At 70.5% G+C, this 56,600-nt stretch carries 47 protein-coding genes (2 of these 47 only partly in view); 18 read left to right on the top strand and 29 right to left on the bottom strand.

Annotation, left to right across the window (positions count from 1 at the left end; genetic code table 11):
- On the bottom strand, positions 1–92 hold the 5' end (the start) of the coding sequence (locus M0L44_RS17640; RefSeq protein WP_252771154.1) for a sensor domain-containing diguanylate cyclase. The gene continues 1,258 nt to the left of window position 1, outside the view; only the first 92 of its 1,350 coding nucleotides appear in the window; it begins with the start codon at positions 90–92; its stop codon lies beyond the left edge, outside the window.
- Positions 93–206: 114 nt separating this feature from the next.
- Between M0L44_RS17640 and M0L44_RS17635 the strand changes: the two genes are divergently transcribed.
- Both M0L44_RS17635 and M0L44_RS17630 read left to right on the top strand, forming a co-directional pair.
- The gene (locus M0L44_RS17635; RefSeq protein ID WP_256490336.1) at positions 207–1,520 is read left to right on the top strand and encodes a BaiN/RdsA family NAD(P)/FAD-dependent oxidoreductase; all 1,314 of its coding nucleotides are present in this window, start codon (positions 207–209) and stop codon (positions 1,518–1,520) included.
- The gene (locus M0L44_RS17630) at positions 1,517–2,188 is read left to right on the top strand and encodes a glutathione S-transferase family protein (RefSeq protein WP_252771151.1); all 672 of its coding nucleotides are present in this window, start codon (positions 1,517–1,519) and stop codon (positions 2,186–2,188) included. The genes M0L44_RS17635 and M0L44_RS17630 overlap by 4 nt, the downstream gene beginning before the upstream one ends.
- A 15-nt stretch (positions 2,189–2,203) precedes the next feature.
- Here the strand turns inward: M0L44_RS17630 and M0L44_RS17625 are convergent, their stop codons facing one another.
- From M0L44_RS17625 to M0L44_RS17585, 9 genes are all read right to left on the bottom strand, one after another.
- On the bottom strand, positions 2,204–3,034 hold the full coding sequence (locus M0L44_RS17625) for an urease accessory protein UreD (RefSeq protein WP_252771187.1): 831 nt from the start codon (positions 3,032–3,034) through the stop codon (positions 2,204–2,206).
- 72 nt (positions 3,035–3,106) lie between these two features.
- On the bottom strand, positions 3,107–3,586 hold the full coding sequence (locus M0L44_RS17620) for a nucleoside deaminase (protein ID WP_252771149.1): 480 nt from the start codon (positions 3,584–3,586) through the stop codon (positions 3,107–3,109).
- A gap of 28 nt (positions 3,587–3,614) precedes the next feature.
- Positions 3,615–4,397 (bottom strand): ABC transporter permease, encoded by a 783-nt coding sequence (locus tag M0L44_RS17615; RefSeq protein WP_252771148.1) that lies wholly within the window; start codon positions 4,395–4,397, stop codon positions 3,615–3,617.
- Entirely contained in the window at positions 4,394–5,203 is an 810-nt protein-coding gene (locus M0L44_RS17610; RefSeq protein ID WP_252771145.1) for an ABC transporter ATP-binding protein, read from the bottom strand. Before M0L44_RS17610 ends, M0L44_RS17615 begins: the two co-directional genes overlap by 4 nt.
- 87 nt (positions 5,204–5,290) lie before the next feature.
- On the bottom strand, positions 5,291–6,340 hold the full coding sequence (locus tag M0L44_RS17605) for an ABC transporter substrate-binding protein (protein ID WP_252771143.1): 1,050 nt from the start codon (positions 6,338–6,340) through the stop codon (positions 5,291–5,293).
- 95 nt (positions 6,341–6,435) lie between these two features.
- Positions 6,436–7,698 (bottom strand): M20/M25/M40 family metallo-hydrolase, encoded by a 1,263-nt coding sequence (locus M0L44_RS17600; RefSeq protein WP_252771141.1) that lies wholly within the window; start codon positions 7,696–7,698, stop codon positions 6,436–6,438.
- Positions 7,695–9,491 carry a 2-oxo-4-hydroxy-4-carboxy-5-ureidoimidazoline decarboxylase gene (gene uraD / locus M0L44_RS17595; RefSeq protein ID WP_252771139.1) on the bottom strand — a complete coding sequence of 599 codons (1,797 nt, stop codon included), beginning with the start codon at positions 9,489–9,491 and terminating at the stop codon, positions 7,695–7,697. The genes M0L44_RS17600 and uraD overlap by 4 nt, the downstream gene beginning before the upstream one ends.
- Positions 9,492–9,495: 4 nt before the next feature.
- Entirely contained in the window at positions 9,496–10,467 is a 972-nt protein-coding gene (gene puuE / locus M0L44_RS17590) for an allantoinase PuuE (protein ID WP_252771136.1), read from the bottom strand.
- Positions 10,468–10,485: 18 nt separating this feature from the next.
- Positions 10,486–11,241 (bottom strand): GntR family transcriptional regulator, encoded by a 756-nt coding sequence (locus tag M0L44_RS17585; protein WP_252771134.1) that lies wholly within the window; start codon positions 11,239–11,241, stop codon positions 10,486–10,488.
- 89 nt (positions 11,242–11,330) lie between these two features.
- Between M0L44_RS17585 and uraH the strand changes: the two genes are divergently transcribed.
- Positions 11,331–11,687 (top strand): hydroxyisourate hydrolase, encoded by a 357-nt coding sequence (gene uraH, locus M0L44_RS17580; RefSeq protein WP_252771133.1) that lies wholly within the window; start codon positions 11,331–11,333, stop codon positions 11,685–11,687.
- A 3-nt stretch (positions 11,688–11,690) separates the two neighbouring features.
- On the top strand, positions 11,691–12,887 hold the full coding sequence (locus tag M0L44_RS17575; protein WP_252771131.1) for a urate hydroxylase PuuD: 1,197 nt from the start codon (positions 11,691–11,693) through the stop codon (positions 12,885–12,887).
- Positions 12,888–12,916: 29 nt separating this feature from the next.
- On the opposite strand, the gene M0L44_RS17570 is transcribed toward M0L44_RS17575, so the two are convergent.
- The gene (locus M0L44_RS17570; protein ID WP_252771130.1) at positions 12,917–16,621 is read right to left on the bottom strand and encodes a PAS domain-containing protein; all 3,705 of its coding nucleotides are present in this window, start codon (positions 16,619–16,621) and stop codon (positions 12,917–12,919) included.
- Positions 16,622–16,809: 188 nt separating this feature from the next.
- Between M0L44_RS17570 and M0L44_RS22145 the strand changes: the two genes are divergently transcribed.
- Entirely contained in the window at positions 16,810–19,278 is a 2,469-nt protein-coding gene (locus M0L44_RS22145; protein ID WP_354004143.1) for a protein kinase domain-containing protein, read from the top strand.
- 16 nt (positions 19,279–19,294) lie between these two features.
- On the opposite strand, the gene M0L44_RS17560 is transcribed toward M0L44_RS22145, so the two are convergent.
- Positions 19,295–20,767: an 8-oxoguanine deaminase gene (locus M0L44_RS17560; RefSeq protein WP_435526439.1), complete on the bottom strand. Its 1,473-nt coding sequence runs from the start codon at positions 20,765–20,767 to the stop codon at positions 19,295–19,297.
- Positions 20,768–20,830: 63 nt separating this feature from the next.
- A complete protein-coding gene (locus M0L44_RS17555; RefSeq protein WP_252771127.1) occupies positions 20,831–21,943 on the bottom strand; it encodes a DUF4056 domain-containing protein in 1,113 nt (370 codons plus the stop codon).
- 170 nt (positions 21,944–22,113) lie between these two features.
- Here M0L44_RS17555 and M0L44_RS17550 point away from each other — a divergent pair, with 170 nt between their 5' ends.
- Positions 22,114–23,430, top strand: coding sequence for a glycerate kinase type-2 family protein (locus tag M0L44_RS17550; protein ID WP_252771124.1), 1,317 nt, complete (start codon positions 22,114–22,116; stop codon positions 23,428–23,430).
- Positions 23,431–23,451: 21 nt separating this feature from the next.
- Positions 23,452–24,711, top strand: coding sequence for a putative Na+/H+ antiporter (locus tag M0L44_RS17545; RefSeq protein WP_252771121.1), 1,260 nt, complete (start codon positions 23,452–23,454; stop codon positions 24,709–24,711).
- A 22-nt stretch (positions 24,712–24,733) separates the two neighbouring features.
- Here M0L44_RS17545 and scpC read toward each other — a convergent pair whose 3' ends face one another.
- A complete protein-coding gene (gene scpC / locus M0L44_RS17540) occupies positions 24,734–26,248 on the bottom strand; it encodes a succinyl-CoA:acetate CoA-transferase ScpC (RefSeq protein WP_252771120.1) in 1,515 nt (504 codons plus the stop codon).
- Positions 26,249–26,604: 356 nt separating this feature from the next.
- On the opposite strand from scpC, the gene M0L44_RS17535 reads away from it, so the two are divergent.
- Positions 26,605–27,285: a Crp/Fnr family transcriptional regulator gene (locus M0L44_RS17535; RefSeq protein WP_252771118.1), complete on the top strand. Its 681-nt coding sequence runs from the start codon at positions 26,605–26,607 to the stop codon at positions 27,283–27,285.
- A 91-nt stretch (positions 27,286–27,376) separates the two neighbouring features.
- Here M0L44_RS17535 and M0L44_RS17530 read toward each other — a convergent pair whose 3' ends face one another.
- The 4 genes from M0L44_RS17530 to xdhA form a co-directional block, all read right to left on the bottom strand.
- Entirely contained in the window at positions 27,377–28,159 is a 783-nt protein-coding gene (locus M0L44_RS17530; protein ID WP_252771116.1) for a sulfite exporter TauE/SafE family protein, read from the bottom strand.
- A 68-nt stretch (positions 28,160–28,227) separates the two neighbouring features.
- Entirely contained in the window at positions 28,228–29,055 is an 828-nt protein-coding gene (gene xdhC / locus M0L44_RS17525; protein ID WP_252771114.1) for a xanthine dehydrogenase accessory protein XdhC, read from the bottom strand.
- Between the two features lie 31 nt (positions 29,056–29,086).
- Positions 29,087–31,456 (bottom strand): xanthine dehydrogenase molybdopterin binding subunit, encoded by a 2,370-nt coding sequence (gene xdhB, locus M0L44_RS17520; RefSeq protein WP_252771112.1) that lies wholly within the window; start codon positions 31,454–31,456, stop codon positions 29,087–29,089.
- 11 nt (positions 31,457–31,467) lie between these two features.
- Complete coding sequence (gene xdhA, locus M0L44_RS17515; RefSeq protein ID WP_252771111.1) at positions 31,468–33,006, bottom strand: xanthine dehydrogenase small subunit; 1,539 nt, start codon at positions 33,004–33,006, stop codon at positions 31,468–31,470.
- An 88-nt stretch (positions 33,007–33,094) separates the two neighbouring features.
- Here xdhA and M0L44_RS17510 point away from each other — a divergent pair, with 88 nt between their 5' ends.
- The 7 genes from M0L44_RS17510 (at position 33,095) to M0L44_RS17480 (ending at position 41,174) form a co-directional block, all read left to right on the top strand.
- Positions 33,095–34,111 (top strand): LysR family transcriptional regulator, encoded by a 1,017-nt coding sequence (locus M0L44_RS17510; protein ID WP_252771109.1) that lies wholly within the window; start codon positions 33,095–33,097, stop codon positions 34,109–34,111.
- Complete coding sequence (gene guaD / locus M0L44_RS17505; RefSeq protein WP_252771107.1) at positions 34,108–35,445, top strand: guanine deaminase; 1,338 nt, start codon at positions 34,108–34,110, stop codon at positions 35,443–35,445. The genes M0L44_RS17510 and guaD overlap by 4 nt, the downstream gene beginning before the upstream one ends.
- Positions 35,446–35,529: 84 nt before the next feature.
- Positions 35,530–36,387, top strand: a complete 858-nt coding sequence (locus tag M0L44_RS17500; RefSeq protein ID WP_252771106.1) for an outer envelope protein — start codon at positions 35,530–35,532, stop codon at positions 36,385–36,387.
- A 106-nt stretch (positions 36,388–36,493) separates the two neighbouring features.
- A complete protein-coding gene (locus M0L44_RS17495) occupies positions 36,494–38,002 on the top strand; it encodes an ABC transporter ATP-binding protein (RefSeq protein ID WP_252771105.1) in 1,509 nt (502 codons plus the stop codon).
- A complete protein-coding gene (locus tag M0L44_RS17490; protein WP_252771103.1) occupies positions 37,989–39,056 on the top strand; it encodes an ABC transporter permease in 1,068 nt (355 codons plus the stop codon). Before M0L44_RS17495 ends, M0L44_RS17490 begins: the two co-directional genes overlap by 14 nt.
- The gene (locus M0L44_RS17485) at positions 39,053–39,973 is read left to right on the top strand and encodes an ABC transporter permease (protein WP_252771102.1); all 921 of its coding nucleotides are present in this window, start codon (positions 39,053–39,055) and stop codon (positions 39,971–39,973) included. Before M0L44_RS17490 ends, M0L44_RS17485 begins: the two co-directional genes overlap by 4 nt.
- A 37-nt stretch (positions 39,974–40,010) precedes the next feature.
- Positions 40,011–41,174 (top strand): BMP family ABC transporter substrate-binding protein, encoded by a 1,164-nt coding sequence (locus M0L44_RS17480; RefSeq protein WP_252771100.1) that lies wholly within the window; start codon positions 40,011–40,013, stop codon positions 41,172–41,174.
- A gap of 79 nt (positions 41,175–41,253) precedes the next feature.
- Here M0L44_RS17480 and M0L44_RS17475 read toward each other — a convergent pair whose 3' ends face one another.
- Positions 41,254–41,901 (bottom strand): TetR/AcrR family transcriptional regulator, encoded by a 648-nt coding sequence (locus M0L44_RS17475; protein WP_252771099.1) that lies wholly within the window; start codon positions 41,899–41,901, stop codon positions 41,254–41,256.
- A gap of 202 nt (positions 41,902–42,103) precedes the next feature.
- Between M0L44_RS17475 and M0L44_RS17470 the strand changes: the two genes are divergently transcribed.
- From M0L44_RS17470 to adeC, 3 genes are read left to right on the top strand one after another with little or no spacing between them, the layout of a single operon-like run.
- A complete protein-coding gene (locus tag M0L44_RS17470; protein WP_252771098.1) occupies positions 42,104–43,294 on the top strand; it encodes an efflux RND transporter periplasmic adaptor subunit in 1,191 nt (396 codons plus the stop codon).
- A gap of 24 nt (positions 43,295–43,318) precedes the next feature.
- A complete protein-coding gene (locus tag M0L44_RS17465; RefSeq protein WP_252771096.1) occupies positions 43,319–46,480 on the top strand; it encodes an efflux RND transporter permease subunit in 3,162 nt (1,053 codons plus the stop codon).
- A gap of 1 nt (position 46,481) precedes the next feature.
- Complete coding sequence (adeC, locus tag M0L44_RS17460; RefSeq protein WP_252771095.1) at positions 46,482–47,963, top strand: AdeC/AdeK/OprM family multidrug efflux complex outer membrane factor; 1,482 nt, start codon at positions 46,482–46,484, stop codon at positions 47,961–47,963.
- Positions 47,964–48,014: 51 nt separating this feature from the next.
- Here adeC and M0L44_RS17455 read toward each other — a convergent pair whose 3' ends face one another.
- From M0L44_RS17455 to M0L44_RS17410, 10 genes are all read right to left on the bottom strand, one after another.
- Positions 48,015–48,761, bottom strand: coding sequence for an amino acid ABC transporter ATP-binding protein (locus M0L44_RS17455; protein ID WP_252771093.1), 747 nt, complete (start codon positions 48,759–48,761; stop codon positions 48,015–48,017).
- Positions 48,748–49,398, bottom strand: coding sequence for an amino acid ABC transporter permease (locus M0L44_RS17450; protein ID WP_252771092.1), 651 nt, complete (start codon positions 49,396–49,398; stop codon positions 48,748–48,750). The genes M0L44_RS17455 and M0L44_RS17450 overlap by 14 nt, the downstream gene beginning before the upstream one ends.
- Positions 49,391–50,059: an amino acid ABC transporter permease gene (locus M0L44_RS17445; RefSeq protein ID WP_252771091.1), complete on the bottom strand. Its 669-nt coding sequence runs from the start codon at positions 50,057–50,059 to the stop codon at positions 49,391–49,393. Before M0L44_RS17445 ends, M0L44_RS17450 begins: the two co-directional genes overlap by 8 nt.
- A 23-nt stretch (positions 50,060–50,082) precedes the next feature.
- Positions 50,083–50,871, bottom strand: a complete 789-nt coding sequence (locus M0L44_RS17440) for a transporter substrate-binding domain-containing protein (RefSeq protein WP_435526441.1) — start codon at positions 50,869–50,871, stop codon at positions 50,083–50,085.
- Positions 50,872–50,882: 11 nt separating this feature from the next.
- Positions 50,883–51,659 (bottom strand): GntR family transcriptional regulator, encoded by a 777-nt coding sequence (locus M0L44_RS17435; protein WP_252771089.1) that lies wholly within the window; start codon positions 51,657–51,659, stop codon positions 50,883–50,885.
- Positions 51,660–51,834: 175 nt separating this feature from the next.
- Positions 51,835–52,416 (bottom strand): peroxiredoxin, encoded by a 582-nt coding sequence (locus tag M0L44_RS17430; RefSeq protein ID WP_252771087.1) that lies wholly within the window; start codon positions 52,414–52,416, stop codon positions 51,835–51,837.
- Between the two features lie 37 nt (positions 52,417–52,453).
- Positions 52,454–53,734, bottom strand: coding sequence for an amidohydrolase family protein (locus M0L44_RS17425; RefSeq protein WP_252771086.1), 1,281 nt, complete (start codon positions 53,732–53,734; stop codon positions 52,454–52,456).
- A gap of 28 nt (positions 53,735–53,762) precedes the next feature.
- Positions 53,763–54,686, bottom strand: coding sequence for an ABC transporter permease (locus tag M0L44_RS17420; protein WP_252771085.1), 924 nt, complete (start codon positions 54,684–54,686; stop codon positions 53,763–53,765).
- The gene (locus tag M0L44_RS17415; protein WP_252771084.1) at positions 54,683–55,768 is read right to left on the bottom strand and encodes an ABC transporter permease; all 1,086 of its coding nucleotides are present in this window, start codon (positions 55,766–55,768) and stop codon (positions 54,683–54,685) included. Before M0L44_RS17415 ends, M0L44_RS17420 begins: the two co-directional genes overlap by 4 nt.
- Positions 55,758–56,600, bottom strand: partial view of an ABC transporter ATP-binding protein gene (locus tag M0L44_RS17410; protein WP_252771083.1) — the 3' portion only. The gene runs 735 nt beyond the window's last position; the window shows 843 of its 1,578 coding nt (coding positions 736–1,578); its start codon lies off the right edge, out of view; it ends in the stop codon at positions 55,758–55,760. Before M0L44_RS17410 ends, M0L44_RS17415 begins: the two co-directional genes overlap by 11 nt.

Here is a 56,600-nt window from a genome sequence, read left to right as displayed (position 1 = left end):
AGCAGCGCCGTGGGCGACCAGCATCCCGCCAGGCAGCCCGCCAGGCTGTCCGGCGCGGGATCTTCGCTGAGCAGAAAGACACAGGGGGTCATGGTGATGCACAAGCCAATGGGCCTGTACGACTGTCTTATCGGCCATTGTGCGGCCGCTCTTGAGGGGGTGGGTATCCGCCCGCGGGTCATCTTCTCGCATAGACTGCCCACCCCATGCCCATCTCCCCCGCACCGATCCCCCCGCGCCCCCTCTGCCGTGTGGCCATTGTTGGAGGAGGGCCTGCCGGCCTGATGGCCGCCGAGGTGCTGGCCGCAGGCGGTGCGTCGGTGGATCTCTTCGACGCCATGCCCTCGGTGGGGCGCAAGTTCCTGCTGGCGGGCAAGGGGGGGTTGAACCTGACCCATGCGGAAGCGATCGAGGCCTTCGTGGGCCGCTATGGGGAGCAGGCTGACGCTGTGGGGCGCTGGCTGCGGGCCTGGTCACCGCAGGCCGTGCGCGACTGGGCCGATGGACTGGGCGCGGCCACCTTCGTCGGCAGCTCGGGCAAGGTCTTTCCGCACGAGATGAAGGCGGCGCCTTTGCTGCGCGCCTGGCTGCAGCGCCTGCGGCGTGCCGGCGTGCGCTTTCACATGCGCCATCGCTGGTTGCCCGAGTCCTGGGTGCTGCCGGCCGATGGGCCTGTCTCACTCCGCTTCGCCACGCCCTCGGGCGAGCAGGTGGTGCAGGCCGATGCGCTGTTGCTGGCCCTGGGCGGGGCCAGCTGGTCGCGCCTGGGTTCCGATGGACGCTGGGTGCCCGCCCTGGCGGCCGCCGGCGTCCCGGTGGCGCCGCTGCAGCCGGCCAACTGCGGTTTCGACGTGGGTTGGAGCGAATACCTGGCCAGCCACCATGCCGGGGCGCCGCTGAAGAACGTGGTGCTGCGCTGCGCCGGGCCGGCGGGCCAGTCCTTCGAGCGCAAGGGCGAGTGTGTGCTGACGGCCACCGGCCTGGAAGGCAACCTCGTGTATGCCGCCTCGGCGGGGTTGCGAGATCAGATCCAGCACCAGGGCCACGCGACCCTGACCCTGGACCTGCGACCGGACCGCAGCCTGGATGAACTGCAGCAGGCCCTGGCGCGCGGCCGAGGGGCCCGTTCGCTGGCCAACCACCTGCGCGAGCATGCGGGCATCAAGGGCGCCGCGGCTGCCCTGCTGCGCGAGGGGGTGTCCGCCGAGGACTGGGCCCGGCTCAGCAAGGATGCGGCCTGGCTGGCCGGTCGCATCAAGGCTCTGCCCATCACCCTGACCGCCCCGCGGCCGCTGGACGAGGCCATCAGCACCGCCGGCGGCGTGCGGCTGGAGGCGCTGGATGCCGGCCTGTGCCTGCGCCAGGCCCCTCGGGTGGCCCTGGCCGGCGAGATGCTGGACTGGGAGGCGCCCACCGGTGGCTACCTGCTCACCGCCTGCCTGGCCAGCGGGGCGGTGGCGGCGCATGGCCTGCTGTCCGTGCTGGGGATGCCCCAGGCCGCCCCTGTGGAGCCGGCATGATCATCGTCCACCACCTGAACAACTCGCGCTCGCAGCGCATCCTGTGGCTGCTGGAGGAACTGGGCCTGCCCTACGAGGTGCGCCGCTACCAGCGCGACCCGCAGACCCTGCTGGCGCCCCCCGAGCTGAAGGCGGTGCACCCGCTGGGCAAGTCGCCGGTCATCACCGACGGTGACATCACGGTGGCCGAGAGCGGGGCCATCGTTGAGTACCTGCTGGAGGCCCATGGCCAGGGCCGGCTGCGCCCGCCGGCGGGCACGCCCGAGGCCCGGCGCTTCAGCTACTGGCTGCATTTCGCCGAAGGCTCGGCCATGCCGCCGCTGCTGCTGAAACTGGTGTTCCAGCGCATCCAGACCGCCCCCATGCCCTTCTTCGTCAAGCCCATTGCCCGCGGCATCGCGGCCAAGGTGCTGGACAGCTTCGTCGAGCCGAACCTGCAGGCGCAACTGGCCTACATGGAGGCCGAGCTGGCGCAGCGCCCCTGGTTCGCCGGTGAAGACTTCAGCGCGGCCGACATCCCGATGAGCTTCCCGTTGGAGGCGGCGGCCCAGCGCAGCGGGCTGACGCCCGAGCGCACCCCGCACCTGAGCGACTGGCTGGCCCGCATCCACGCCCGGCCGGCCTACCAGCGCGCCCTGGCCCAGGGCGGGCCTTACGACTACGCCTGAGGGCGTGGGGCGGCCTCACATCCGCCAGATGCGCGGCGGGGCCTCGTCCAGCTGCCACAGCAGGCTGCGCCAGCGGGCGCGCAGTTGCCGCCACAGGCCAAAAAGCGGCTCCACCCGGGGCGCCAACGCGCGGCAGACCACCACCGCCGGGTCGGGCGAAGTCGCGCCCGCCTGGGCATCCAGCGGGTCGCCGGCCATCACCTCGCGGGCGGCGTCCAGCAGGGCCTGGCGCAGGGCCGGGGGCAGGGCCTCGCCGCCGGCCGCCCACAGCGTGCCCAGCACCCGCTGGCCACCCAGGCCCAGCGGGGAATCGAGCAGCAGCGTGTCCTCGGCGGCCAGCGTGCCGCGCTCCAGCCAGGTGCCTGGCAGTTCCAGGTGCTGGGTGATGCGGCCGCGGGTGAAAGCCTCGTCGGCCGCCGGCAGGCCCAGGGCCAGCATCTCCCAGCCCAGCATCAGCGCGCCCGGGGCCAGCTCGAAGCGCAACTGGTTCTCGGCCAGGCAGCCGCGGTAGGCGATGGTCTCCAGCGGCAGCCATTCCAGCCGGGCGCCGGCGGCCACCCGGGCCACCAGGTTCTGCCGGGCCACCTCGCCCGCGCTGCGGTAGAAGCGCGTGGCGCTGGGCGTGGTGATCAGGGCATGGGTGCCCGCGGCCTGCTCGACGGTGATGTCCAGCACGTCGCCACCCACGATGCCGCCGGGCGGGTGCACCAGCACATGGTGGCAGATGGCCTCGCCCTCGGGGTAGAGGCGCTGCAGCACCCGCAGCGGGCCGTGGTGGCGGTCCAGCGCGACGGTGCGTTCGCCATCGCGGGTGTACTGAAGGTGCAGGTGGCCGTGCCAGCCCATGGGCATGCGAGTGTGAAAAGGGGACCGCGCAGTGTAGGGGAGCCGCTCGCGAACCCGGGGCGACTGCGTGGCTCAGCGGTGGTGCCAGAAATGCCGGTGCGGCGCCAACAGCGTCTCGCGCAGCCCGGGCGTGGGCCCATGCACCTCGATGGCTTTCTGCCCGCGGGCGAAGACCTCGCGGCAGGGCAGGGCCAGCGTGGGGTTGAGCGCGTGGTTGCCGGTCAGGGCCAGCAGGTCCGTCTCCTCCAGGCCGTAGACCAGGTGGCCGATGTTGGCCCAGTACTGGGTGCCGGCGCACATGGCACAGGGCTCCACCGTGGTCACCAGCGTGCAGTCCCACAGCAGGTGCGGGGCATAGAGCCGCGCGGCCTCGCGGGCCAGCACGGCCTCGGCATGGTTGACCGTGTCCACATTGGCCTGGCGCAGCAGCACCGTCTCGCCATCGGGCGCCACCAGCAGGGCACCGAAGGGGTGGTGGCCGCTGGCCATGGCCTGCTCGGCCACGGCCTGGGCCTCGCGCAGGTGGCGTTCGATCTGTTCGGTGCTCAGCATGTGTCGGGTGTTCCAGCCTCGGTGCGCCTCAGTGTGCCTGAGAGCCACGGTGGGCCCAGCCGGTGGTGCGCTTCTCGACCCAGGAGAAGAACTCGTACATCACCATTGCCATCGCGCCCACCACCATCAGACCGGCAAAGGCCAGCCCCATCTGCATGGCGCTGCCGGCACTCACCAGCAGGTAGCCGATGCCTTCGTTGGAGGCCGTCATCTCCGACACCGTGGTGCCGACGAAGGCCAGGGTGATGGCCACCTTCAGCGAGCCGAAGAAGTAGGGCATGGAGCGCGGCAGGCCGACCTTCACCAGCACGTCCCAGCGCCGGGCGCCCAGCACCCGCAGCACGTCCTCCAGCTCCGGCTCTAGCGTGGCCAGGCCGGTGGCGATGTTGACGGTGATCGGGAAGAAGGAGATCAGGAAGGCCGTGAGCACCGCGGGCCCCACGCCGATGCCGAACCACACCACCAGGATGGGCACGAAGGCCGCCTTGGGCAGGGCGTTGAAGCCGGTCATCAGCGGGTAGATGGCGGCGTAAGCCAGGCGCGAGCTGCCGATCAGGAAGCCCAGCAGCACGCCCACCACGATGGCGATGCCGAAGCCCGTCATCGTCACCCAGAAGGTGCGCCAGGCGTGGCCCAGGATCACGTCGCGGTATTCCAGCACCTGGTCCCAGATGCGCAGCGGGCTGGGGAAGACGAACTCGCTGACCTGGAAGCCGCTGCAGATGGCCTGCCAGACCACCAGGGTCAGCAGCAGGAGGACCCAGGGGGACCAGCGCTCCAGGCGCTTGGCGCGTTGTGCCGCAGTTGTCATTGAGCCACCTCCATGCCGGTCTTGCGCATGGCGCCGATGTGGCCACGCAGTTCATGCACGATGTCCGAGAAGGCCGGGGTGTAGGTCACCTCCAGGTCGCGCGGACGGGGCAGGTCGATCTCGCGGCGCACCACGAAGCGGCCCGGGCTCTTGCTCATCACGTAGACGGTGTCGGCCAGGAAGACGCTCTCGCGCAGGTCGTGCGTCACCAGGATGACGTTGAACTTCTGCGCGGCCTGCAGGTCGCGCAGCGCGCACCACAGCTCCTCGCGGGTGAAGGCGTCCAGCGCGCCGAAGGGCTCGTCGAGCAGCAGCATCTTGGGTTCGTGGATCAGCGCGCGGCAGATGCTGGCGCGCTGCTGCATGCCGCCCGAAAGCTGCCAGGGGAACTTGCCCTCGTAGCCGCCCAGGCCCACGCTCTGCAGCAGGGCGCGGGCCTTGGCCTCGTACTCGGCCTTCTTCTGCTTGAAGCTGGAGCGGTAGGGCTCGACGATCTCCAGCGGCAGCATCACGTTCTGCACCGTGGTGCGCCATGGCAGCAGGCTGGGGGCCTGAAAGGCCATGCCGGTGATCTTCAGCGGGCCGTCCACCTCGCGGCCGCCGATCTCCACCGTGCCTTTGCTGGGCCGCTTCAGGCCGGTGGCCAGCTTCATGAAGGTGGACTTGCCACAACCCGAAGGCCCGACGATGGCGATGAACTCGCCTTCCTCGACCTGCAGGTTGATGTCCTCCACCGCGAACTGGCCCTGGGCCAGCAGCTCGTCGTTGTAGGCGAGCCAGACGTTGCGAAAGTCGACAAAGCTCATGTGCGGGACTCCCGTGGGGTCGTGCGGGGCACACCGGCGGCTGCCCACCCCGTGCCGGGGCAGGCATGCAGCGCGATGCGGCGGGTCTTACTTCTTGAAGATGGCGCGCTCGGCAGCCGAGGGCAGGTAGTTGCCGTTCCACACCGCATCCGGGTTGATGCGGCTCTTGGTCTGGAAGGCGTCGGCCACCTGGCTGGCCATCAGGGCCAGGCGCGGCTTGCTCAGGTCGCCGAAGCCCTCGGCCTTGGCGTCGGGCGTGACCACCGAGCTTTCGATGGCCAGCTTCAGCCGGCGCTCCTCCAGCTCGGCATTGATGATGCCGTCGCGGGCCTTCACGCTGGCGATGGCGCCCTTGGGGTCGGCGATCACGTCCTTGGCACCCTTGCTGAAGGCCCGCAGGAAGGCCTTGACCTCTTCCGGGTGCTTCTTCAGGAACTCCTCGCCGACGATGATGGCGTTGCCGTAGAGCTTCACGCCGAACTGCGGGAAGGGCATGACGGTCACATCGCTGGCCTTCACGCCGCGGGCTTCCAGGTTCAGCAGCGAGGTGAAGTAGAAGCCGGTGATGGCGTCCAGGTCGCCCTTGGCCAGCATGGTCTCGCGCAGCGTCGGGTCCATGCTGACCCATTCCACCTTGCCCACGTTGTTGGCCTTCTGGAAGATCGGGAAGGCGCGGCGGCCGGCGTCGAACACCGGCGCGCCCAGCTTCTTGCCGCTCAGGTCGGCCGGGGTCTTGATGCCGCTCTTCTTGAGCGCGAACACCGCCGCGGGCGTGTTGTTGTAGACCATCATCACCGCCACCGGCTTGTTCGGCGCGGTGGGGTTGTTGGCCTGGAACTCCATCAGCGCGGCCAGGTCGGCAAAGCCCATGTCATAGGCGCCCGAGGCCACACGGTTGACCGCATTGCCCGAGCCGTTGCCCGCGTCGATGGTGACGTCCAGCTTCTCGGCCTTGAAATAGCCCTTGGCGGCCGGCACCAGGAAGAAGGCGCTGGGGCCTTCGAAGCGCCAGTCCAGCTGGAACTTGATCGGCGTGGTCTGCGCCTGCGCCAGGGTGGGCAGCGTCAGCGCGGCTGCCAGGCCCAGCAGGCTGCGGCGGCTCAGGCGGGAAAGGGAGGCAAGGGCATTCAGGCGCATGGGGGCTCCGGGGAAGAGAAGGCAGGTTCGGGGATGAGAAGGGTGTTGCAAGAAGCGTGCGAAATCGGGGCGGTGCAGGCCGTGTCCGAGGGCCCTCAGTCCGGCTGCAGCAGGTCGTGCAGCGCGCGGGCCACCACACGCGTGGCGCGCTTCAGGTCGGCCAGGGCCAGGTGCTCGTCGGCCCGCTTGGCGTTGGACTCCAGCACGGTGCGCGGGCCAGCCCCGTAGATGACCGCCGGGATACCCTGGGCCCCATACAGGCGCACGTCGGTGTACAGCGGCGTGCCCGAGGTGGGGATGGGCTCGCCGAACACCGCTTCGCCGTGACGCTGAATCGGCGCCACCAGCTTTTCATGGCCGGGCAGGGGCTTGAGCGAATGGGCCAGCAACAGGCGCTTGATCTCCAGGCGGATGCCGGGGCAGGCCGCGATGGTCTCTTCGATCAGGGCGCGCACCTCGGCCTCCACCGCCGCCGCGTCCTCCTCGGGGATCATGCGGCGGTCCAGCTTGAGGACCACCTTGCCGGGCACCACATTGGTGTTGCTGCCGCCCTCGATGCGGCCCACGTTCAGGTAGGGGTGGGTGATGCCGGCCACGCTGGAGCGGCGACCGCGCAGCACCTCGTTGTGGGCATACAGCGCGGTCAGCAGCCGGTTGGCGGCCTGCAGCGCGTCCACGCCGGTCTCCGGGTAGGCCGCGTGCGAGGCCGTGCCATGCAGCGTCACCTCCAGCTGCAGGCAGCCGTTGTGGGCGGTCACCACCTGGTAGCTGAAGCCCGCGGCGATCAGCAGGTCGGGCCGGGTCAGGCCCTGGGCCAGCAGCCAGCCCGGGCCGAGTTCGCCGCCGAACTCCTCGTCGTAGGTGAAGTGCAGCTCGATGGCGCCGCGCTGCGGCCGGGCCACGGCTTCCAGCGCGCGCAGTGCGTAGATGTAGGTCGCGAAGTCGCTCTTGCTGACCGCCGAGGCGCGGCCGTAGAGCTGGCCGCCCGTCGCATCGGACACCACCTCGCCGCCATAGGGGTCGTGGGTCCAGCCCTCGCCCGGGGGCACCACGTCGCCGTGGGCGTTCAAGGCTACGGTGGGGCCGCCCTCACCGTAGGCGCGGCGCACGATCAGGTTGGTGATGCTCTGCAGGCCATAGGCCTGCACGTCGGCGGCCGGCACCGGGTGGCGGCTGACCGGCAGGCCCATGCCGGTGAGCAGCTCGGCGGTGCGCTCGGCGTGGGGGGCGTTGTTGCCCGGGGGCGTGTCGGTGGGCACCTGCACCAGGGCCTGCAGGGTGCGCACCTCTTCGTCGAAGTGGGCGTCGATCCAGGCGTCCAGGGCCAGGTAGGTCGGGTGGTCGGTGGGCAGGCTCATGGGGTTTCCGGGGCGAGGTGATCCAGCAGGTGCAGCAGTGCATGCACCGCCAGTTCGCAGTCGTCGTTGCTGACGGATTCGAGCGGGTTGTGGCTGATGCCGGCGTTGCCGCCGCGCACGAAGAGCATGGCCTGCGGCAGCAGCTCATGCAGCTTCATCGCGTCATGGCCGGCGCCGCTGGGCAGGTGGAAGACGGACAGACCCTGGGCCCGCACCGCGGCCTCCCAGCGGCGCTGCCAGGCCGGGTCGGACGGGGCCGCCGAGGCCACCATCACCTCCTCGAGCTGCAGCTGCACCCGGCGGCGTTCGGCGATGCGCTGGGCCTGGCGGCGCACGTCCAGCACCATGGCGTCGCGCTGGGCGTTGGTGGGTGCGCGCAGGTCCAGGCTGAACTCGCAGGCGCCGGGCACCACATTGATCGAGCCCTGGGGCACCTCCAGCATGCCCACCGTGGCCACCGAGCCCTCGTCGGCCGAGGCGCGGGCCTCGGCGAACAGGGCCAGCTCGGCCGCCGCGGTGGCGGCGTCGCGCCGGCGGTTCATCGGCGTGGTGCCGGCATGGCTGGCCACGCCGGTGTAGCGGCCGCGGTAGCGCGCGCTGCCGTTGATCGAGGTGACAACGCCCAGCGGCAGATCCAGGTCGTCCAGCACCGGGCCCTGCTCGATGTGCACTTCCACATAGCCCCGGTAGTCGGCCGCGCTGCGGCGCAGGCCGGCGATGGCGTCCAGCGTGGCGGGCAGGTCGGCGGCCCGCATGGCCTCGCGCATGGCGATGCCCTGGGCGTCGGTCTGGTCCAGCCAGGCCGGGTCGAACTGGCCGACCAGCGCACCCGAGCCCAGGAAGGTGGCCTTGTAGCGCTGGCCTTCCTCCTCGGCAAAGGCCACCAGCTCGATGCCGAAGGGCAGGCGTCGGCCCTGGCGGTGCAACTCGCGCACAGCGGCCAGCGTGACCAGGATGCCCAGCCGGCCGTCGTACTTGCCGCCGTTGCGCACCGTATCGTAGTGGCTGCCGGTCAGCAGGCGCGGGGCATGGCGGTCGCCGCCGTGGTAGACGCCCACCACATTGCCCACCGCGTCCCGCTGGACCTCGTCGAAGCCGGCCTCGCGCATCCACTGCAGCAGCTGGGTGGCACAGGCCTGGTGGGCTGGCGTGAGGTAGGTGACGGTGAGCTCGCCGCGCTCGGCAAAGCCCGGCTCGCTGTGCGCGGCCAGGGCTTCGGCCCAGTCCCAGACCTGGTTGCCCAGCACCGGCTCGGCGCCGAACTTCTCGTTCAGGCGGATCTCGGCGATGCGGTGGATGTTGCGCAGGCACTCGGCGAACTCGAACTCCTTCGTGCCCGACAGACGCCGGGCGAAGGTGTCGATGATCTGTTGGCGGGTGAGGCCGGCGCCGCGCGGGCCCTTGACGGCCAGGATGAAGGGCCAGCCGAAGCGGGCGTTGTAGTCGGCGTTGAGCTGCTGCAGGCGGGCGAACTCTTCGGGGCTGCAGTCGGTCAGGCCGGCGCTGCGCTGTTCGCCGGTGGATTCGGCGGTCAACGTCTTGGCCACCATGGCCTTGCCCGCCAGTTCCGGGTGGGCGCGGATCAGGTCCAGCTGCGCGGCTTCGGGCGCGGCGCGCACCACCTCCACCAGCGTGCGCTTGAGCTGGGCCAGCGTGGTGAAGCCGTCCGAGGGCCGGCGGGTCCAGGCGCCCTCGGCGATCCAGGGCGAGTGTTCGTAGACCCCGGCCAGCAGGCGGCAGAAGGTGTCGTGGTCGGCCCGGTTGAGCAGGTCCAGCGTCAGCGCGGCGGGCATGGCGTCACTCCCAGACAAAGGCGGTGGCGGCATCGAAGGGATGGGTGGCCCGCCAGTGCTGGGCGATGTCGATGCGCCGCGTCACCCAGACCCGGCTGTGGCTCTGCACATGGTCCAGAAAGCGCTGCAGGGCCTTGAAGCGGCCCGGGCGGCCCAGCAGCCGGCAGTGCATGCCGATGCTCAGCATGCTGGGGCCGCCGCCGCCCTCGGCCGGATCACGATCGCCTTCGGCGTAGTGCACGTCGAAGGCGTCGCGCAGGTACTCGAAGAATTCGTCGCCGTGGCTGAAGCCCTGCGGCAGCGAGAAGCGCATGTCGTTGGTGTCCAGCGTGTAGGGCACCACCAGGTGCGGCGCCAGGCTGCCATCGCTCTTCTTCACCTGCAGCCAGAAGGGCAGGTCGTCGCCGTAGTAGTCGCTGTCGTAGGCGAAGCCGCCGAAATCGGCCACCAGGCGGCGGGTGTTGGGGCTGTCGCGGCCGGTGTACCAGCCCAGGGGTCGTTCGCCAGTGAGCTTCTGCAGGATCTCCATGCCGCGGGCCATGTGCTCGCGCTCCACCTCTTCCGGCAGGTTCTGGTAGTGGATCCAGCGCCAGCCGTGGCAGGCGATCTCGTGGCCCAGCTCAACAAAGGCCTGGGTCAGCTCGGGGTGACGCTCCAGCGCCATCGAGACGCCGAAGACGGTCAGCGGCAGGCCGCGGCGCTCGAACTCGCGCAGGATGCGCCACACCCCCACCCGCGAGCCGTACTCGTAGATGCCCTCCATCGACAGGTGGCGGGCCGGGTAGGCGGCGGGGTTGAACATCTCCGAGAGGAACTGCTCGCTGCCGGCGTCGCCGTGCAGCACCGCGTTCTCGCCGCCTTCCTCGTAGTTCAGCACGAACTGCACGGCCACCCGGGCGTTGCCGGGCCAGCGGGCGTGGGGTGGGTTGCGGCCGTAGCCGATCAGGTCGCGGGGGTAGCGGGGCGTCGTGCTCATGGTGTGTTCACCGGGCATTCACGGGGTGTCGGGTTGCAGGGCGGTGGCCAGGTCGGCCACGCGCGGGTTCAGGCGCAGGTTGCGCTCCACATTGCCCAGGTGCTCGCGCAGCAGGGCCACGGCGGCCTCACCGTCGCGCCGGGCCAGGGCCTCGACGATGGCCACATGCTCGCCGGAGGATTCCTCGGCCGAGTGGGAGCTCTGGAACATCAGGGCAATCAGCGAGCAGCGCGAGAGCAGGTCCGAGAGCATCTCGGCCAGCACCTCGTTGCCCAGCATGCCGGCCAGCAGGCTGTGGAAGTCGGACAGCAGGCGGGTGCGTCCGCTCACGTCGGTGCGGGCGATGGCGGCGGCCTCGTCGGCCAGGTGCTGGCGCAGGCGGGCGATCTGGGCCTCGGTGATGCGGTCGGCCAGCTCGCGCAGCATCGCGCCTTCCAGCAGCGTGCGCACTTCGTAGACCTGGCGGGCCTCCTCGACGCTGGGCTCGCGCACAAAGGCGCCGCGGGCGGGTTCCAGCGTGACCAGCTTGTCGCGCGAGAGCTGGTTGAGGGCCTGGCGCACCACGGTGCGCGAGACCTTGAAGATGTTGGCGATCTGCTGCTCGACCAGCTTGGTGCCGGGCATCAGCCGGCGCTCGACGATGGCGGCGGTGACCGAGGCGACGATCTTGTCGGTGGTGGTGCGCTCGTAAGGGGCGGCCGGGACGCCCAGGCCCACTTCCACCCCGGCATCGGCGGGGTGGGCGAGCGTCTCGGGATCGGGGCGGCGGGCCATGTCGGGCAAGGAGCTTGTGGGGATGTCTTGCGGTGTATTCGAAAGTGTATACACTTCAGTTCACAGGTTTCAACCACTTTCTGCACCCCATGGGACAACTCACGACCCACGTGCTGGACACGATGCGCGGCGGCCCCGCCGCCGGCATGGCCGTCCGCCTCTACCGCCTGCCCCCGGCCGGCGAGCCCGAACTGATTCGCGAACTGGTGCTCAATCACGACGGGCGCGCCGACGGGCCGCTGCTGAAGGCAGAGGCCTTCCAGCCCGGGCGCTACCGCCTGGTGTTCGAGGTGGCAGCCTACTTCCGCGCGGCCGGGGTGGACCTGCCCGAGCCGCCCTTCCTGGACGCCGTGCCGCTGGACTTCGGCATTGCGGATGCCGCGGCCCACTACCACGTGCCGCTGCTGGCCAGCCCCTGGGCCTACTCGACCTACCGGGGCAGCTGAGCGATGGACACCACCTACCTGCTGGACTGGGCCAACCTGCTGCTGCGCTGGGCCCATGTGATCGTGGCCATCGCCTGGATCGGCTCGTCCTTCTACTTCGTCTTCCTGGACAGCAGCCTGGAGCCGCCGACCGACCCGCTCCTGAAGGACAAGGGTGTGGGCGGCGAACTGTGGGCCGTGCACGGCGGGGGTTTCTACAACCCGCAGAAGTACACCGTGGCGCCCAAGACGCTGCCCGAGAAGCTGCACTGGTTCTTCTGGGAAAGCTACAGCACCTGGCTGACCGGTTTCGGCCTGTTCACCGTGCTCTACCTGTTCCAGGCCCGCACCTTCCTGATCGATCCGCGGGTGCATGCCTGGTCCTCGCCGGGCTGGGCGGTGGCCGCGGCGCTGGGCTTTCTGGCCGTGTTCTGGCTGGTCTACGACGTGATCTGCCACCTGTTGGGGCGCCTGCGCCATGGCGACCTGATCGTGGGCCTCCTGGTGGCCGCGGTCGTGGTGTTCGCGGCCTGGCTGGCCACCCAGCTCTTCGCCGGGCGCGCCGCCTTCCTGCTGGTGGGCGCGATGATGGCCACCGCCATGAGCGCCAACGTGGCGCACTGGATCATTCCCGGCCAGCGCAAGGTGGTGGCCCAGCTCAAGGCCGGCCTGCCGGTGGACCCGGTGTATGGCCAGCGCGGCAAGCAGCGCAGCGTGCACAACACCTACTTCACGCTGCCGGTGCTCATCGCCATGCTGTCCAACCACTACGGCTGGCTGTACGAGGCGCCGCACAACTGGGCGGTGCTGGTCGTGATGATGGGCGCGGGCGCGTCGATCCGCCAGTTCTTCGTGGCACGCCACAAGGCCAAGCTGGCCGGCCAGCGAGCCCCCTGGGCTTATGCCCTCGCCGGGGTGGCGATGATCATCGCGGTGGTGCTGGCCCTGGCGCCGGCACCCAAGCCGGCGATGGCCGCGGCGCCCGTGCCCACCTTCGCCCAGGTGCAGGCGTTGGTCCAGCAGCGCTGCGTGCTCTGCCACAACGCGCAGGTGCAGAACAAGGGCATCGAGCTGGACCGGCCCGAGCTGATCCGCCAGAACGCCATGGCCCTGCACCAGCAGGCGGTGGTGCTCAAGGCCATGCCGTTGAACAACGCGACCCAGATCACCGACGATGAGCGGGCCCTGCTGGGCCGCTGGTTCGACGCCGGCATGCCCTGAGGCGCGCGCGGTCGGTCAGTGTCCGGGGCTCAGGCCAGCTGGGCCGCGGGGGCCGGCGCCGGCCCCCCGCTGCGCCGCGTGACGGCCTGCAGGGTGGCGATCAGCCGCCCGATGTCGATGGGCTTGGCCACATGGGCCACCATGCCGCAGGCCAGGCACTGCTCCCGCTCGGCCGCCAGCGCGTGGGCCGTCTGGCCGATGACCGGCAGGGAGGGGGCGATCTGACGCAGCAGGCGCGTCGCCTCGAAGCCATCCATCTCGGGCATCTGGATGTCCATCAGCACGGCGTGGAAGCCGCCGGGCTCGGCCCGCACGCGATCCACCGCCACCCGCCCATTGCCCGCCAGCTCCACCTCGGCCCCGGCGCCGCGCAGGGCCTGCTCGATCACCAGCTGGTTGACCTCGTTGTCCTCGGCCACCAGCAGGCGCAGGCCCCGCAGCGGCAGCTCAACCTGCGTCGGCACCGGCTCGCGCAGGTCCAGCGGCATCGTGGCCATGGAGACCGTGCGCAAGGGCAGCCGCAGCACGAAACAGCTGCCCTGACCCAGCTGAGAGCTCACCATGATGTCGCCGCCCATCAGCTCGGCCAGGCGCCGGCTGATGGTCAGGCCCAGGCCGGTGCCGCCGTAGCGGCGCGTGGTGGAGGCGTCGGCCTGGTGGAAGGGGGCGAAGAGCTGGTCGAGCTGCTCCGCGCTCATGCCGATGCCGGTGTCGCTGACCGCGATCACCATCTCCTCACCCTCGACATCCGCCCGCAGTTCGATGCGGCCGCTGGCGGTGAACTTCAGCGCGTTGGACAGCAGGTTGGCCAGGATCTGCTGCAGCCGCAGCGGGTCGGTCAGGCAGGTGTCGGGCAGGGATTCGGCCAGCCGGATGTCCAGGCTCAGGCCCTTGGTGATGGCCCCGTCCCGGATCATGTCGGCGGCCGCTTCGATCAGCTGGCGCGGGTTGGCGGGGATGGACTCCACGTCCAGGCGCTCGGCCTCGATCTTCGAGAAGTCCAGCACGTCGTTGATGATGCCCAGCAGCAGGCGACCGGCCCCCAGGATGCGCAGGTAGCCTTCTTCCGCCGGGCTTTGACGGGCTTTTTCGAGGCCCAGTTGGGCAAAGCCCAGGATGGCGTTGAGCGGCGTGCGGATCTCGTGGCTCATGTTGGCCAGGAACTCGCTGCGGTGGCGCGCCTGGCGTTCGGCCAGTTCACGGGCGGCCTCGCGCTCGGCTTCCAGGGCGTGGCGTTCGGAGACATTGCGGACCACGGCCACCACATCTTCTCCGGCGGGGGCCATCCGCGCCTCGTAGGTCTGCGTGCCGGCGTGGGGGGGATGGGCCACGTACTCCACGGTGACGGGCTGGCGGGTGCGCAGTGCCCGGGCCAGGCCCTGCATCAGCAGCTCCGTGGCTTCCGGTGACAGCACGTCGCCGATGTGCAGGCCGATCTGGTCCTGCGCCGGGCGGACCAGGTCTGCGTTGTTGCCGGCCCGGGCATCCAGCATCCGCCCATCCGCGGACAGGCGGAAGTACATGTCGGGCAGGGCCTGGAACAGGCTGTTGAGCTCGGCCGTGCGCCGGGCTACCTCGCGCTCGAGCAGTTCGGCCTCGGCGGCCAGCTGGCGCGTGGCCAGCTTCTGGTAGGTGATGTCGACGAAGGAGGCCAGCAGGTAGTCCTGCGCCCCGATGCTCATGCGGGTGGCAGAGAAGGCGATGTCCAGCGCTTCGCCGTTGCGCCGCTGCAGGCCGATCTCGCGGCTTTTCACGCGATGTCCCTCGCGCAGCATCGTCTCCAGCAGGTGGCTGTGTGCCTGGCCCGACGGCGAGAGCCCGAGGGCCTCCACGGCCCGCCCGATCACCTCGTCGATGCGCTGACCGAAGAGTTCCAGCCAGGCGGTGTTGACGTCCACCACATGGCTGTCATTGGCCCGGCACAGCAGCATCCCCACCGGGCTGGTCTGGAACATCTGCGCGAAGCGCATCTCGCTGTCCTGCAGCGCGGCCACGGCCACGCGGCGCGTGGTTTCGGCCTCCGCCGCGGCCAGGGCCAGGCTGACCTGCCCGGCCAGGCGCTCCAGCAGGGCGGTTTCCTCGGGGCCCAGGCGGTCACCGCACAGGCTCAGCACCGCGCGCCGCTGGCTGCCTGCGCGCAGCACCATGGCCACCCGGGTGTCTCCGGGCGCGTCCGTCTCTTCGAGCAGATGCTCAACCACCATGCCGCCCCCATGCCAGGCGCGGGCTTCCACGGTGCTGGGCGGGTCCTCGCGCAGGCCGACGGCCGAGGGGGCATCGATGAAGCCGACCTGGGCCACCGGCTGCAGCCAGTCCTCGGCCGCATCGGGCTGTCCGATCCAGGCCTCATAGAGGCTGCCCTCACTCTTGAGGGCCCCACACACGACGCCGAACAGGGTCACCGCGTCCCGCGTCAGGGCCGAGGCCTCCTGCACCCGGGCCAACACCCGGTACAGGCGATTGAGGCGGCTGAGCCGCTCCTCGTTCTGGCGGTACTGGGTGACGTCGCGGGCGATGCCCACCACGCCGATCACCCGCTGCTGGGTGTCGCGCAGCGGCGTGCGGATGACCTCGAACAGACCGGCTTCCGTCTGGCCCGGCGAGCGCAGCCATTCTTCGGCGATGGTGCGGTGCCCATGCTGCAGGGCCTCGCGGTCCCGCTGGCGGGCGAGCTGGGCCTCGGCCTCGGGCAGCAACTCGCCGTCGGTCTTGCCGACGATGTCCTCGGCCGCGACGCCATGCCGCTCGGCGAAGGCCGGGTTGCAGGTCATGTAGCGGCCGGACAGGTCCTTGACGAAGACCAGGTCGGGCAGGGTGCTGATCAGGGTCTGCAGCTGCCGCCGCTGGGCATGCAACTCGGCGGTGCGCCGCTCCACCATGCGGCGCAGGGCCATGCCCCAGCCCAGGATGATCACCCCCAGCACCACCCCGCCCAGGGCGATCAGGCCGACGTAGTGTTCCCAGGCGGCCGGGACGCGCTCGCCCGGGCTGAGCCATTGCCGACGCAGGGCCTCGCGGTCCTCGTCGGTGAAGGCGGCAAAGCCCTTGTCGACCCGGGACAGCGTGGCCAGGTCGCTCTTGTGCACCGCATGGTGCAGTTGCCCGCCACCCAGGGTCAGCACAGCGCGATAGTCGCGGTGCATGCCGGCGCGGTAAAGCAGGAAATCGGCCGGCGGGCCGTCCATGCAGAACATGCGGACCGTGCTGGCCTTGGCCGCCTCGATCAGGGCCGGGTAGCTGGGCAGACGCGTCAGGCGGGTGACCCCGGCCTCGGCCAGCCGCTCGATGCAGGCGTCGCCATCCTTCACGCCCACCACGAAGCCCTTGAGCGCGGCGAGGTCGCGGATGCCGCCAATGTCCTTGTGAACGTAGACGTGCACCGGCACGTCGGCATAAGGGGCCGAGAAGCTCAAGCTGGCTTCACGCTCGGGCGTGCGGAAGATGGTGTCGATCACCTGGGCCCGCCCCTCGGCCATGTCCTTCAGGGCCTGGGCCCAGTCCTCGGCCCGCAGTTCCACCGGGGTGCCTGTCTTGCGCTGCCACAGCTGCCAGCTGTCGACGAGGTAGCCCTGGAGCTGGCCGTCCGGCCCGCGGAAGACATAGGGCGGGTAGTTGTCGTCCATGACGACCACCAAGCGGTCCTGGCCGGGCACGGTCTCTGCGGCGGGCGTCGCCAGCGGCCAGCAGCAGGCCAGCAGCAGGGGCAGCAGAAAACGCGGGCAGGACAGCGGCATGGGACGTGGGGCCCGCGGGTGGGGGATGCGGAGCCCGCCCAGCATAGCGCAGCACCGCCGGGGTTTGACCCCTGAAGCCGCCGCATTTTGCGGGTTCGGTCCGGTGGCGCGCGCGGTGTAATCGGCGCGTGTCGGTCCCGTCCGGGTGGGGCCGGCTGGTCTGTGCCCCTGTGTCCCGCATGCCCACCGTGAACCACGACGTCCGCTCCAGCACCCAAGTTGGCCGCTTCCTGCTCCGCCGCACGCTGGGCCGGGGGGCCCAGGCCACCGTGTGGCTGGCACACGATCCCAAGCTGGACCGCGAAGTCGCGCTCAAGCTGCGCCACGAGCCGCTCGGTGCCGACGAAATGGATGCCTGGCTGCACGAGGCCCGGGCGGTCAGCCGCCTGCGGCACCCGCACATCGTGCCGGTCTTCGAGGCGGACATCCACGAAGGGCGCCCTTACATGGTCTTCGAGTGGGTGCCCGGCGGCTCGCTGGCCGAGCGCCTGCAACGCGGCCCCATGCCCTGGCGCGAGGCCCTGCGCATGGCCTGCGACGTGCTGGACGCCCTGCAGGTGGCCCACCACGCGGGCGTGGTGCACCGCGACCTGAAACCCTCCAACATCCTGATCGACGCCCAGGGCCATGCCCGGGTGATGGACTTCGGCATCGCCGCACGGCTGGACGCCAGTGGGCACCCCACGCTCCAGGGCGGGCCAGAAGCGGGTGCCATCGTCGGCACGCCCGGCTACATCGCGCCCGAGGCCGCCCGCGGTGCGCCGCCCGCGCCTGCGATGGACGTGTTCTCCCTGGCGCTGATCCTGGTGGAGATGCTGGCGGGCCACCCGGTCCGCACCCCGGAGGCCGACCCCGTCGCGGCCATGCGCCGGGCCGCCACCGTGCCGGTGATGCTGCCCCAGGACCTGGGCGACCGTGCCGATGCCCACCTGCGCGCCATCCTGGCCGAGGCCCTGGCTCACGAGCCGGCCCAGCGCACCGCCAGTGCCCAGGCCTTGCGCGAGGCCCTGGTCAACTGGCTGGACGGCATCGATGCAGGGGCCAACAGCACCATGCCCATGCCCTTGGACATGGGCGCTGGCGCGCCGAGCGCCGGCCAGGGGACGCTGGAATTCCTCTGGCGCCGCATGCGCCACAAGAGCGACTTCCCCGCGCTGGGCGAGGCCGTGGCCCGCATCCACCGGGTGGCCAGCGACGAGCAGGCCAACCTCTCCAACCTGGCCAACGAGATCCTCAAGGACGTGGCGCTGACCCACAAGCTGCTGCGCCTGGTCAACAGCGCCAGCTTCGTGCATGCGGGGGGCGGCACCATTGGCACCGTCTCGCGCGCGGTGGCGTTGGTGGGCCTGCGCGGTGTGCGCAACATGGCGCTGTCGCTGGTGCTGCTGGAGCACATGCGCGACCGGGCCCATGCCCAGGCGCTGACCCAGGAATTCCTGCGCGCCCTGATGGCCGGCATGCTGGCCCAGGGCTTCAGCCAGACGCCCCAGGAACGCGAGGAGGCCTTCATCGGCGCGATGTTCCGCAACCTGGGCCGCCTGCTGGTGGGCTTCTACTTCGTCGAGGAGGCCCAGGAGGTGCGCGAGCTGGCGGCCCGCGTGGGCGAGTCGACCGCCGCCTGGCGGGTGCTGGGCGTGGACTACGAGACCCTGGGTTGCGAGGTGGTGCGCCGCTGGGGCCTGCCTGAGCCGCTGCAGCAGGTCATGCGCCTGCCCGCGGGGCGCGTGCCGTCCCGTCCGGTGACCGAGCCGGCCGAGCGCCTGCGCTGGCTCGCGAGCGCCGCCAACGAGGTGGCCGATGCCCTGCTGAGCACCGATCCTTCCCAGGCCAGCGGCCGGCTGGAGGCCCTGGCCGGCGGCTACGCCTCTGCCCTGGGCCTGCAGCCCGCCACCGTGGCCGAGGCGGTGCGCCAGGCGCGTGAACAGGTGGGCGACTTCGTGCAGGCCAGTGCCCTGGTGCTGGCCGCGGATTCCCCCGTGCGCCAATGGCTGGTGGCCCAAACCACCGTGGTGGCGGACGAGGACGCCACGCTGGCCCTGGCGCTGGATGCCACGACCCTGCCGCCCGATGCGCTGCCGGATCCGGCCGAGCCGACACTGCGCCTGCCGCAGGCCGCGCAGGATGGCGCCCTGGTCCAGGCCCTGTTGACCGCTGGTATCGCCGACGTCACCCAGGCCATGGTCAGCGACCAGGTGGACCTCAGCCAGGTGCTGCGCATGGTGCTGGAGACCTTCTACCGCGCGGTGGGCTTCTCGCGCGTGGTCTTCTGCCTGCGCGACGCCAAGGGCGAGCAGCTGACGGGGCGCTTCGGCCTGGGCGAGGGGGTCGAGGCCGTCTGCCAGGCTTTCCGCGTGCCGCTGCATCCGCCGGCCGGCAAGGCTCCGGATCTGTTCACCGCGGTCTGCCAGCGCGGCGCCGACACGCTGATCCACGACACCAGCACCGGACCGATCGCCGAGGCTCTGCCACCCTGGTTCCACCAGCAGGTGCGGGCCAGCGCCTTCCTGGTGTTGCCGCTGGTGCTCAAGCAGAGCAGCTTCGGCCTGATCTACGCCGACCTGCTGCCGCCCGACCGCCTGGTGCTGGGCGAGCAGGTGCTGGCCCAGTTGCGCACCCTGCGCAACCAGGCCGTGATGGCCTTCCGGCAGCAGTCCTGAGCGCTGGCGTGCGGCTTCAGCCGCCGGCCAGTTGCCGGGCCAGGGCGTTGTGGCGCGCCAGCAGCGGCACCAGCTCCAGCGTGGCCAGCTGGCCTTCGCGCACCACCACCCGGCCGTTGACCACCGTGTAGGCCGCCTGACTGGGCGCGCACAGCAGCAGCGCGCCCAGCGGGTCGTGCACCGCGCCGCCAGCCAGGGCCAGGGTGCGCAGATCGAACAGGGCCAGGTCGGCCGCCATGCCCGGGGCCAGGTGGCCGATGTCGTCGCGCCCCAGCACCCGGGCGCCGCCGCGGGTGGCAATTTCCAAGGTGTGGCGTGCCGTCATCTCGGCCGGCCCATGGTCGCAACCGAAACTGAGCCCCCACGTCGCTTCGCTCCTGCCCCCAGAACCAGGTTCATGGGCGCGGTCCGTCTCGGGGCGGCCCGTCGACGGACCCGTTTCCAGTGACCGACCCACCCGCGCCAGCAGCAGGGCCTGGCGGGCCTCGCCCAGCAGGTGGGCGCCGTCGTTGCTGGCGCTGCCGTCCACGCCCAGGCCCACCGGGACGCCGGCGTCCAGCATGCGGCGGATGGGGGCGATGCCCGAGGCCAGGCGCATGTTGCTGCAGGGGCAGTGGGCCACGCCGGTGCCGGTGGCGGCGAAGCGGGCGATGCCGTGGCCGTCGAGCTTGACGCAGTGGGCATGCCAGACGTCGTCGCCCAGCCAGCCCAGGCTCTCGGCGTACTCGGTGGGCGTCATGCCGAACTTTTCGCGGCTGTAGGCGATGTCGTGGTCGTTCTCGGCCAGGTGGGTGTGCAGCCGGGTGCCGTAGCTGCGGGCCAGTTCGGCCGAGTCGCGCATCAGCTCGCGGCTGACCGAGAAGGGCGAGCAGGGCGCGGCCACCACGCGGCGCATGCTGAAGCGGCTGGCGTCATGCCAGGTCTCGATCAGGCGCCGGGTGTCGGCCAGGATGGCGTCCTCCCGCTCCACCAGCGCGTCGGGCGGCAGGCCGCCGGCGCTCTCGCCCACGCTCATGCTGCCGCGCGCGGCGTGAAAGCGCATGCCGATGGCCTCGGCCGCCTCGATGCTGTCGTCCAACCGCACGCCGTTGGGGTAGAGGTAGAGGTGGTCCGAACTGGTGGTGCAGCCCGAGAGCAGCAGCTCGGCCATGGCCACCTGCGTGGACACCCGCACCATCTCCGGCGTCAGCCCGGCCCAGATGGGGTAGAGCGTCTTCAGCCAACCAAAGAGTTCGGCGTCCTGCGCGGCGGGAATCGCCCGCGTCAGGCTCTGGTACATGTGGTGGTGGGTGTTGACCAGGCCGGGGATGACGATGTGGCCACGGGCGTCGATCACCTCGTCGGCCTCGCGCGGCAGGCTGTCGGCCGGGCCGATGGCCTCGATCGCGCGGCCGCGCACCAGCACGCTGGCGCGGGGCAGCTCGCGGCGCTGTTCGTCCACCGTGACCACCAGGTCGGCGTCACGGATCAGCAGGGTGGGGTCGTTCAAGTGCGTGTCCAAGTGGGAGTCCAAGGGCATGGGTGTCTTTCGTGTGTCCTGGTGGGCCGGGGCTCAGTCGGGTTGGTCGGCCCGCGGGCCCAGTTCCTCGCGCACGCGGCACCGGACCTCGTCCAGCACGGTGGGCAGGTCCTCGGGCAGGGCCAGCGTGCCGGCGCGGACCTGCGGGCTGCCTTCGCCGAAGCTGGCCCGCAGGATCTCGGGCATGCCGGGCTGCAGGCGGGCCTGTTCCCAGTGGAGAAAGCGGCCTTCGGCCAGGCGGTCCAATTGGTCGACCTGCCACTGGGCCGGGACGCTGCCCTCGCAGGCGGCCAGCCCGGGCACCCGCCAAGGGGTGAGTGGCTGCTCGGGCTGGCCCGCGTCGACATAGCGGCGCGAGATGAAGCTGTTGCGGGGCCAGGACCGGTGCGGGTTCCACCACAGGCCCTTGACCCGCTCCATCGCCAGGGTGGTCTGGCTGCGGGGCTGCACGTCCAGCGACTGCAGCAGCGGCGCCAGCTGGGCGGTGAGGGCGGGCAGCAGGTCCCGGTCCGGGTCGGCCAGGGCCTGTTCCGCCAGGTCCAGGCCCACCAGATGCGAGGCGGTGTCGTCCACCGAGAAGGCCGAGGGGCGCTCCGAGGCCAGCGGCAGGGTGCTGTGGCCGTACCAGGTCATCACCTCGTGCCAGTCCAGCACGAAGAAGGCGTAGCGCCGGGCCAGTTGCAGTGCCAGCGCCGGGGCCAGGGTCTCGCGTTCGGCCGGCGTCAGCACGGTGGGGAAGGTCACCTGCACCCGCACGCCGCGATCCGTGCCGTCGAAATCCAGCCCGGGGTCGCCGCGCAGGAGGGCCCGCAGGAAGCGGGCCTGCAGGTGCAGCGTCCAGTCCGCGGCATTGCGGATGTGGACCAGGTCCAGGAAGCCGGCGCGGCAGGCGTAGAGGATGCCCAGGGTCTCGCTGCTGTGGTCGCGCCAGCTGTGCTGGCCCAGGTCCGACGGGTCCGCCAGGGTGTTGGGCAGGATGGCCAGGGTGTAGGGGGTGGGGAGGGTGCCCCCCCGTCCGACCGGCACCGGAGGTGTCTGGTCCGTGGGCAGGGGGCGGCCTGCAGCGGGGCCGGCCAGGGCCAGCAGCAGGGCGCCGGTGGCCGCCAGGGTTCCCCCGGTCTGGCAGCGGCGGGACAGCAGGGACAACATCAGGCAGGGCGAGGAGCTGCGGCTGCTATCGTCGATGCAAGGCCGGGCCCTTCCGGCGATTGTCACCTCTGGGTTCTGTCCTGTCATGTTGTCCGTGGTCCTCCCACCTCCCGCGCGGCTCCCGCGCCGGCCCGTCCAACCCCACCCGTTCGGCGCAGGAGTCCGCGATGCCTGACTGGACCGATGCCCAGGCCCGCGCGCTGCTGCGGAGCCTGTTCGACGAAGCCGTGCGCGTGGCCCGGCCCGAGGCCATGCTGGCCGCCCACCTGCCGCCGCCGCCCGAGGGCGGACGCACCTTGGTGCTGGGTGCTGGCAAGGCCGGTGGCGCCATGGTGGCGGCGCTGGAGGCCGCCTGGCCGGCCGAGGCCCCGCTGTCGGGGCTGGTGGTCACCCGCTATGGCCACACCCCGCCGGGCTGGGCTGAGCACCCGCACCGGGTGGAGCTGGTGGAGGCCGCGCACCCCGTGCCCGATGCGGCAGGCCAGCGCGCGGCCGAGCGCATGCTGGCGCTGACCCAGGGCCTGACCGAGCGCGATCTGGTGATCTGCCTGGTCTCCGGTGGCGGCTCGGCCCTCTTGAGCCTGCCCATGCCGGGCCTGACCCTGGCCGACAAGCAGGCGGTCAACCGCGCGCTGCTGGCCAGCGGCGCGCCCATCGGCGCGATGAACACGGTGCGCAAGCACCTCTCGGCCATCAAGGGCGGCCGGCTGGCCGCGGCCTGCGCGCCCGCCCGGGTGCTCAGCCTGCTGATCTCCGACGTGCCGGGCGACGAGCCCTCGGTCATCGCCAGCGGCCCGACCGTGCCGGACCCCAGCACCTGCGCCGAGGCCCTGGCCCTGCTGGACCGCCACGGCATCGTGCTGCCCGCAGTTGCCCTGGAGGCCCTGCGCAGCGGCGCCTGGGAGACGCCCAAGCCGGGCGACGCCTGCTTTGCCCGCGCCGAGGCCCGGGTGATCGCCGCGCCGCGCCAGAGCCTGGAGGCCGCCGCTGCCCTGGCCCGCCAGCAGGGCCTGGCGGTGCATGTGCTGTCCGACGAGATCGAGGGCGAATCGAGCGAAGTGGGGCGGGTGCATGCCGCGCTGGCCCGGGCCTGCCGTCGGCACGGCCAGCCCTTCGCGCGGCCCTGCCTGATCCTCTCCGGGGGCGAGACCACGGTGACCCTGCCGCTGCCGGGCAGCGGGCAGGCACCGGGCCGCGGCGGGCGGGCCACCGAGTTCCTGCTCGGCACCGCGCTGGCGCTGCAGGGCGAGCCGGGCATCTGGGCCCTGGCCGGCGACACCGACGGCATCGACGGGGTGGAGGACAACGCCGGCGCCTGGGTCACGCCCGACACCCTGGCGCGCGCTGCGGTGGCCGGCGTCTCGGCCGCCGAGCACCTGCAGCGGCACGATGCCTACGGTTTCTTTGGCGCCCTGGGCGACCTGCTGGTCACCGGGCCGACGATGACCAACGTCAACGACTTCCGCGCCCTGCTCGTCGTCTGAGCTGCGGTATGGTGGCGCCCCATGACTGACACCAGCCTGATCCAGTGGGTGGGCGCCGGCCTCTTCGCCGTCGCTCTGCTGCACACCTTCTCGACCAAGTTCTTCGAGAAGCTGGCCCACCGCCAGCCCGAGCATGCCGGCATTTGGCATTTGCTGGGCGAGGTCGAGGTGGTGTTCGGCTTCTGGGCCATGGTGCTGCTGGTGTTCATGTTCGCCACGCAGGGCAGGCAGGCGGCGGTGCACTACCTGGACGAGCGCAACTTCACCGAGCCGATGTTTGTGTTCGCCATCATGGTGATGGCGGGCACCCGGCCGATCCTGCAACTGGCCGCGCGCATGGTGCACCTGGTGGCCCTGCTGCTGCCAGTGCCGCGCAGCGCGGCCATCTTCTTTGTCACGCTGTCGCTGGTGCCGCTGCTGGGCTCCTTCATCACCGAGCCGGCGGCCATGACACTGGCGGCCCTGCTGCTGCGCAATGGCATCTATGCGGCGCCGGTGTCCGAGAAGCTCAAGTACGGTGCGCTGGGCGTGCTCTTTGTCAACGTCTCCATCGGTGGCACGCTGACCAACTTTGCCGCGCCGCCGGTGCTGATGGTGGCCGAGGCCTGGAACTGGGACCTGGCCTTCATGATCGAGCACATCGGCGACCGGGCCGCGCTGGCGGTGGTGGTCAATGCCGCGGTGCTGACCCTGCTGTTCCGGCGCGAGCTGGCCACGGTGTCGGGCAAGGCCTCGGCCCTGGGCGAGATGGTGCCCTGGCCGGTGATGACGGTGCACGTGGCCTTCCTGGCCGGTGTGGCGGCCTTCTCGCACCACCCGCCGGTGTTCATGGGCCTGTTCCTGTTTTTCCTGGGCTTCACCCACGCCTACGAGCGCTACCAGAACCCCTTGCTGCTGCGCGAGGCGCTGATGGTGGCCTTCTTCCTGGCCGGCCTGGTGGTGCTGGGGGGGCTGCAGCAGTGGTGGCTGCAGCCGCTGCTGATGACCATGGATGCCAACGCGGTGTACTTCGGCGCCACGGCGCTGACCGCGGTGACCGACAACGCTGCGCTGACTTACCTGGGCTCGCTGGTGCCCGGCCTGAGCCAGGAGTTCAAGATCGCGCTGGTCAGCGGCGCGGTGACGGGCGGGGGGCTGACCCTGATCGCCAACGCCCCCAACCCGGCCGGCGCTGCGGTGCTCAAGGGCAGCTTCTCGCAGCAGGCCATCCAGCCGGTGGCGCTGCTGCTGGCCGCCACGCCCCCGACCCTGGTGGCGATCGCGGCTTTCCGCCTGTTCTGAGGGGCGGGGACGCGGGTGCGCCTCAGCGCATCGTGCCGGTCTGGGTGTAGCGCAGGTGCCAGCTCAGGGCTTCCTGCAGCAGGTGCGGGGTGTGGCGCCCGCCGCCACTTTCCATCGCGCGGTTGAAGTAGTCGTGCAGGGCCGGGCGGAAGTCCGGGTGGGCGCACTGGTCGATCACCACCTGGGCGCGCTGGCGCGGCGACAGGCCGCGCAGGTCGGCCAGGCCCTGTTCGGTGACGATGACCTGCACATCGTGTTCGGTGTGGTCCACGTGGCTGGCCATCGGCACGATGCAGGAGATCTTGCCGTCCTTGGCGGTGGAGGGCGTCATGAAGATCGACAGGTAGGCGTTGCGGGCAAAGTCGCCCGAGCCGCCGATGCCGTTCATGATCGAACTGCCCATCACGTGGGTGGAATTGACGTTGCCGTAGATGTCGGCCTCGATCATGCCGTTCATCGCGATGATGCCCAGGCGGCGCACCAGCTCGGGGTGGTTGCTGATCTCCTGCGGGCGCAGCACGATGCGCTCGCGGAACTGGTCCAGGTTGGCGGTCAGTTCTTCCAGCGCGGCCGGGCTCAGCGAGAAGGCGGTGGCCGAGGCGGTGGTCATCTTGCCGGACTTCAGCAGCTCCAGCATGCCGTCCTGCAGCACCTCGGTGTAGGCGGTGAGGTTCTCGAAGGGGCTGTCCAGCAGGCCGGCCATCACCGCGTTGGCGATGTTGCCCACGCCCGACTGCAGCGGCAGCAGGTTGGCCGGCAGGCGGCCGCGCTTCACCTCGCTCTGCAGGAACTCGATGATGTGGCCGGCGATCTGGCGCGAGGCGTCGTCCGGCGGCGTGAAGGCGCTGTTGCGGTCCGGGTGGTGGGTCTCCACCACCGCGACGACCTTGGCCGGATCGACCCGCAGGTAGGCCTCGCCGATGCGGTCGTTCGGGTGCACCAGGGGGATGGGCTGGCGGTGCGGCGGCAGCTGGGTGCCGTAGTAGATGTCGTGCATCCCCTCCAGCTTGGGGCTCTGCCAGCTGTTGACCTCCAGGATGATCCTGTCGGCCTGGTCCAGCCAGGTCTTGTTGTTGCCGATCGAGGACGAGGGAATCAGCCGTCCGTCTTCCAGGATGCCCGAGACCTCCACCACGGCCACGTTCAGCGGGCCGAAGAAGCCGAACCAGACGAACTGCGCCACATGGGACAGGTGGATGTCCAGGTACTCCATCTCGCCGGCATTGATGCGGGCGCGGCAGGCGGGGTCGGACTGGTAGGGCATGCGCAGCTCGACGCCATTGGCCCGGGCCAGTGCGCCGTCCAGCTCGGGGGCGGTGGACGCGCCTGTCCAGACGCCGACGCGGAATTCCTGACCGGCGGCGTGGGCGGCGTCGATGCGGCGGGCCAGCGCGGCGGGCACCACCTTGGGATAGCCCGCGCCGGTGAAGCCGCTCATGCCGACGTTGTCGCCGTGCCCGATGAGGGCGGCGGCCTCGTCGGCGGACATGATCTTGCTGCGCAGGGTGGAGTTCAGGATGCGGGAAGCGTCGGACATGGGATGCTGCTCAGGGGCAAAGAACGAGGGGGGGTATCCGCGAAATTCGCGAAGGCGAGATGATCGCTGCTACTTAGGCAAAACAACTTAAGGGTTTACCCTCTGGATCAAAGCGCCTGAATCGACGCTGTGGAGCATTTCTCGGCGCTTGATCTGGCGCAACCCCCCTGGGGAGGGCGTGCGAGACAGTGACAGTCATTCGGAAAAGACCCATAGCCGCCCAGGGCGGAAAGAGAATGACTCCTCCCACGATCCTGACTCCAGAGCAGGGCCTTGTGCCCGAGCGAGCCGTGGCCGTGAGGCTGCGTCTTCCTGTGCGTCCCGCCGCGGCGGGACGTGGCCTACCCAAGGACGCGATGCCCGATGTCGGCGCCTGGGAGCGGCTGTTTGCCGCGCCCGTGCGTGCGGCCGAGAGCGCGGCCCTGGGCGCCATCACGCGGGTGCTCTCCTTCCAGCCCGGCGGCCTCGTTTTCGCGGCCGGCGAGGCAGCGCATGGCCTGCTGGCGGTGCTTGAGGGCGATGTGGCCCTGGGCAGCCACGGGGCGGGAGGCAGCTTCCGCACCGAGCGCCATCTGCATGCGCCGGCCTGGCTCGATCTGAGCGCCGCCTGGTTGCAGGAGCCCCATGCCCTGGATGCGCGGGCCCTGAGTGCGGCGCGGGTGCTGGAACTGCCTCGGGATGCCTTGTGCGAGGTGGTGGACCGTCACCCCAGCCTGTGGCGGCCCCTGGTGACCCTGCTCGCCCGCGAGGTGCGCGGCCTGGCGCAGAACACCCACGAACTGATGCACAAGGACGCGCCGGCCCGGCTGGCGGCCTGGCTGCTGCAGCAATGCGAACCGGCGGGCGAGGAGATCACCACCGCCGTGGTGCAGTTGCCGGTGCGCAAGCGCGACATTGCCTCTCAGCTGGCCATCACGCCGGAAACGCTGTCCCGGCTCATGCGCAGCTTCTCCAGCCGCGATGTGATCACGGTGGCCGGCTACACCGTGCAGATCCTGGATCTGCCGGCGCTGCGGCGCATCGCCGTGGGGGATTGAGGGAGAGAAGCCGGGCTCGATCCCGGACGGGGAGACGTTGAACGGGGGCCTCGGCCCCCGTTCTTCCTTTTGCGGCCCGCGGGCCGGGTCGTCAGAGCGACAGCATCTTGATCGAGACCGCACCCAGCACCAGGGCGATCGCATAGCGGATCACCGTCATCGGAGCGCGGGTGCTGATCAGCGAGCCCAGCAGAATGCCGGGGATGGAGCCGGCCAGCAGATTGAACAGCAGGCTGTAGTTGACGTTGCCCAGACTGAGGTGGCCCAGACCCGCGATCAGCGCCAGCGGAATGGCGTGGGCCAGGTCGGTGCCCACCAGCTTGCTGGCGTTCAGGCGCAGCGGGTACAGGTAGACCAGCATCACGGTGCCCAGGGCGCCCGCGCCGATCGAGGTCAGCGTCACCAGCACACCCAGCAGGGCGCCGGCCAGCACGGTCAGCACGGGTTGTGCCGACTTGAACTTCTCGACGTCGCCGACGCGGAGCTTGCGGCCCATGGCGTGCAGCCAGTCCTTGCCCAGCATGCCCAGGGCCGTGATCATCAGGGCGATGCCCACCGACGTGATGATGAAGCCGCTCTTGATCTGGTGGGTCTGGGTCAGGTTCATCCAGACCAGGGTGAGTGCGGCCGCAGGCAGGCTGCCCAGGGCCAGGCGCTTGACCACACCCCAGTCCACGGTGCCGTGGTTGTGGTGCACCACCGTGCCGAACATCTTGGTGATGGAGGCGTACAGCAGATCGGTGCCCACGGCCGTCTGCGGCGAGACGCCGAAGACCAGCACCAGGATGGGCGTCATGAGGGCACCCCCGCCGACACCCGTGATGCCGACGATGGTGCCGACCAGCAGGCCCGCGAACCCGGTACTCCAGTCCATATGCAACCTTTTTATGTCTTAACTTGACTGGCGAGGATTGTTGCACCTCCGTCCGGGCTTGTCCTCCCCTATCCTGAAGTCCGCTGAAGGAGTTGGGCGACCACCGAAAGCGCGATCACTGCCGGCTCCTTGCCGCTGAGGCCGGGCAGGCCGATCGGCGAGGTCAGGCGGGACAGGCTGCTCGCCGGAATGCCGCGTTCCCGCAGCCGGTGCTCAAAACGGGCCCGCTTGGTGGCCGAGCCGATCAGGCCGCAGAAGCCGAAGTCGCCGCGCCGCAGGATGGCCTCGACGATGCGCAGGTCCAGGTCGTGGCGGTGGGTGAGCACCAGGTAGGCGTCGCCGGGCCGGCCCAGCGCCACCTCGGCCTCGGCTTGTTCGCTGACCAGGCGTGCGATGTGGGGCGGAGAAGGTTCGGACGGAAATTCTTTATCGCGCTCGTCCACCCACAGCACCTCGCAGGGCAGGTCGGCCAGCAGGTGGACGATGGCGCGGCCCACGTGGCCGGCGCCGTGCAGCTGCAAGCGCAGCCGGACGGGGGGATCCGTCCAGGCCGCCACCGCCGCGGCATCCAGGGGGGAAAGGCGCAGGGTCAGGGCGCCGCCACAGCACTGGCCCAGGCTGGGGCCCAGGGCCACGGGCCAGTCCAGCGGCCATCCGGCGGCTGGCGCGCCGCCCTGGGCCAGCAGCGCCTGCGCCCGTTGCAGCACCTGCCACTCCAGGTGGCCGCCACCGATGGTGCCGCGCACCCCCTCGGCCCCCACGAGCATCCGGGTGCCCACGCCGCGGGGCACGGAACCCCGGGCCGACACCACTTCCACCAGCAGCGTAGGCTGGCCGCTGGCCAGCGCGGTGCGGGCCGTGGCGGCGTCCGGGTCGCGGGTGTCGTGCGCGCTCATGCGGGGCATCGGGCGGAGGCGGCGAGCGGGCTCAACTGGCTTGGCGCACCGCCTGGATGGCCGCCAGCAGCGCTTCGGGCGTGGCCGGGGCGCGCAGCGGCGGCAGGCAGCCGGGCTGGCCGCAGGCGGCCACCGCATCACGCAGGGCCAGGAAGACCGAGAAGCCCAGCAGCAGCGGCGGCTCGCCCACCGCCTTGCTGCGGTGGATGCTGTCGGCCACGTTGGCGTTCTCAAACAGCCGCGTCGTGAAGGCCTCCGGCACGTCGTTGGCGGTCGGGATCTTGTAGGTGGACGGTGCGTGGGTCAGCAGCTTGCCGCTCTGCGGGTGCCAGACAAGCTCTTCGCTGGTCAGCCAGCCCATGCCCTGCACGAAGCCGCCTTCCACCTGGCCGATGTCCAGCGCCGGGTTGAGCGACTGGCCCACGTCGTGCAGCAGGTCGGCTTGCAGCAGCTTCCACTCGCCGGTCAGGGTGTCCAGCAGCACCTCGGCGACGGCCGCGCCATAGGCGAAGTAGAAGAAGGGCTTGCCGGTCAGCGTCTCGCGGTCCCAGTGCAGGCCGGGCGTGGCGTAGTAGCCGTCCGACCACAGCTGCACCCGGGCCACATAGGCCTGCTGCACCAGGGCACCAAAGGCCATCTGCTGCCCCTCCGGCCCCAGCACCTGCCCGGCGGCAAAGCGCACGGTGTCGGGCTCCACGCCCCAGGCCTGGGCCGCCACGCCGGCCAGCCGGGCCCACACCTGGCGGGCGGCGTCCTGGGCGGCCTTGCCGTTCAGGTCCGCGCCGGTGGAGGCCGCGGTGGCCGAGGTGTTGGCCACCTTGCTGGTGTCGGTGGCGCTCACCCGCACCTGGGCCAGCGGCAGGCCCAGCTCATGGGCGACGACCTGGGCGACCTTGGTGTTCAGGCCCTGGCCCATCTCGGTGCCGCCATGGTTCACCAGCACCGTGCCGTCCAGGTAGACATGCACCAGCGCCCCGGCCTGGTTGAAGTGGTTGACGTTGAAGGAGATGCCGAACTTCACCGGCGACAGGGCCAGGCCCTTCTTCAGCCAGGGGCTGCCGACATTGAAGGCCTGCACGGCGGCGCGCCGTTCGGCGTAGCGGGCGTCCCGGGCCAGCGCCTGGGTCAGCGGGTCGATGATGTTGTCCTCGACCACCTGCAGGTAGGGCGTGATGTGGCGGTTGTGTCCGTCCTCGGCCGTGCCGTACCAGTTGGCCTGGCGCACCGCGAAGGGGTCCTGGCCCAGGTGGCGGGCGATGTCGTCCAGGATGACTTCGATGGCCAGTGCGCCCTGCGGGCCGCCGAAGCCGCGGAAGGCGGTGTTGCTCTGGGTGTGGGTGCGCGGCAGGTGGCCGTGGATGGCCACGTCGGGCAGCCAGTAGGCGTTGTCGAAATGGCAGATGGCGCGGGTGAGCACCGGTGGCGAGAGGTCGGCCGAGTGGCCGGCCTGGCCCAGCATCGTCACCTCCACGCCCAGCACCCGGCCGGCCTCGTCGAAGCCGACGTCCCAGTCGAACTCGAAGCCATGGCGCCGGCCGGTGATCAGGAAATCGTCGTCCCGGTCCAGCCGCAGCTTGACCGGCCGGCCCAGGTGACGGGCGGCCAGGGCGGCCACGCAGGCGAACAGGGCCGACTGCGATTCCTTGCCGCCGAAGCCGCCCCCCATGCGGCGGCATTCCACCTGAACCGCGTGGTTGCCCAGGTGCAGGGCGTGGGCGATCAGGGCCTGCATCTCGCTGGGGTGCTGGGTGCTGCAGAACACCTTCAGGCCGCCGTCGTCCTGCGGCACGGCCAGGCTGATCTGGCCTTCCAGGTAGAACTGCTCCTGCCCGCCCAGACTGAAGCGGCCCTGCAGCCGGTGGGGCGCAGCGGCGATGGCCCCCGCCACGCCACCGGGGTGGCTGCTGCGGCTCAGGTGCATCGACGGCACCACATGCTGGCCGGCGGCGTGGGCGGCCCGCAGGTCCAGCTGGGCCGGCAGCGGGCTGAGCTGCAGCACCTCCTTGGCCAGGGCGGCGGCGCGGCGGGCGGCGTCCCGCGTGCGGGCGATCACCGCGAACACCGGCTGGCCCAGGTAGCTCACCGTGTCGCGGGCCAGGATGGTGTCGTCGTGCACGATGGGGCCGACGTTGTTCTCGCCCGGGATGTCGGCGGCAGTGAACACCGCCACCACGCCGGGCAGGGCGGTCAGCCGGGCCAGGTCCAGGCCTTCGATGCGGCCGTGGGCCAGCGGCGACAGGCCCAGGGCGGCGTGCAGGGTGCCGGCCGGTTCGGGCAGGTCGTCGGTGTAGGCGGCCCGCCCGGTCACATGCAGGCGGGCCGATTCGTGCGGCAGCGGGGCGCCCACCACCGGAGTGGCGTCCGCGGCGGCGGGGGAGGGGGGCAGGTCCTTCAGGTCCATGGGGCGCTCCTTCAGGCCGGCGTGCGCAGGTCCACGCGCAGTTGTTCGAGGGGGACGGGCTCGTGCGGGCGGGTGCTCAGCCACAGCCGTTCCAGCAGGGCGGCGGCGGTGGCGCGCCGGTAGTCGGCGCTGGCCCGCAGATCGGTCAGCGGGGTGTAGTCGCGGGCCAGCGCGGCCTGGGCGGCGCGCAGCGCGGCCTCGGTCCAGGGCTGGCCGATCAGGGCGGCCTCGGCACCGCTCGCCCGGCGCACCGTGGCCGCCAGGCCGCCGTAGGCCAGGCGGGCCTCGGCCACGCGATCACCGTCCAGGCGCAGGGCAAAGCCGGCGCTGACGGCCGAGATGTCGCAGTCCAGGCGCTTGGAGATCTTGTGGGCCTGGGTGAGCCAGCCGGCGCCCAGGGTTTGCAGCGGCACTTCCACCGCCTCGACGAACTCGCCGGGCTGCAGCGCGTTCTTCATGTAGTCCAGGTAGAAGTCCTGCAGCGGCAGGCGGCGTTGGACTTCGCCGCGGCGCAGCCACAGTTCGGCGCCCAGGGCGATCAGCACCGGTGGCCCGTCACCGATGGGCGAGCCATTGGCCAGGTTGCCCACCAGCGTGCCTGCGTGGCGCACCGGGGGGCCGGCGAAGCGGCGGTGCATCTCGTGCAGGGCCGGCCAGCGGGCGACCAGGGCGGCCCAGGCATCTTCCAGAGTCACCGCCGCGCCGATGCGCAGGGCGGTGGCCGTGGCCTCGATGTGGCGCAGCTCCGCCACGTCGCCCAGGAAGATCAGCTCGCCCAGCGGGCGCATCTGCTTGGTCACCCACAGGCCGACGTCGGTGGCGCCGGCCACCAGCCGGGCCTCGGGCTTGTCAGCCCGCAGCCGGGCCAGCGTGGCCAGGTCGCGTGGGGCGTGCACGCAGCCGTCCACCGAGGGCGCTGGTGCGGCCTGCAGGGCCAGCAACTGGTCGCGCAGGCCCGCCAGTGGCAGGCGCGGGCCGGTCTGCGCCAGCATCTGCTGGGCGGCATCCAGGATGGGCCGGTAGCCGGTGCAACGGCACAGGTTGCCGGACAGGGCGTCTGCCAGTGCACCACGGTTGGGCGCACAGGCGGTTGGATCCCGGTCCTGGTGCGCCTGATGGGCCTCGTGGACCGCGGCCAGCGTCATCACGAAGCCGGGGGTGCAGAAGCCACACTGCGCGCCGTGGCAGTCCAGCAGGGCCTGCTGGGCCGGGTGCAGCGGGCCGGGGGCGGCCGGGCTGCCGTCGGCCAGGTCCTCCACGGTCAGCAGGGCCTTGCCGTGCAGCGAAGGCAGGAAGCGGATGCAGGCATTCACTGGGCGCAGGGCCACGCCGGCACTGAGGACGGCCTGGCTGGCGGATGGCAGGGCCTCGGCCAGCTCGGCGACCAGCACGGTGCAGGCGCCGCAGTCGCCTTCGGCGCAGCCTTCCTTGGTGCCGCAGGCCTGGCGGTCTTCACGCAGCCACTGCAGCACGGTGCGGGTGGGCGTGTCGGTGGGCACCTCCACGGGCTGGCCTCGGAACAGAAAGCGGATGGGCGTGGGTGCAGGCATGGGAACTCGGTGGCAGACAAAGCCGGGGATGCACGGAAGTTACTCGCTTCCGGCTCCGCGAGAATACGGGCTGGCCCATGAGTTGCATATGCCATGCCGTATGCCATCGGTGCTGTCCTTTGCCAACATCGACCTCCATCTCGTGAAGGTCCTCCATACCGTGATCACCGAACGCAGCGTGTCGCGGGCTGCCCTGCGCCTGGGCAGCACGCAACCCCAGATCAGCGCCCAGCTGAAGCGCCTGCGTGCGCTGACCGGTGACATGCTTTTGGTGCGAGCTGGCACCGGCTTGGTGCCGACCGAGGCCGCTTTGGGGCTGCTGGGGCCGGCCGAGCGCCTGCTGCAGGAGGCCGACACCCTGTTCGGCCCGGCCCGCGTGGGGCGCGATTTCGAGCCGGCGCAGGCCGAAGGGCAGGTCAACATCGCGGCCACCGATTACCTGAACCCCTCCTTCCTGCCGGACCTGGTGACGCGCCTGCGGACCCTGGCGCCGGGGCTGAAGGTGGCGCTGCACCCCCTCTCAGCCGACTCCGACTACCGGCGCAAGCTGGCGGCCGGCGAGGTGGACCTGGTGGTGGGCAACTGGCTGCAGCCGCCGGAGGAGCTGCACCTGGGCCGGCTGATGACCGATGAGGTGGTCTGCCTGGTGGGCGCGGACCATCCCGCCGTGAAGAACCCACGCCAGTGGACGGCCGCGCGCTACCTGGACAGCGACCACATCGCGCCGACGCCGATGCACCCGGGCGCCCGCGGCGTGATCGACGACTTCCTGGCCCTGCAGGGGCTGGAGCGGCGCATCGCCGTGCGCTGCTCGCACTTCAGCCTGGCGCCGCTGATGGTGGCGCAGACCCGGCTGGTGCTGACCACCGGCCGCCAGTTCTGCGAGCGTCAGCTCGATCGCTTCCCGGTCCGCATCGTGCGCTGCCCGGTGGCTTTCCCGGCCATGGCCTACTACCAGCTCTGGCACGACCGCACCCATGCGTCCTCGGCCCAGCGCTGGCTGCGCGAGCAGGTGCGCGACACCGCCCGCACCCTGACCGGCAAGGCCCCCGCGGCGCGAGGCGCCGACGCCATCCGGCGCAGCCACGAAGGAGTGCAGGCATGACCCGGTTGGCCCTGCGCGGTGATCTGCTGGACTTCACCGGCCTGCCGGACCTGGGCGATGTGGACAGCCCGGCCGTGCGCTTCCGTCCGGACCATTGGCTGTTGGTCGAGGACGGTCGCATCGTCGCCGTCCAGGCCGAGGCGCCGGGCGAGGACTGGCCGCGCGAAGACCGCCGTGGCCAGCTCATCCTGCCGGGCTTCGTCGACACCCATGTGCACTGCCCGCAGCTGGACGTCATCGCCAGCTTCGGGACCACGCTGCTGGACTGGCTGCAGACCTACACCTTCCCGGCCGAGCAGCGCTTTGCCGACCCGGCGGTGGCGCGTGTCGGCGCCGAGCTGTTCCTGGATGCACTGCTGGCCCACGGCACCACTTCGGCCGTGGTCTTCCCCACCGTGCATGCCGTCTCTGCCGACGCGCTGTTCGAGGCGGCCTCGGTCCGCGGCATGCGCATCATCACCGGCAAGGTGCTGATGGACCGCCACGCCCCTGCGGGCCTGCGCGACGACGTGGCAGGCGCCCAGCGCGACTGCGAGGCGCAGATCGCCCGCTGGCATGGCCAGGGCCGCAACGCCTTTGCGGTGACGGTGCGCTTTGCCGTCACCAGCACGCCCGAGCAGTTGGCCATGGCCGGTGGCCTGCTGCAGCGCCACGAAGGCCTGTACATGCAGACCCATGTGGCCGAGAACCTCGACGAAGTGCGCTGGGTGCAGGAGCTGTTCCCCCAGGCGCGCAGCTACCTGGACGTCTACCACCAGCATGGCCTGCTCAACGAGCGTTCGGTGCTGGCCCACGGCATCTGGCTGGACGACGCCGACCGGGCGCTGCTGCGCGACACCGGGGCCCACATCGCCTTCTGCCCCAGCAGCAACCTCTTCCTGGGCAGCGGCCTGTTCAACTGGGCCGAGGCGCGTGCGGTGGGCCATGGCGTGTCGATGGCCACGGATGTGGGCGGCGGCACCAGCCTGTCGATGCTGCGCACGCTGGCCGAGGCCTACAAGGTCCAGGCCCTGCGGGGCACCCGCATGACCGCCTGGGCCGGCCTGCACGCCGCCACGCTGGGCGCGGCACAAGCCCTGGGCCTGGCGCACGAACTGGGTGCACTGGAGCCGGGGCGGCTGGCTGACCTGTGCGTCTGGGACTGGGCCAGCGGCCCGGTGGCCGCCCACCGAGATGCGGTGGCCACGGGCCAGGTGGCGCCGCTGCCTGCGCAGAGCCTGCACGCGCGCGTGTTCGCCTGGATGACCTTGGCCGACGAGAGGAATCTGTCGGCAGCCTATGTCGCCGGCCAGGCCCGCTGGCAGCGGCCGGCACCCATACCTGCAAAGGTATGAGGATGGTATGAATTTTGCGCTTTGTTACCCGTGCTGATCTTCACCCTCCCTCCCTTCACTCACAACGACGATAGGACGATTTCCATGCAGTCTCTTTCCCGTATCGCCTTGGCCGCTTCTCTGGCGGCGCTCTCGATGGCCTCCCAGGCTGCCGACTGGAGCGACACCTCCATCGGCTACCGCTACGGCAGCAAGTTCGCCGAGCCCTTCGGCAGCACCGAGATCCACAAGAACATCTTCAACCTGACCCACGTCAGCGGCTACAGCTACGGCACGAACTTCTTCAACGTCGACCTGCTGATGTCGGACAAGAGCGACCCGGCCTCGCCCGGCTCGAACAACGGCGCCCAGGAAGCCTATGTGGTCTATCGCCACACGCTGGACCTGTCCAAGGTGACCGGTGCCAACCTGTCCTACCCGGGCGTGGTGCGCAACCTGGGCCTGACCGCCGGCTTCGACTGGAACGTCAAGGATGACGCTGGCTACAACTCCAAGAAGCGCATGCTGGTGGCCGGTCCCACCGTCATGTTCGATGTGCCGGGCTTCCTGAATGTGAGCCTGCTGCAACTGTGGGAAAGCAATGCGCCGACCAACGAGTTCACCGGCACCAGCACCCCGCGCTACAGCTACGACGCGCACCCGATGCTGACGGCCGCCTGGGCCATCCCGGTGCCGGTGGGCCTGCCGATCTCCTTCGAGGGCTTTGCCAACTTCATCGCCGGCAAGGGCAAGAACGAGTTCGGTGGCTCCACCGCGCCGGAAACCAACATCGACATGCAGCTGATGTACGACGTGGGCACGCTGTGGAACACGCCCAAGAAGTTCAAGGTTGGCTTCGAGTACCAGTACTGGAAGAACAAGTTCGGCAACTCGTACAAGGGTGCGGCGGGTGACGGCGCCTTCGCCAAGACCCCGATGATCCGGGCGGAATACCACTTCTGACCGTCCCCGGGGCCGGCGGCGCAGGCCGCCAGCCCCGCCCCCCTCCGGGCCTGACACACCGTCGGGCCTGGAGGGCACAATGTCCCGGACTTGCTCCTTCCTCGACATGCTCCGACTCGAACTCTCCGGCATTTCCAAGCAGTACCCTGCGGTTCGTGCCAATGACGACATCCATCTGAAGGTGGCGCCAGGCCAGATCCACGCGGTGCTGGGCGAGAACGGCGCGGGCAAGTCCACCCTGATGAAGATCATCTACGGCGCCGTCCAGCCGGACGAAGGCGAGATGATCTGGAACGGCAAGCAGGTCGAGGTGGCCAGTCCGGCCCAGGCGCGCGCCCTGGGCATCAGCATGGTCTACCAGCACTTCTCGCTGTTCGACACGCTGACGGCCGCCGAAAACGTCTGGCTGGGCCTGGACAAGAGCCTGCCACTGACCGAAGTGACCGAGCGCATCCGCCAGGTCGCCGCCGGCTATGGCCTGGAGGTGGACCCGCTGCGGCCGGTGCACACGCTCAGTGTGGGCGAGCGCCAGCGGGTCGAGATCGTGCGGGCGCTGTTGACGAACCCGCAGCTGCTCATCCTGGACGAGCCGACCTCGGTGCTGACGCCGCAGGCGGTCGAGAAGCTCTTCGTCACGCTGCGCAAGCTCAGCGACGAGGGCTGTTCCATCCTCTACATCAGCCACAAGCTCGACGAGATCCGCAACCTCTGCCACCACTGCACGGTGCTGCGCGGCGGCAAGGTGACCGGCGAGGTCGATCCCACGCAGGAAACCAATGCCAGTCTCTCGCGCCTGATGATCGGCGCCGAGCCGCCGGCCCTGACCCATCGCCCTTCCAAGGCGGGTGATGTGGTGCTGTCAGTCAAGAACCTGTCGCTGCAGCAGCTCGATCCTTTTGGTGTCTCGCTCAAGCAGATCGGCCTGGACGTGCGGGCTGGCGAGATCGTCGGCGTGGCCGGCGTGTCCGGCAACGGCCAGCAGGAGTTGATGGCGGCGCTCTCCGGCGAGGACCGCCGCGCGCCCGCCGGCTCGGTCAGCCTGTTCGGCCGAGACATTTCGGCGGTGTCGCCGGGCGCGCGCCGGGCACAAGGCCTGCACTTCGTGCCGGAGGAGCGGCTGGGGCGCGGTGCCGTGCCCACGCTGTCGCTGGCCCAGAACACCTTGCTGACCCGCAAGGAGGCGGTGGGGGCCGGAGGTTGGCTGAACCTGGCCGCCACGCGCCAGATGGCGGCCGATCTGATCGCCCGCTTCAATGTGAAGGCTGGCGGCCCGGATGCGGTGGCGCGTTCGCTGTCCGGCGGCAACCTGCAGAAATTCATCGTCGGGCGCGAGATCGACGCCCGCCCCAAGCTGCTGATCATCTCGCAGCCCACCTGGGGCGTGGACGTGGGCGCCGCGGCGCAGATCCGCGGCGAGCTGCTGGCCTTGCGCGATGCGGGCTGCGCCCTGCTGGTGGTCAGCGAGGAACTGGACGAACTCTTTGAAATCAGTGACCGGCTGGTGGTCATCGCGCAGGGGCGGCTGTCGCCCTCGGTGGCCACCGCGGACGCCACACGCGAAATGATCGGCGAATGGATGTCGGGTCTGTGGGAAGGCAGCCATGCTGAAGCTTGAAGCGCGGCCGCAGCCGTCGAAATGGATGTCCCTGGCCTCGCCGGTGCTGGCGCTGGCCATCACCGTGGTGATCGGGGTGTTTCTCTTCTGGGCCCTGGGCAAGGACCCGGCCAAGGGCCTGCAGGCCTTCTTCGTCGAGCCGCTCAAGAGCGCCTACGCGCTCTCCGAGCTGAGCGTGAAGGCCGTGCCCCTGGTGCTGATCGGCCTGGGCCTGGCGGTGTGCTTTCGCTCCAATGTCTGGAACATCGGGGCCGAAGGCCAGTACGTGCTGGGTGCGCTGGCCGGGGGCTGGGTGGCCATGCAGGCCGGGCCCGACACCTCGCGCTGGATCATCGTGCCCATCCTGCTGGCCGGCGTGCTGGGCGGCATGTTCTGGGCGGCCATCGCGGCCTGGCTGCGCGACAAGTTCAACGCCAGCGAGATCCTGGTGACCCTGATGCTCGTCTACGTGGCGGTGCAGGTGCTCAACTGGCTGGTCTATGGCCCCTGGAAGGACCCGGACGGCTACAACTTCCCGCAGACGGTGGTCTTTGCCGCCAGCACCAAGATCCCGCGCCTGGTGGATGGCCTGCGCGCCAACATCGGCCTGCTGGTGGCGCTGGTGGCGGTGGCCGCCACCTGGGTGCTGCTGTTCCGCACCCGGCGCGGCTTCGCGCTCCAGGTCGGTGGGTTGGCGCCGGCCGCGGCCCGCTATGCCGGCTTTTCGTCCAGCGCGGCGCTGTGGACCGCGCTGCTGATCTCCGGCGGCATGGCCGGCTTGGCCGGCGCGCTGGAAGCGGCCGGGCCGTTGGGCCAGCTCACGCCCTATGTGCCGGTCGGCTATGGCTTCGCGGCCATCATCGTGGCCTACGTCGGTCGTCTGCACCCGGTGGGCATCGTCTTCTCTTCCATCCTGATGAGCATGTTCTACATCGGTGGTGAACTGGCGCAGAGCCGCCTGGGCATGCCCAAGGCGCTGACCGGCGTGTTCCAGGGCCTGCTGCTGTTCGCGCTGCTGGCCTGCGACACCCTCATCAACTACCGCATCCGGCGCGTGTCGGGGGACCGGGCATGAACGAACTGGCTTTGCTGCTGGCCGCCACGCTGAACGCCGGCACCGCCCTGGCCCTGGCGGGCCTGGGCCTGTTGATCAACGAGCGCTCGGGCATCATCAATCTCGGGGCCGAAGGCCTGATGCTGGTGGCCGCCATCGCTGGCTTTGCCACTGCGGTGCACACCGGCTCGGACGTGGCGGCCTTTGCCGCCGGGGCGGGCGCGGGGGCGTTGCTGGCCGCCATTTTCGGCATGCTGGTGATCTGGCTGAACACCAACCAGTACGCCACCGGCCTGGCGCTGAGCATGTTCGGCACCGGCTTCTCGGCCTTCGTGGGCACCGGCTTCACCCAGGCCCGGCTGAGCGAGCGGCTGAAGGTGCACATCCCCGGTCTGAGCGACATCCCCTTCATCGGCCCGGCCCTGTTCCGCCACCATCCGCTGGTCTACCTGACCATCGCGCTGGCCATCTTCCTGGGCTGGTTCCTCTACCGCTCTCGCGCCGGGCTGATCCTGCGGGCCGTGGGTGAGTCGCCCGAGTCGGCCCATGCGCTGGGCTACCCGGTGCGCCGCATCCGCCTGCTGGCGGTGATGGTGGGCGGGGCGCTGTGCGGTGTGGCCGGCGCCTACCTGTCGGTCATCTACACCCCGTTGTGGGTGGAGGGCATGGTCTCGGGCCGCGGCTGGATCGCGCTGGCCCTGACCACCTTCGCCACCTGGCGGCCGGCCCGCGTGCTGGTGGGCGCCTACCTGTTCGGCGGCGTCACCATGCTGCAGTTCTACCTGCAGGGCGAAGGCGTGCAGGTGCCCAGCCAGTGGCTGAGCATGCTGCCCTACCTCGCCACCATCGTGGTGCTGGTGCTGATCTCGCGCAACCCGACCTGGATCCGGGTCAACATGCCCGCCTCGCTGGGCAAACCTTTCACCCCAGGGCATTGAGGCCCTGATCATTTCGCTGTTCCTCCATGGAGATTTCATGAATCACGACGTGACCTCGAAGCGCCACCTGCTGAAACTGGCCGGCTGGACCACGCTGGCCGCCACCGCCGCCCTGGTGGGCTGCGGCAAGAAGGAAGAGGCCGCGCCCGCGCCGGCCGAGCCGGCTTCCGCCGCCTCGGTGGCCGCCAAGCCCGAGCCCCTGAAGATGGCCTTCACCTACATCGGCCCGGTCGGTGACGGTGGCTGGACCTTTGCCCACGACAGCGCCCGCAAGGCCCTGGAAGCCGAGCTGGGCGACAAGGTCCAGACGACCTTCGTCGAGAACGTGCCCGAAGGCGCTGACGCCGAGCGCGTGTTCAACGATCTGGCTGCTCAGGGCAACAAGATCATCTTCGGCACCTCGTTCGGCTACATGGAGCCGATGCTGAAGGTCGCGGCCGACCACAAGGACGTCAAGTTCGAGCACGCCACCGGCTACAAGACCGCCGACAACCTGCGCACCTACGACGCCCGCACCTACGAAGGTGCCTACCTGGCGGGCGTGATCGCCGGCTCGATGACCAAGACCAACGTCCTGGGCGTGGTCGGCTCGGTGCCCATTCCCGAGGTGATCCGCAACATCGACAGCTTCACCCTGGGCGCCCAGAGCGTGAACCCCAAGATCAAGACCAAGGTGGTCTGGGTCAACCAGTGGTTCGATCCGCCCAAGGAAACCGAAGCCGCCACCGCCCTGATCAACGGCGGCGCCGACATCCTGATGCAGAACACCGACTCGCCCGCCGTGCTGAAGACCGCGGAAGAGAAGGGCAAGCGCGCCTTCGGCTGGGACAGCGACATGAAGTCCTATGGTCCCAAGGCCCACCTGGCCTCGTCCATCATCAACTGGACGCCGTACTACGTGAAGGCCGCCAAGGACATGCTGGCCGGCACCTGGAAGACCGAGCAGACCTGGTGGGGCGTCAAGGAAGGCATGGTGGACCTGGTCTCCATCGCCGACGACGTGCCGGCCGAGGTCAAGGACAAGGTCGCCAAGGTCAAGGAAGGCCTGAAGGACGGCAGCTTCGTGATCTGGAAGGGCCCGATCGTCGACAACACCGGCAAGGAAGTGCTGGCCAAGGACGTGGTGGGCGACGACGCCTTCCTCGGTGGCGTGAAGTACTACGTCAAGGGCGTGGAAGGCAAGGTGCCGGGCAGCAAGTGAGCCCGCGCTGAGGCCGGTGCCACCGGCCGCCATTCCGAAGACCGCCGTGTTCCGGCGGTCTTTTTTTTTGCCCCTGCGCTCAGGTTCCGGCCCGCCGCGCCGGGCGGCGTGGGCGCGGGGCGTCCTCCAGCCCATAACCGCGCAGCCACACTGTCACCGCCCGGGCTGCCACCTCCCGGACCGCGGCATCCGGCGGGAGCTTCCGAGTGGCGCCCAGCATGCGCGGCTCCCGCAGTTCAGCTTCGAGCAGGGCCTTGAGATGCCAGGCGGCGATCATCGGGTCGACATCGCTGCGCTGGCGCTCGTCCAGGATCTTCTGGATGAAGTCGCGCACCAGCGACCAGCCCCGCATGACCCCCTTCTCGAAGATCAGTTGTCCCACCACGCTGCGATCGCCTTCGGCGATGGCCATGCGGCCGATCGCCACCAGCTCGGGCGCGAGCAGGGCCTTGATGTACTGCCGCCCCATCTCCCGCAGCACCTCCTCGGGTGGGCCGGGGCGCAGGAGCAGGTCGAACACCGTGCCCATCAGCCGCTCGGCCGACAGGTCCATCACCGCCACGAAGAGCTCTTCCTTCGAGGGGAAGTAGCTGTACAGCGTGGCCTTGGAGCCGCCCACCCGTTGGGCGATCTCGGCCATCGAGGCCTTCTCGTAGCCGACCTGCAGGAACACCTCCGCCGCGATGGCGAGGATGTGCTGGCGACGCTCTTCACTCTTGGTGCGCATGGCTGTGGGCTTGTCCCGCTCCGGTGAGGGGCGCTGATTTCTGGGGACCGATTGTGCCCGCCCGGTCTGCGTGACCGGGTGCCGGGCTGCGGCTCGGCCTTTCGGAAAGCGGAAAGACCCCGGGCTCTCCCAGGGATGTTCTGCTTTCTAATACAGTACCGTACTGTACAGTTTAGTAATTCATAAGTCGGGAGAGTTCCCCATGCCCCACCGTTCCTTCTCCAAGAGCTGGCTGGCCGCAGCCAGCGTCGCCGTGCTGCTGACGGCCTGTGGCAAGCCGCCCGCCGGCGGGCCACCGCCCACGCTGGCCGTGCCCCAGGTGGGTGTCATCACGGTGCAGGCCCAGACGCTGTCGATCACCCGCGAGCTGCCGGGCCGGGTGACCGCAGAGATGGTGTCCGAGGTCCGGCCGCAGGTCAGTGGCATCGTCCAGCGTCGCGCGTTCACCGAGGGCAGCCTGGTCAAGGCCGGCGAGCTGCTCTACCAGATCGATCCCGCCACCTACCAGGCCTCGGTCGATTCCGCCCAGGCCGCGCTGGAGCGGGCCGAGGCCACCCTGGCCACCACCCAGCTCAAGGCGGATCGCTACCGCGAGCTGGTGAAGATCAAGGCCGTGAGCCAGCAGGATGCCGACGATGCGGCGGCCGCCCTGCTGCAGGCCCGGGCGGACGTCAACAGCGCCCGGGCTGCCCTGGCCACCGCCCGCATCAACCTGTCCTACACCCGCGTGACCGCGCCAATCGCTGGCCGGGTGGGCCGCTCCTCGGTGAGCCCCGGTGCACTGGTCACCGCCAGCCAGGCCACCGCCCTGGCCACCGTCCAGCAACTCGATCCGATCTATGTGGACGTGACCCAATCCAGCGCCGCGCTGCTGCAGCTCAAGCGGGCCCTGGAGGCCGGTCAGCTCAAGCAGGCCGGGGCCGACGCCGCGAAGGTGGAGCTGCTGCTCGAGGATGGCAGCCGCTACCCTCTGGCGGGCAAGCTCAAGTTCGCCGAAGTCTCGGTGGACGAGGGCAGCGGCGCCGTCACCATCCGGGCCGAGTTCCCCAACCCCAAGGGCGAGCTGCTGCCGGGCATGTACGCCCGGGCGGTGGTGCAGCAGGGTGTGGCGGAAGCGGCCATTGCCGTGCCGCAGCGCGCCATCGTGCGTGACAACAAGGGCGAGCCGACGGCCTACGTCGTCACGGCCGACAACAAGATCGAGCTGCGCACGCTGCAGCTCGGCCAGACCTTGGGTGAGCGCTGGCTGGTGACTGCGGGTCTGAGGGCCGGCGACCGCCTGGTGCTCGATGGCCTGCAGAAGATCCGGCCCGGCCAGACCGTTGAGGTACTGCCCGCCGGGGCCGGCCCCACGCCCCCGAAGTCGGTGGCGTCCACGGCCGTCCAGTCCTGATCCGGCCCGGGAGATTCACACACCATGGCACGCTTCTTCATTGACCGGCCCGTGTTCGCCTGGGTCCTGGCCATCATCACGATGCTGGCCGGCGTCCTGTCGATCACGGCACTGCCTGTCGCGCAGTACCCCAGCATCGCGCCCCCCGCCATCGCCATCTCGGCCACCTACCCGGGCGCTTCCGCCAAGACCCTGGAGGACACCGTCACCCAGGTGATCGAGCAGAAGATGCAGGGGCTGGACCACCTGCTCTACATGGGCTCCACCAGCGATTCGACCGGCAATGTGTCGATCACGCTGACCTTCGAGAACGGCACCAACCCCGACACCGCCCAGGTGCAGGTGCAGAACAAGCTCTCGCTGGCCACGCCGTTGCTGCCACAGGCCGTGCAGTCGCAGGGGGTCAAGGTCACCAAGTCCTCGACCAACTTCCTGGCGGTGCTGGCCGTCATCTCCGAGGACGGCAAGATGAGCGACGCGGACCTGTCCGACTATGTCGCCTCGTCGGTCCAGGATCCGATGAGCCGGGTGCCCGGCGTGGGCGAGACCCAGCTCTTCGGTGCCCAGTACGCGATGCGGATCTGGCTGGATCCGAGCAAGCTCAACCAGTACAAGCTCACCCCGGCGGACGTGAGCAGCGCCATCCAGGCCCAGAACGCCCAGGTGTCGGCGGGCGAGTTGGGTGGAGCGCCTTCGGTGAAGGGACAGCAGCTCAACGCCACCATCACCGCCCAGACCCGTCTGCAGACGGTGGACCAGTTCAAGCAACTCCTGCTGCGCACGCAGTCGGACGGCTCGCAGGTCTTCCTGTCGGACGTGGCCCGGGTGGAGCTGGGCAGCGAGAACTACGCGATCTCGGCCTACTTCAACGGCAAGCCGGCCGTGGGCCTGGCCATCAAGCTGGCCACCGGCGCCAACGCGCTGGACACCATCAAGGCCGTCGAGGCCAAGATGGACGAGCTGCAGCCTTACTTCCCGACCGGCATGAAGGTGGTCAAGCCGTACGACACCACACCGTTCGTGCGCATCGCGATCGAAGAAGTGGTCAAGACCCTGGTCGAGGCCGTGGCGCTGGTGTTCCTGGTGATGTACCTGTTCCTGCAGAACTTCCGCGCCACGCTGATCCCGACGATCGCGGTGCCGGTGGTGCTGTTGGGCACCTTCGGCGTGCTGATGGCCGCCGGGTTCACCATCAACACCCTGACCATGTTCGCGATGGTCCTGGCCATCGGTCTGCTGGTGGACGATGCCATCGTGGTGGTGGAGAACGTCGAGCGGGTGATGAGCGAGGAGGGGCTCTCGCCCAAGGGGGCGACCAAGAAGTCCATGGGGCAGATCACCGGCGCGCTGGTGGGTGTGGCCCTGGTGCTGGCGGCTGTGTTCGTGCCGATGGCCTTCTTCGGTGGCTCCACCGGCGTGATCTACCGCCAGTTCTCGATCACCATCGTCTCGGCGATGACGCTGTCGGTGCTGACCGCCATGGTGCTGACGCCGGCCCTGTGCGCCACCCTGCTCAAGCCGGTCGAGAGAGGGCATGGTGAGGTCGCCACCGGCTTCTTCGGCTGGTTCAATCGCAACTTCCGTCGCAGCAGCGAGGCCTATGGCGGCGCGGTTCAGCACATGCTGCACCGCAGCCGGCGCTACCTGGTGATCTACGCGGTGCTGGCGCTGCTGGTGGTCGGGGCCTACATCAAGCTGCCCAAGGGCTTTCTGCCCGATGAGGACCAGGGCACCCTCTTCACGCTGGTGCAACTGCCGCCGACGGCCACGGCCGAACGCACGCGCGAAGTGCTCAAGGAAGTGGAGCGGCACTATCTCGTGGACGAGAAGGCCGCCGTCGAGTCCATCTTCACGGTCGGCGGCTTCAGTTTCGCGGGTCGCGGGCAGAACATGGGCCTGGCCTTCGTGAAGCTCAAGCCCTGGGACGAGCGCCATGGTGCCGATCTCAAGGCCGACGCGGTTGCGGCCCGCGCCATGCAGTCCTTCACCCTGATCCGGGACGCCTCGGTGTTCGCCATCACTCCGCCGGCAGTGTCCGAGCTGGGCAATGCCACCGGCTTTGACCTGATGTTGCAGGACCGGGCCAACCTGGGTCATGCGGCGCTGATGCAGGCTCGCAACCAACTGCTGGGCATGGCCTCGCAGGAGAAGGGGCTGGCCGGCGTGCGCCCCAACGGCATGGACGACACGCCGCAGTTCGAGCTGAGCATCGACAAGGCCAAGGCCACGGCCCTGGGCCTGTCGGTGTCGGACATCAACAGCGTGCTGTCGGCCGCCTGGGGCAGTGCCTACGTGGACGACTTCATCGACAAGGGCCGGGTCAAGAAGATCTACCTGCAGGGCGACGCGGCCTACCGCATGGTGCCCGAGGACCTGGGCCGCTGGTATGCGCGCAACAGCGCGGGCCAGATGGTGCGCTTCGACGCCTTTGCCACCGGGCGCTGGACCACCGGCTCACCCCGGCTGGAGCGCTACAACGGCGAGCCCTCGGTGGAGATCCTGGGCATGGCCATTCCCGGCATGATGTCCAGCGGCGAGGCCATGGCCAAGATGGAGGAGCTGGCCGCGCGCCTGCCCAAGGGCATCGGCTATGAGTGGACGGGTGTCTCCCTGCAGGAAAAGCAGACCGGCTCGCAGGCCATGGCGCTCTATGTGCTGTCGGTGCTGATCGTCTTCCTGTGTCTGGCGGCGCTGTACGAGAGCTGGTCCATCCCGGTGGCCGTGATCCTGGTGGTGCCGCTGGGTGTGCTGGGCACACTGGTGGCGGCCATGCTGACCTGGAAGCTCAACGACGTGTACTTCCAGGTGGGGCTGCTGACCACCGTGGGCCTTGCCAGCAAGAACGCCATCCTGATCATCGAGTTCGCCAAGGACCTGGTGGCCCAGGGCCGCAGCCACCTGCAGGCCGCGGTGGAGGCCGCCCGCCTGCGGTTGCGCCCGATCGTGATGACTTCGCTGGCCTTCGTGCTCGGCATCGTGCCGCTGGCCCACAACAGTGGCGCCGGCTCGGGAGCGCAGAACGCGCTGGGCAATGCCGTGATCGGCGGCATGCTCACCGGCACCTTCCTGGCCATCTTCTTCGTGCCGCTGTTCTTCGTCGTCGTGATGCGGCTGTTCAACCGGGCGTCTCCTGCGGGTCACCCGCCGGCCGTGCAGACGCCCGCCACCGTGACGGAGGTGCATTGAGATGCCCCGCTCCCTGACGTCCCTTTCCCTGATCGCCGCGGCCGCGCTGGCCCTGCTGAGTGGTTGCACCCTGATGCCGGACTACGCGCGGCCCCCTCTGCCGGTGGCGGACCACTATCCCGAGGCGCCACCTGCGGCGGCCTCGGGCGTGGCCGCTGCCGACCTGGGTTGGCGCGACTTCATCGCCGACAGCCGCCTGCGCGAGCTCATCGCACTGGCGCTGGACCACAACCGCGACCTGCGGGTGGCGGTGCTGAACATCGAGAAGTCCCGCGCGGCCTACCGCATCCAGGAGGCGGACCTGTTCCCCGGCATCAACGCCACGGCCGGCGGCACGGGCACCCGCACGCCGGCCGACCAGACCGGCACCGGACAGGCCCGGGTCACCCATGCCTACAGCGCCGGCATCGGGTTCTCGGCCTATGAGCTGGACCTCTTCGGCCGCGTGCGCAGCCTCAACGCGCAGGCCTTGCAGGCCTACCTCAGCACGGCCGAGGCGGCACAGAGCACCCGCATCAGCCTGGTGACCCAGGTGGCCAGCAGCTACCTGAGCCTGGCGGCCGACCAGGCCCTGCTGGCCCTGGCCCGCCAGACCCTGGAGACCCGCCAGACCACCCTGGACCTGACCCAGCGCAGCTACGCGCTGGGCGCTTCGTCCGAGCTGACCCTGCGCCAGATGCAGAGCAGCCTGGAGTCGGCCCGGGTGGACGCGGCCAGCTACACCGCCCAGGTCGCCCAGGACCGCCACGCCCTGGCCCTGGTCGTGGGCACCGAGGTGCCGGACCGCCTGCTGCCGCCGGCCTCTGCCGACGTGCTGGCGCAGGCCTTCGGCGGCGGTGGCGAGCTGCCCGTGGGCCTGCCCTCGGACCTGCTGACCCGCCGGCCGGACATCCGCGCGGCGGAGCACACCCTGCAGGGCGCCAACGCCAGCATCGGCGCGGCCCGGGCGGCCTTCTTCCCGCGCATCAGCCTGACCGCGTCGGCCGGCTACAGCAGCAGCGAACTGAGCCAGCTCTTCAAGCGCGGGCAGGGCAGCTGGACCTTCGCGCCGCAGCTGTCGCTGCCCCTGTTCGACGCCGGGGCCAACCAGGCCTCGCTGGACAGCGCCAAGGCCGACCGCGACATCGCGGTGGCCCAGTACGAGAAGGCCATCCAGTCCGCCTTCCAGGAGGTCTCCGACGCCCTGTCCGTGCGGGCCACGGTGCGCGAGCGCCAGGCCGCCCAGGCCCGGCTGGTCGACGCCACGCAGCGGAGCTTCGAGCTCTCGCAGGCCCGCTACCGGATGGGCGTGGACAGCTACCTTGACGTGCTCGATGCCCAGCGCAGCCTCTACAGCGCCCAGCAGGGCTTGATCAATGTCGAGCTGACCCGGGCGGGCAACCTGGTCACGCTCTACAAGGTCCTGGGTGGCGGCTGGACGGACCAGACGGCCCCCGCGTCCGCCGTCACCGCCAAGCCGGCGGCGGTGGGCGAGACCTCCTGAGCGGGGGCTCGCATGCCGGGGTGGTTCGCGCCACCCCGGTCGAACCCGGGTTCAGTGCAGCGCCGACAGGAACTGCTGCAGCTCGGGCGTGGCGGGCTGGCCGAAGAGCTGCTCGGGCGGCCCCATCTCGTGCACGCGGCCCTGGTGCATGAAGATCACCCGGTCGCTGACCTTGCGGGCGAAGCCCATTTCGTGGGTGACCATCATCAGGGTCATGCCGTCGCGGGCCAGGCCCTCCACCACCTGCAGCACCTCGCCCACCAGCTCCGGGTCCAGCGCCGAGGTGATCTCGTCGCACAGCAGGATGTGCGGGTCCATGGCCAGCGCGCGGGCGATGGCCACCCGCTGCTGCTGGCCGCCCGAGAGCTGGCTGGGCAGGTGGTCGAACTTGTCGGCCAGGCCGACGCGCTGCAGCAGCTGGCGGGCGCGGGCTTCCAGCTCGGCGGCGGGCGGCTTCTTCACCAGGCCGGGGGCCAGCATCACATTGCGGCCGGCGCTGAGGTGGGGAAACAGGTTGAAGGACTGGAAGATCATGCCCACGCGCTGGCGCAGGGCGCGCAGCGCGGGGGCGTTGCCATGCTGCAGCGGCTGGCCCTCCACCAGCAGGCCGCCGTGGTCGAAGGTCTCCAGGCCGTTGACACAGCGCAGCAGCGTGCTCTTGCCCGAGCCGCTCTTGCCGATGATGGTGATGACCTCGCCCGGCTGCACATCCAGGTCGATGCCCTTGAGCACCTCGTGCGGGCCATAGGATTTGCGCAGGCCCTGCAGGCGCACGGCGGCGGTTTCAGTGGCTGGCATGAAGCTTCTTCTCCAGGTGACGGGCCAGTTGGCTGACGGGGAAGCACAGCGCGAAGTACATCAGGGCCACGACGCTGTAGACGAGGAAGGGCTGGAAGGTGGCGTTGGTGATCAGGGTGCCGGCCTTGGTCAGCTCGACGAAGCCGATCACCGAGGCCAGGGCCGTGCCCTTGATGACCTGCACCAGAAAGCCCACCGTGGGGCCCACGCCGATGCGGGCGGCCTGCGGCAGGATGACGTGGCGCATCAGCTCCAGGTGGTTCAGGGCCAGGCTCTGGCCGGCCTCCCACTGGCCGCGCGGGATGGCCAGCACGCAGCCGTGCCAGATCTCGGTCAGGTAGGCCGCGGTGTAGAGCGACAGGGCCACGGCCGCGGCCACCCAGGCGGAGGTCTCGACGCCGATCATGGCCATGCCGAAATAGGCCAGGAAGAGCTGCATCAGCAGCGGCGTGCCCTGGAAGACCTGCACATAGGCGGCGATGGCACGGCGGGTCCAGGCGCCGTGGCCGCTGCGCAGCAGCAGCAGGGCCGCGCCCAGCAGGCCGCCACCGACGAAGGCCACCAGCGAGAGCCCCACCGTCCAGCGCGCGGCCAGCAGCAGGTTGCGCACGATGTCCCAGAGGGTGAACTCAACCATGGGCACCTCCCAGCCAGCGCGCGCCCAGGCGGTTGAGCAGGTGGCGCAGGCCCACCGACAGCGCCAGGTAGATGGCCGCCGCGAGGATGAAGGCCTCGAAGGCGCGGAAGTTGCGGCTCTGGATCAGGTTGGCGGCGTAGCTCAGCTCCTCGGTGGAGATCTGGCCGCAGACCGAGGAGCCCAGCATCACGATGATGACCTGGCTGACCAGGGCCGGCCACACGCGGCGCAGCGCGGGCGGCAGCACCACGTGCAGGAAGATCTGCGGCGGTGTCATCGCCAGGCTTTGCGCGGCCTCGATCTGGCCGCGTGGCGTGGCGCGGATGCCGGCGCGGATGATCTCGGTGGCATAGGCGCTGAGGTTGACCACCATGGCCAGCACGCTGGCCCAGGCCGGGCTGAGCTGCAGGCCCAGGGCGGGCAGGCCGAAGAAGACGAAGAAGAGCTGGATGATGAAGGGCGTGTTGCGGATCAGCTCCACATACAGCCCCACCGTCCAGCGCAGCGGCAGCGGGCCTTCGTTGCGGGCCCAGGCGGCCGCGATGCCCAGCCCCAGGCCGGCCACGGTCGAGACGGCCGTCAGGCCGGCCGTCCAGGCGATGCCCTGGAGCAGCAGCGGCCATTGGGCCAGCACCGCGCCGAAATCAAGTTGGATGGACATGGCGGTCACCCGGTGGCTTCAGCTCACTGCGGCAGGTTGCCGGCCGGGCGCTTGAGCCACTTCTGCGAGAGCTTGTCCAGCTCGCCGGCGGCCTTGGCCTGGGCGATGATCTCGTTGACCTTGGCCAGCAGCGCGTCCTCGCCCTTGGCCAGGCCGATGTGGTTGGGGCTCTCCTTGAGCAGCACCTTGTACTCGGTGCCCAGGGCCGGGTTGCGCTGCATCATCACCTCGGCCACCGAGACGCCCGTGGCGATCACCTGGGTCTGGTGCGAGACATAGGCCGAGACGGTGGCGTTGTTGTCCTCGAAGCGCTTGATGTCGGTGCCGGCCGGCGCCACGCGGGTCAGCTCCTGGTCCTCGATGGCGCCGCGGGTGACGGCCACCGACTTGCCGGCCAGGTCGGCCACGCTGCTCACCTTGAGCGACTTGGGCGCGTAGATGCCCTGGAAGAAGGGCGAGTAGGCGGCGCTGAAGTTGATGACCTTCTCGCGCTCGGGGTTCTTGCCCAGGGTGGAGATGACCATGTCCACCTTCTTGCTCTGCAGGTAGGGGATGCGGTTGGGGCTGCTCACCGGCACCAGCTCCAGCTTGGCGCCCAGCTTGTCGGCGATCAGCCGGGCCATGTCCACGTCCAGACCCTGGGGCGCCATGTCCACGCCGACGAAGCCGTAGGGCGGGAAGTCGGTGGGCACGGCGATGCGCACCAGCTTGTTCTTCTGGATGTCGGCCAGGGCCGTCTGGGCCAGCGCGGCGCCGGTGGCCAGGCTCAGGGCCAGGCCCAGGGTGGCGGCCAGCAGGCCGCGCTTGCGCATCGGGGTGTTCATCACAGCAGATCTCCTAGGTAGGGGGCAGGGGTGGAATCGGTGTCGGGGGTGTCCTGGGCCAGCCGCGGGCGGCGCGGCTTGCGGGCGGGGGCGGTGCTGGCGCGGCCATCGACCGGGGCCAGGGCCTGGCGCAGCTCGGCCAGCGGGTCGTCGGCGGCGGTGTCGTGCAGGCGCAGGGCTTCCTGCACATGACCGATGTGCTCGGCCATCAGGGCCTCGGCCGCGGCGGTGTCGCCCCGGGCCAGGGCCTCGACGATCTGCACATGCTCGCCGCAGGAATGCTCGGCGTCGTGGGTGGACTGGTAGAGCATGGCGATCAGCGTGGTGCGGGCGGTGAAGTCGCGCAGCGTGTCGGCCAGCAGCTGGTTGCCCAGGCACTCGGCCAGGCAGACATGGAAGTCACCCAGCAGGTAGCTGCGCCGGCCCACGTCCAGGCCCTGGAGCGAGGCCTGCTCATCCTTCAGATGCTGCTGCAGGCGCCGGAGCTGGGCCGGCTTCATCGCGCTGGCGCTGCGGATCAGCCCGGTCTCGATCACCCGGCGAGCCTCGAAGGCCTCGCGGGCCTCGGCTTCGGAGGGTTGCACCACGAACCAGCCGCGGCGGGCACTCACGGTGACGATGCCGCGGGCGGCCAGCTGCATCAGGGCCTCGCGCACCAGGGTGCGGCTGCAGTCGAACAGCAGGGACAGGGGCTGTTCACCCAGGCGGGCCCCGGGGGCCAGCTTCTGGGCCAGGATGGCGGCCACGATGCGGTCGGCGATGTCGCTGGAGGTCATGGTGCAGGCAAAGCGTTTGGCCAGACCACCTGCGAAAACCGTGCCCGCTGTCTACAGGCCTTGTATGCAAGATTGGTGCATCAAGACTGTGCACAAAACCTGCCGGGCGCACCAAGCCGCACGCCCGGGCGCGGCGGGCGCGCCAGCGTGGGGCGAACGATCGGCTGGGGGGTGTTCAGCGCGGAGCGGCGCGCCAGGCCTGCACGGCCTTCATCGTCTCGGTGATGTGGCCCTCGGGGTTCAGGCTGCTGTAGACATGCAGGATCTTGCGGTCCGGGGCGATGACGAAGGACACCCGGTCGGCCATGCCGGGGATCAGCATCAGCCCGGCGTCGTAGGCTTTGATCACCTTGGCGCCGTCGTCGGCGCCCACCGCGAAGGCGCTGCGGCAGGCCTCGGTGCTGAACTTCTTCACCGTCTCCAGGGTGTCGTTGGACAGGCCGATGACGGTGGCGCCCAGGGCCTTGAACTGCGGCGTGGCCTCGGCGAACAGGTGGGCTTCCACCGTGCAGCCGCTGGTGAAGGCCTTGGGGTAGAAGTACAGCACCACCGGGCCCTGCTTCAGGGCCTGGCTGAGCGTGAACTTGAAGGGCTGGCCGCCCAGGGCGGCATCGACCGTGAAGTCGGGCGCCAGGGCCCCCACGGTCAGGGCGGCCTGGGCGCTGGCGGGCAGCAGGCTGGCGCCACCCGCTCCCAGCAGGCTGGCGAGCAGGGTGCGGCGGGACAGGGGGCGGGCGAACGTCGGGGGCTGCGGCATGGAACGAACCTCCAGCCGCGGATGCTAGCCGGGGCCCTCAGCGCAGGAAGTCGGTCTGCGGCGGTCGCCCTGGCAGCATCAGGGTGGTCGTGCGCGGCGCGCTGGCGGCCAGCTGCACCCCGCGGCGCCACACGCCCAGGCGCTGGGCCCGCAGGCGCAGGGCTTCCACCGGGTCACGGGCCTGCAGCAGCACGAAGCTGGCTTCGCGGCCCACGGCCAGGCCGAAGTGGTCCAGGCCCAGGATCCGGGCCGGCGCGGTGGTCACCGCCTCGAAGCACTGGCGCATCGCCGCCTGGCCGGTCATCTGGGCCACATGCAGGCCCATGGACGCCACCTCCAGCATGTCCGCCTGCCCCAGGCTGTACCAGGGGTCCATCACGCAGTCGTGGCCAAAGGCCACGGTCAGGCCGGCAGCCAGCTGCTCGGGCACGCGGGTCATGCCGCGCCGCTTGGGGTAGCTGTCGTGCCGGCCCTGCAGCGTGATGTTGATCAGCGGGTTGGCCACCACGTTCAGCCGGGCCTCGGCCATCAGGGCCAGCAGCTTGCTGACGTAGTAGTTGTCCATGCTGTGCATGGAGGTCAGGTGCGAGCCGGTGACGCGGCCGTGCAGGCCCAGGCGCTGGGTCTCGAAGGCCAGGGTCTCGACATGGCGCGACAGCGGGTCGTCGCTTTCGTCGCAGTGCATGTCGACACGCTTGCCCTGCTCGGCCGCCAGCTCGCACAGCAGCTTCACGCTGGCCGCGCCCTCGGCCATGGTGCGCTCGAAGTGGGGAATGCCGCCCACCACGTCCACGCCGCGGCGCAGCGATTCCTTCAGCAGCTCCAGCGCGCCCGGGCTGCGCAGCACACCGTCCTGCGGAAAGGCCACCAGCTGCAGGTCGAGGTACGGCGCCACGCGCCGCTTGACCTCCAGCAGCGCGTCCACCGCCAGCAGACGCGGGTCGCACACGTCGACGTGGCTGCGGATGGCCAGCAGGCCCTGGGCCACCGCCCAGTCGCAATAGGCCAGGGCGCGCTCGATCAGGGCCTCGGCCGTCAGCAGGGGCTTGAGCTCGCCCCACAACGCGATGCCCTCCAGCAGCGTGCCGCTCTGGTTGACCCGCGGCAGGCCGTAGCTCAACGTCGCGTCCATGTGGAAGTGGGCGTCGACGAAGGGCGGACTCAGCAGCAGGTCGCCCGCATCCACCACTTGGGCGGCGGGCGCGGTGGCGGGGCTGAGCTCTTCCTCGATGGCGGTGATGTGGCCGTCCTGCACGGCCACTCCCATGCGGGTGCGGCCATCGGGCAGGCGGGCGTTGTGGATCAGCAGGTCCAGCATGGGGGTCTCGGCAGGTGGGGCAGGGCGCTCAGCGCTCGCCCTTGCGGTAGGGTTTCATCAGGGCCTGAGGGTAGCGCGCATGGCGGGCCACCAGCACCAGGGCCAGGATGGACAGGGCATAGGGCAGCATCAGGTAGACCTGGTAGGGCAGGGGGCTGTCGCCGCTCTGCTGCAGACGCAGCTGCAGCGCGTCGAAGAAGGCGAACAGCAGGGCGCCCAGCAGCGCCTTGCCCGGCCGCCAGGAGGCGAAGACCACCAGGGCCACGCAGATCCAGCCGCGGCCGTTGACCATGTTGAAGAAGAAGGCATTGAAGGCCGCCAGCGTCAGGAAGGCACCGGCCACGCCCATCAGCGCCGAGCCGGCCACCACCGCCCCGGTGCGCACCGCCCGCACCGGGATGCCCTGGCCTTCGGCGGCCTGCGGGTTCTCGCCCACCATGCGCACCGCCAGGCCCAGCGGCGTGCGGTAGAGCACCCAGCCGATCAGCGGCACCAGTCCCAGAGCCAGCAGGGTCAGCGGTGTTTCCTGGTTGAGCACCGGCAGTGGCAGCCAGTCCATCGGCCCGAAGGGCGTGATGGTGGGTGGCGTGCTGACCTTGGGAAAGGCCACCCGGTAGCCGAAGTAGCTCAGGGCGGTGGCGAGCATCGTGAGGCCCAGGCCGGCCACATGCTGGGACAGGGCCAGGCCCACGGTCAGTGCGGCCAGCAGCAGGCCGGCCAGCGCGCCCACGGCGGCGGCGGCCAGCACCCCGCCCCACAGCGGGGCCCCCTGGTAGACGGCCAGCCAGCCGGCGAAAGCGCCGGCCACCCAGATGCCCTCCACGCCCAGGTTCAGCACGCCGGCGCGCTCGCACAGCAGCACACCCAGCGTGCCCAGGATCAGCGGCGTGGCGATGCGCAGCACCGCCACCCAGAACTCGGGCTGCGTCAGCAGCGACAGCAACTCGCTCATGCCGCCCCCTGTCCCGCGGCCGGCGAACGCACCAGGCGGTAGCGGGCCGCCAGCGCAGCCACCAGCACCGACAGCAGCGCGGTGGCCACGATCACGTCGGCCAGGTAGGTGGGCACGCCGACGGCGCGGCTCATGCTGTCGGCGCCCACCAGCACGCCGGCCACGAAGACGCTGGCCAGCACCACGCCCAGCGGGTGCAGGCCGGCCAGCATGGCGATGACGATGCCGCTGTAGCCGTAGCCCGGCGACAGGTCCAGCGTCAGGTAGCTGGTGCGGCCGGCCACCTCGATGGCCCCGGCCAGCCCGGCCAGCGCGCCCGAGAGCAGGGCCACCAGCACCACGGTGCGCTGCACCGGCACGCCGGCAAAGGCGGCGGCGCGGGCATTGGCGCCCACCGCGCGGATCTGGAAGCCCAGCACCGTGCGGCGCATCAGCGCCCACAGCGCGCCGGCCAGCACCAGCGCCCACAGCAGGCCGGTGTGCACGCGGGTCTGCGGCACCAGCTTGGCCAGCTCCAGCTCGGGCTGCAGGGCCACGCTCTGCGGCCAGCCCATGGCCAGCGGGTCCTTCATCGGGCCATCCAGCATGGCGCCGATGAACAGCGCGACGATGAAGTTCAGCAGCAGGGTGGTGACCACCTCGTCCACGCCCAGTCGGGCCTTCATCAGGGCCGGGCCCAGCAGCAGCAGGCCGCCGGCCAGCGCGGCGGCGGCCATCATCAGCGGGAACAGCAGCCAGGGGGGCAGCGCGAGGCCGCCGCCATCGTGCAGGCCGCCCACCGCCACCGCGGCCAGCGCGCCCAGGTAGAGCTGGCCTTCGGCGCCGATGTTGAACAGCCGGGCCTGGAAGGCCACGGCCGCGGCCAGGCCGGTCAACATCAGCGGCACGGCGCGGGTGAGGGTCTCGCTCCAGGCGAAGACGGAGCCGAAGCCGCCTTGCAGCAGCAGGCCCCAGGTGGTGGCCACCGGCGCACCGGCCCAGGCCACCAGGACCGAGGCGATCAGCAGGGTGAAGGCCACGGCCGCCAGCGGCGCCAGCAGCAGCGCGCGCGGGGAGGGGGTGGCACGGGGTTCAAGTCGCAACAGGGTCTCCTTGCGGGGTCTCGGCGTGGCCGGCCATGGCCAGGCCGATGGTCTCGCGGGTCCAGGCCTGGGTGGGCCGGGCGGGGCTGAGGTGGCCGCCGTGCATCACCGCGATGCGGTCGCCCAGGGTCATCACCTCGTCCAGGTCGTCCGACAGCAGCAGCACCGCGGCCCCGGCATCGCGGGCGGCCAGCAGCTGGGCCTGGATGGCGGCCACCGCGCCCACGTCCAGGCCCCAGGTGGGCTGGTGGGCCACGATGAGGCGGGGCGGGCAGCCATCGGGCGAGCGCAGCGCGCGGCCCAGGATCAGCTTCTGCATGTTGCCGCCCGACAGCGCGCGGGCGGGCACCTCAGGGCCACCGCCGCGCACGTCGAACTCGCGCACCAGTTGCGCGGCGTGGGCCCGGGCCGCTGGCCGGCGCACCCAGCCCCAGCGCGAGAAGCGGGGCTCGGCAAAGCGCTCGGCCACCGCGTTCTCCCACACCGGCAGGTCGCCCACCACGCCGGTGCCGTGGCGGTCTTCGGGAATGCGGGCCACGCCCTGCTGCACCAGCCAGGCCGGCGCGGCGCGCAGCGGCTGGCCCTGCAGCGTCAACGTGCCGCGGCTGGCGCGGCGGGTGCCGCACAGCAATTCGGCCAGCGCCACCTGGCCGTTGCCGGAGACGCCGGCCACCGCCACGATCTCGCCGGCCCGCAGGTCCAGGTCGATGTGGTGCAGCTGTTCGCGCGGGTGGCCCTCGGTGCCCACGCCCCGCAGCGCGCAGACCACCGGGCCGTCCGGGTGCTCGGCCGGGTGGCGCTCGGTGCGGGCCACGGTCTGGCCCACCATCCA

This window comes from Ideonella oryzae (assembly GCF_024055665.1).
GTDB classification, from domain to species: Bacteria; Pseudomonadota; Gammaproteobacteria; order Burkholderiales; family Burkholderiaceae_C; genus Ideonella; species Ideonella oryzae.
The sequence above is the reverse complement of the archived record's forward strand: the minus strand, read 5'-3'. Positions and strand labels throughout refer to the sequence as shown.

What these genes read in the sequence shown, in the direction of transcription:
- M0L44_RS17635 (WP_256490336.1), top strand. Translation starts at nt 207, where the DNA reads ATGCCCATCTCCCCCGCACCGATCCCCCCGCGCCCCCTCTGCCGTGTG.
- M0L44_RS17630 (WP_252771151.1), top strand. Translation starts at nt 1,517, where the DNA reads ATGATCATCGTCCACCACCTGAACAACTCGCGCTCGCAGCGCATCCTG.
- M0L44_RS17625 (WP_252771187.1), bottom strand. Translation starts at nt 3,034, where the DNA reads ATGGGCTGGCACGGCCACCTGCACCTTCAGTACACCCGCGATGGCGAA.
- M0L44_RS17620 (WP_252771149.1), bottom strand. Translation starts at nt 3,586, where the DNA reads ATGCTGAGCACCGAACAGATCGAACGCCACCTGCGCGAGGCCCAGGCC.
- M0L44_RS17615 (WP_252771148.1), bottom strand. Translation starts at nt 4,397, where the DNA reads ATGACAACTGCGGCACAACGCGCCAAGCGCCTGGAGCGCTGGTCCCCC.
- M0L44_RS17610 (WP_252771145.1), bottom strand. Translation starts at nt 5,203, where the DNA reads ATGAGCTTTGTCGACTTTCGCAACGTCTGGCTCGCCTACAACGACGAG.
- M0L44_RS17605 (WP_252771143.1), bottom strand. Translation starts at nt 6,340, where the DNA reads ATGCGCCTGAATGCCCTTGCCTCCCTTTCCCGCCTGAGCCGCCGCAGC.
- M0L44_RS17600 (WP_252771141.1), bottom strand. Translation starts at nt 7,698, where the DNA reads ATGAGCCTGCCCACCGACCACCCGACCTACCTGGCCCTGGACGCCTGG.
- uraD (WP_252771139.1), bottom strand. Translation starts at nt 9,491, where the DNA reads ATGCCCGCCGCGCTGACGCTGGACCTGCTCAACCGGGCCGACCACGAC.
- puuE (WP_252771136.1), bottom strand. Translation starts at nt 10,467, where the DNA reads ATGAGCACGACGCCCCGCTACCCCCGCGACCTGATCGGCTACGGCCGC.
- M0L44_RS17585 (WP_252771134.1), bottom strand. Translation starts at nt 11,241, where the DNA reads ATGGCCCGCCGCCCCGATCCCGAGACGCTCGCCCACCCCGCCGATGCC.
- uraH (WP_252771133.1), top strand. Translation starts at nt 11,331, where the DNA reads ATGGGACAACTCACGACCCACGTGCTGGACACGATGCGCGGCGGCCCC.
- M0L44_RS17575 (WP_252771131.1), top strand. Translation starts at nt 11,691, where the DNA reads ATGGACACCACCTACCTGCTGGACTGGGCCAACCTGCTGCTGCGCTGG.
- M0L44_RS17570 (WP_252771130.1), bottom strand. Translation starts at nt 16,621, where the DNA reads ATGCCGCTGTCCTGCCCGCGTTTTCTGCTGCCCCTGCTGCTGGCCTGC.
- M0L44_RS17550 (WP_252771124.1), top strand. Translation starts at nt 22,114, where the DNA reads ATGCCTGACTGGACCGATGCCCAGGCCCGCGCGCTGCTGCGGAGCCTG.
- M0L44_RS17545 (WP_252771121.1), top strand. Translation starts at nt 23,452, where the DNA reads ATGACTGACACCAGCCTGATCCAGTGGGTGGGCGCCGGCCTCTTCGCC.
- scpC (WP_252771120.1), bottom strand. Translation starts at nt 26,248, where the DNA reads ATGTCCGACGCTTCCCGCATCCTGAACTCCACCCTGCGCAGCAAGATC.
- M0L44_RS17535 (WP_252771118.1), top strand. Translation starts at nt 26,605, where the DNA reads ATGCCCGATGTCGGCGCCTGGGAGCGGCTGTTTGCCGCGCCCGTGCGT.
- M0L44_RS17530 (WP_252771116.1), bottom strand. Translation starts at nt 28,159, where the DNA reads ATGGACTGGAGTACCGGGTTCGCGGGCCTGCTGGTCGGCACCATCGTC.
- xdhC (WP_252771114.1), bottom strand. Translation starts at nt 29,055, where the DNA reads ATGAGCGCGCACGACACCCGCGACCCGGACGCCGCCACGGCCCGCACC.
- xdhB (WP_252771112.1), bottom strand. Translation starts at nt 31,456, where the DNA reads ATGGACCTGAAGGACCTGCCCCCCTCCCCCGCCGCCGCGGACGCCACT.
- xdhA (WP_252771111.1), bottom strand. Translation starts at nt 33,006, where the DNA reads ATGCCTGCACCCACGCCCATCCGCTTTCTGTTCCGAGGCCAGCCCGTG.
- M0L44_RS17510 (WP_252771109.1), top strand. Translation starts at nt 33,095, where the DNA reads ATGCCATGCCGTATGCCATCGGTGCTGTCCTTTGCCAACATCGACCTC.
- guaD (WP_252771107.1), top strand. Translation starts at nt 34,108, where the DNA reads ATGACCCGGTTGGCCCTGCGCGGTGATCTGCTGGACTTCACCGGCCTG.
- M0L44_RS17500 (WP_252771106.1), top strand. Translation starts at nt 35,530, where the DNA reads ATGCAGTCTCTTTCCCGTATCGCCTTGGCCGCTTCTCTGGCGGCGCTC.
- M0L44_RS17495 (WP_252771105.1), top strand. Translation starts at nt 36,494, where the DNA reads ATGCTCCGACTCGAACTCTCCGGCATTTCCAAGCAGTACCCTGCGGTT.
- M0L44_RS17490 (WP_252771103.1), top strand. Translation starts at nt 37,989, where the DNA reads ATGCTGAAGCTTGAAGCGCGGCCGCAGCCGTCGAAATGGATGTCCCTG.
- M0L44_RS17485 (WP_252771102.1), top strand. Translation starts at nt 39,053, where the DNA reads ATGAACGAACTGGCTTTGCTGCTGGCCGCCACGCTGAACGCCGGCACC.
- M0L44_RS17480 (WP_252771100.1), top strand. Translation starts at nt 40,011, where the DNA reads ATGAATCACGACGTGACCTCGAAGCGCCACCTGCTGAAACTGGCCGGC.
- M0L44_RS17475 (WP_252771099.1), bottom strand. Translation starts at nt 41,901, where the DNA reads ATGCGCACCAAGAGTGAAGAGCGTCGCCAGCACATCCTCGCCATCGCG.
- M0L44_RS17470 (WP_252771098.1), top strand. Translation starts at nt 42,104, where the DNA reads ATGCCCCACCGTTCCTTCTCCAAGAGCTGGCTGGCCGCAGCCAGCGTC.
- M0L44_RS17465 (WP_252771096.1), top strand. Translation starts at nt 43,319, where the DNA reads ATGGCACGCTTCTTCATTGACCGGCCCGTGTTCGCCTGGGTCCTGGCC.
- adeC (WP_252771095.1), top strand. Translation starts at nt 46,482, where the DNA reads ATGCCCCGCTCCCTGACGTCCCTTTCCCTGATCGCCGCGGCCGCGCTG.
- M0L44_RS17455 (WP_252771093.1), bottom strand. Translation starts at nt 48,761, where the DNA reads ATGCCAGCCACTGAAACCGCCGCCGTGCGCCTGCAGGGCCTGCGCAAA.
- M0L44_RS17450 (WP_252771092.1), bottom strand. Translation starts at nt 49,398, where the DNA reads ATGGTTGAGTTCACCCTCTGGGACATCGTGCGCAACCTGCTGCTGGCC.
- M0L44_RS17445 (WP_252771091.1), bottom strand. Translation starts at nt 50,059, where the DNA reads ATGTCCATCCAACTTGATTTCGGCGCGGTGCTGGCCCAATGGCCGCTG.
- M0L44_RS17440 (WP_435526441.1), bottom strand. Translation starts at nt 50,871, where the DNA reads ATGCGCAAGCGCGGCCTGCTGGCCGCCACCCTGGGCCTGGCCCTGAGC.
- M0L44_RS17435 (WP_252771089.1), bottom strand. Translation starts at nt 51,659, where the DNA reads ATGACCTCCAGCGACATCGCCGACCGCATCGTGGCCGCCATCCTGGCC.
- M0L44_RS17430 (WP_252771087.1), bottom strand. Translation starts at nt 52,416, where the DNA reads ATGCCGCAGCCCCCGACGTTCGCCCGCCCCCTGTCCCGCCGCACCCTG.
- M0L44_RS17425 (WP_252771086.1), bottom strand. Translation starts at nt 53,734, where the DNA reads ATGCTGGACCTGCTGATCCACAACGCCCGCCTGCCCGATGGCCGCACC.
- M0L44_RS17420 (WP_252771085.1), bottom strand. Translation starts at nt 54,686, where the DNA reads ATGAGCGAGTTGCTGTCGCTGCTGACGCAGCCCGAGTTCTGGGTGGCG.